Here is a 51489-nt window from a genome sequence, read left to right on the forward strand (position 1 = left end):
TTGTATTCAGTTATCTATGCCTTCTTTCATCAGCATAATCATTGTATCAGGATAAAGTTCACAAAGTATCCGCAATATGTTCCCATAAGTTCATATCATTATTGGAATCGTACATATTTCAGTATAAAAAGTTCACCGTGTTATTCTTCTACTTCTTTTCCATCTATATATAGTTGAAATTTATCAGGATTATTGACTACATCATAGTCCTTTCCATATTCTACAGGTCTGTATTCGGCTGTCATTACCGATTCCCCATCTTCAATATCCTCTTTCCATAAATAGATGTTCATATCAAGACTCGTCGCATATCCCCTGTCTGTGGAGAATTTTGTCGAATAAAAAGAATCATCCTTGTACATCTGCAAAAGCTCTCTTACAAACGCTTCTCTATCCTCAATATTTTTCCGGTTAGCAACCACGGTTAAATTTTCATCCCGATTTACGGAAAATGTTCCAACTACATCCGGTTCGCCTTCCTCATGACCAGATTCAGATTTCCCATAAATACTTCCTGCAGCAATTATCAAGATCACTGCTCCTGAAATCAATGCAATTATCTTTTTCTTCATATTTTTATTTTCCTTTTAGTTTTTTTACTGCGTAATTGATTACTTCTTCCGGTGTGGGTCTGTCTCCTTTAAGTGTAATTTTCTTCCATTCTTCCTGCACAGCCGGATCAGGATTATCAAATCCTGCATCTATGGCTATCTGCATTTCTCTGCGTACTTCTTCTGGTGTTGTGTTGTACTTTTCTGCAATCTTCTCATAAATAGTTTTTTCTCTCATTCATTTTCCTCCGATATATAACTGGATTTACAACTTGTTCTATAGAACCAATTTAGCATATTTCTATTATCATGAAAAGACACTTTACAACTTAAATCTGAATAAATGGTCAAAAAAAGAAGAGCTACTTGCTCTTCCCAGTTTGTCATATCACTCTTCCAATAATGTGTGAATTACTTTGATGATTTTTTTCTGTTCTTTGATTGGAAGTTTTTCAATTTTTTCTGTCAGTTCATTTGTAACACCTGTAACTGAATGTGCCACAACATCAATTAAAAGAGTATCTGCAGAAACATCTAACGCATTTGCAATTGCAACAAAGGTATCCAATTTTGTAACTTTCAAGCCTCTCTCTATTACACTCACATGCGTCGGGCTTAAATTTACTAATGCAGCCAGTTCCTCTTGTGTGAGATTTTTTGCTTCTCGTGCCGATTTGATTCGCTGTCCTACTGCTTTCAAATCCATCGTAACACCTCCTCCGGAACGAATAATCGTTCTGGATTTAGTATACTTGTGGATGTCTTCAATATACAGAATCGCAAAACCAAGTTCTAATTCTATAGAACTATATTTCAAGATTTTCTTTGCATTTTCGTAAAAAAGCGTTATGATTGAATCAGTTAAATCAAAGGAGGTATCAAATCATGAAATCACATAAATACTGGTCCTTAGGCGCACTTTTCTGTATGTTGGGATGCATTTATTCTGGAATCAAAAAATCTATGACTGCACATAAATACTTTGCCTATTCTTCATTGCTTTGTATTGGCATGTCCATTTATTCCGGTCACAAACTGGTTTCTCCAAAGAAGAAAAAAATCACTGAATCAAATAATAGTGAGAATAGTTAAATGAAAATTTGACCTTTATTCATCAAAGACAAAGTTGCTGGAGAATATTTTTTCTCTCCAGCAACTTTCTTTATCTTTAAGCCATTGAAATACAATACTGTCCAATCAGCTTCGTCCAACTATTATATTTATTCTTTTCACACACCTTTCGGCAAATTTCATTTTCCATCAATACACAGAACATCTTATCATAATCAAATGCCCAAACAGCACCATTCACATGGTTTTCCACTGCTTTCTGATCTATGCTCTTTAAGCGTGTGACCATTTTTTCAATTTCTCCATTTCCCAAGTTACCGATATTTTTGCAGATAAACCGAAAGAAATTCAACGTTGCATATTCGTCATGCCAATGGAACTCTTCTGGATTGTTTTTAATTTTACTGGCTCGTTGCTGTTCTTTGATTATCTGATCAGCTACACCTTTCATCGAATCTTCGTATCTCATATTATTCACCTACTCTTCCTCTACGCCCAGTGACGGTTTAAATCTTTTATCCTTTGCCTGCGGTACCACGATCTCATAAAAATAAAATCCTAAATACCCAAGTGCCTGCTTCTTCATTTTATAAAATGAAGTCCTGCCTATTCCTAACTCCTGTTGTACTTCCACATCTGTCTTATTATAATGACTGCAAAAACAGGAATGAAGGATCTCACTGAGCATCACACCATTCGGTGCATAGAACTTAACCAGTGTCATTCCACGATAGATCATATCTGACAAGCCATAAATGATCATCAGGTTATTCATTTCCCGGTGCATCTTTGGCACATTCAGCTGATTGTTATAAATGCTCAGATAACTCAACGCATATGCCATATCTTCATTGATTTTCTCCTGGCACTCCATATCCAGTTCTTCTAACACAATCTGATTTTCCAAAATCAATTTCTGATAGCTTGTCATCAATTCTTTAATATCAGTATAATGTCTTTCAATCGTTACTTCCAAATAATCCTGTGCATGGCTTGCCATCTGGAAGGTAATCTCTTTCATTGATTTAATTGCATAATCTCTGTCTGTCATCAGTTTCAAAATCTCCTTATCATCATCACACTAACTGGCGGTCTTTCAGACCAGTTCGCTTTCCCCATGATTTTGATGGGAAGCAATTACTTACTACAACTTGCAGAAGCGGATATCCAAAAGGCATTGTGGGAGCTGCCTTTGCTGACCGGAATCCATCTTCTTATGTAAAACCTGCAGGAATAAAAAGGGAAAGTGACTATCCCTGCCGGTTAATAATCCAAATAATATCGTCTATACCAAGCTCTCCTTATGCTGTTTTTCTCTCCATAAACCATTTATCCACTTCGTAAAACAAGTGGCTTTCCTGCCCTTGTATCATACAGGTGTACATCATTCCTACACCGCCTGCCTTTCTGCTGGCGCATCGCTCGATTTTCAAAATTCTGTCAATGCTATACTTTCTTCCATCCTCCCATGTAAAAAATATGGGAACCAGCTGTCCGTTTTTCCGAAACTCTGCTACTACATCTACATATACTTTGTTCATGCCGACACCTCACTATAAAATCTCAATTGCTCTTGGCGATGCCGGGATTCTGCGGATATATCCATTTAACTCCAACTGCTTGATTCTGGAAAATGCTGATGATGTTGATTTCACCCCGATCAATTTTCCAAATTCCCGTATTGTCGGTGGATATCCATGTTCATTGGTATATCGTAAAATACACTGATAACTTTCTTCCTGTTTTCTGGTTAATGCTTTTTTCAAATCTATCCCTCCAATTACCCATGGAAATAACTATGTGGATGGATCGTGTGCGTACCAGCGTCTAAGTGGGATAAGACTTTATCCTGATACATTGCCGCTCGCTGTATACTGAAATAACCAAACCTTCGTCTGATCTCATCTACAGTACGATCCAGCTTCTCTAACTTTTCCTTTTTCTCCTGATTTCCAAATAAATCCAACTGCACGGGAATATCATCTAACACAAGATCCGCAGCTCGGATTCCCAGGCTTCTAATGGGATGTTCCCATTTGTAATTATCTTTAAATAGCTGAAATGCTGCAGTTACAATCTCGTTTGTAATATTCGTTGGCTGTCGTAAATGTATCTGTCTGGAAAAACTATACAATCGATTATCTCGAACTGTAATTTCTACTGTTTTGCATTTAAATCCATGTTTCCGCAATCGTGCAGCTACACTTTCTGCCAATGCTATTTGAATGATCCAGACATCCAGATCATTTTCCAGATCTCTCGGTGTTGTAGTGCTATTACCTATCGACTTTACTGGTGCTTCATATCCTTCCTTGCAAACCGGATCTTCATCCCAGCCATTTGCGAAAGCCCATAATACATTTCCTATTTTTCCAAAATGACTCTCTAACAACTTTTCGTCTGATTCCGCAAGTTGCCCGATTGTCCGGATTCCAAGTTTTTGCAATTTCTTATTTGTCTGTCTTCCGACATAAAGCAAATCTGACGCTGGAAGCTGCCATATCCTGTCTTTATAATTTTCTCGATTAAACTCTGTGATTGCATCCGGCTTTTTATAATCTGAACCAAGTTTCGCATAAATCTTATTCCAGGAAATTCCAATACTTACCGTTACACCCAGTTCGTATTTAATCCGATGGCTGATTTCTCTTGCAATCGTCATTCCGCTTCCTTTCAGATTTCTGCTGTCCGATACATCCAGCCAGGCTTCATCAATTCCATATGGCTCAATCTTGTCCGTATACTCCGAATAGATTTCTCTTGCCATCTTTGAAAATCTCAAATACAAATCCATCCGTGGTGGTACAAATATGATTTCCGGACAAATCTGTTTTGCCTGCCATAATGCCATTCCGGTCTTTACACCTTTTTGCTTTGCAATATAATTTGCTGTCAGCACAATCCCATGTCTGGCTTCCGGATCGCCACCGACTGCCAGCGGCATTCCGGCAAATTCCGGATGATGCAGCATTTCTACACTGGCATAGTCGGGTAAGAGAAGAGCATTACTGTCCTTCCCTCCCCTAAGAACCGTACGTGATAGTTTCCCATCATACGGCTCAAGCCTTATAAAGCCTATTGCTGCCACAATAAGCCGGTTGTATATCATTCGTATACAAATTTGAAATTGCTGTAGGATTTATTTTTGCGTTCAGCGAAGTATTCCATCCAAATTTCATCGTAGGGATTCGCTTCCGCTTTAATACATGTAAAACGGGTAATGTTTGTGTCGGTTGCATATACTAATGCGAGATAATTATCCTCCGTCAGCTTTTCAGAGAAAGTCCAGCTACGGTTTCCGATTCTGTGGAAATATTTATCTCTTATCCATGCGGCTGGTTTGTTTTTATGTCTACGTCGGCACCATCTCCATAGCGCCTTGAATGTCTGCCAGTCCACATATCTAAATGCAACCGAAGATACGTTATACTTCTGAAAGTTCACCCATCCTCTGATAATAGGATTCAGGCATTTGATCAGATCGGATTGCTTGCCCGTTCGGAACTTCTTAATTGTTCCACGAATTTTACGCATAATTGATTTAACATTCTGTTTTGATGGTTTGGTAAGTAATTTATCCCCATATTTACGAATATTACAACCCAAAAAGTCAAATCCATCGTGTATGTTCGTAATAACTGTCTTTTCATCCGATAATTCTAATCCTCTTTCATGCATGAACTCTTTTACTAAAGGTAGTACCTCGTTTCTTAATAGTTCCTCTGATACTCCTGTAATAATGAAATCATCTGCATAGCGCACCAGATTTACTTTTGGATTTATCTGTCTACCTTTCGACCAATACCGTTTGAACTTATTCTTCAATAATCTTTCTAATCCGTCCAATACATAATTACACAGCGTCGGTGAAATAGTACCTCCCTGTGGTGTTCCTTGGTCAGTAGCATTGAGTTTTCCCTTTTCCACAAATCCAGCTTTAAGAAATTTGTGCAAAATTTCTTTGTCCATAGGGATATTCTTTTGCATCCATTCATGATTTATGTTATCGAAACATCCTTTTATGTCACCTTCCAACACCCATTCTGGTGCTGTTTTTCGAGCCAAGTCGACAAAACATTGCTCTATAGCGTCTTGAACACATCTGTTGGGTCTGAATCCGTATGAAGTGCCGTCTGCCAGAGTTTCTGTGACTGGTTCCAGTGCCATTTTGTGTAATGTTTGCATTGCCCTATCTTTCATTGTAGGAATACTCAGTGGTCTCTTTTTTCCATTTTTCTTTGGAATGTAGATTCGTCTGAGCGGTTGAGGTTGGTATCCTCTTCTCTGAAGTGTGAATATGGCGTTAAATTTGTCCTCATTACTTATCCAACACACGCCATCTACTCCAGGTGTTCTTTTACCCTTGTTTTCTGTTACTCTTTTTACAGCAATTGCTTTTGCATAAAACGAATGAGTCAGAGTCCATTGTAAGGATTTGATTTTTCCTACTCTGTTCTCCTTTACAGCCTTTGCAATACGCATCTGCAGTTTCTTAACCTCATATTCAGCTGTTCCAAAATCAATATCCTTCCAGCTCTTAATGTGATTTGAAGATGCACACGATTTCTCGTACATTTGCATTTCTCCTTTCAGAAATTCTGCTAATTCTCTTGCAACATAAGACCAGACGGAAGTCTGCCCCCTTTCGGGTGAGTATATTCTCTATCCTTCTCATTACAAGAAGGCATTCGCTTTCTCCGTCCTCCTTACCCGCACATCTATCGGTTTCCCTTACGGGTTACTTTCCGTATCTTTATGGAGATATACGGGCTTACCTTGTTCCACTACATTTATGCTGGTAGATTAGGCTCCACCTTTCTGCCGACGGTTCTATAGTCCGTGTGGTGGCTGTTTCAACCCCCAACCAAACCGCATTCCCATTTTGGGCCAGGCCCAGCAACCTTTGGCCTGTTCGCGCATAACGACATTTACCAGTGATTCAGATATCTTAGCCATTCTATCCCAGTCATCATCTCAAGTCAGTGTTGCTCTTACTTGTTCTTATCCTCACGGAATCAGTTCTACATCTCTGTAAAGATGATTTTTCATATCTCGTTTCCTCATAGCAGTTACCCGCTACTTTGTAGATATTAGACTCAACTGACGGAACAGCAGGTCTTACACCTTACGGTAAGACAATAAATGTAGTGACTTTCAAGTCACACAAAACAGTTCATATCACTATGCAGGATCACACGCTCACTCAAACTTTTCACCTCCCAGCTGTTTCCTTCAACATGATGTCTTATCAATTTTTGTATGTTTAGTATATATCGACATTCCGGAGATAGTCAAGTAACATCTTGGTTGTATTTTCTCCATTTTGGAGATTATTGTTGATTTTATTTCTAACATACGGTATAATGCATATAGAAAATTCAAATAGAAATGAGGCGAACAAATGCGTGATTTCGGGGAAATATTAGCAGAAAATAGAAAAAAGAAAGGATACTCTCAATCAGATCTGGTAGACCTGCTTTCTCAGGAAGGTATTCAGGTCACTACAAAAGCAATCTCCAAATGGGAGACCAATGCACGAGAACCAGCTTTACATGTTTTCCTGACACTTTGCCAGTTACTTGATATCGAAGATATATATGAATCCTTCTTTGGAGAAAACCCATATAACATTATGAGTGGATTGAATGAAGAAGGCAGAAATAAATTGATTGAATTTGCTGATATTTTGAAAGCTTCTAAAAAGTTTTCTCCACTGTCTGCAAAAATTATCCCATTCCATCATCCTGTAGAAATTACCTGGGAACCAGTTTCTGCTGGTACTGGAAATTACCTGGAGGATTCTGTAAAAGAAACCTATGATGTAGGACACCTTGCTCCTGAGCAGACTGACTTTGGTGTACGGATTTCCGGTGACAGTATGGAGCCACTTTATCATACAGACGATGTTGCATGGATTCAGAAAAAAGATTCTCTTGCTAATGGTGAAATTGGAATCTTCTATCTCAACGGCAATACTTACATCAAGGAATTACACGATGAGCCAGATGGTGTTTATCTGATTTCTTTAAATCAAAAATATCGTCCTATCCAGGTTTTGGAATCTGACTCTTTTAAGATTTTTGGAAAAGTAATCGGGAAATGCAAAGGTGCAGAAATTCCGGGATTTCATTAGACTTCAACAGCAGGTTCATGATCCTGCTGATAACAATAAGCAAAGGAAGTGATTGAATGGCAATCAATAATACACTAAAAGATATTCGTGAAGAACGGAATCTCATTCAAGCAGATTTGGCTGAAGCCATAGGTTCCTGCAGCCAGACTATAGGCCGCATCGAACGTGGAGAACGTAATCCTTCTCTTGAGATTGCAATCCGGCTGGCACATTACCTGAAAGTGCCTGTAGAAGATATTTTTCAGGTTGAAGACTGAAACACAGCTGCCAGAAAACCGAGGAGTAAAATCCCCGGTTTTCCTTTTGCTCAAAAATCAGTGTAATCCTTTTACGAAATCCGCTGCGTTTTTCATATCTTCTTCATTCGGATGGTCTTTAGCAATACCTCCAACCAGTTTAAATGGTCCGAATGTGTCATACCCTTTACAACCAAATTTTCCAACCACACTGGCATGTCTTTTATCCAAAATCTGCTCTATGGTTTTATAATTCGCACTCCCGCCATAAGTACAGATCAGAAATATCTTTTTGTCGTCCGGTAGATTCTTCTCTGCAAATTCCAATATCGACTGATGAAACTTTGAAAAATAGATTCCTGATGCAAACCCAATCATATCATAACTGCTCAGGTCTGCATCTGGCTGTTTCACAGCATCAATCAAATCCACCTGACATTCTTCTGCGATCCTCTTTACTAATTTTTCTGTATTTCCATGATGCACAGATGCGTATACTATCGCTGTTCTCATTTTTCTTCCTTTCCGTCTGCTCCGTCAATCAGGTCATAGCTCATATCCAAAAAGTCCAATATCTTCGCTTCACTGACTGAACCATCCAGTAAAATCGTGATCCAGTGCTGTTTATCCATATGGTATCCTGGTAAAAATCCATAAGTCTGAATAATCATGCTGGTCATTTCTGGATTGCACTTTACATCCATAATGTCAACCAGATCATTTCCCTCTAATCCCAGTTTCGATTTTTCAACCGTCATGATCACTGCATACCATTTTCCATTTTTATGTCGAAGTACTGCACTGTCCGATAGTTTACTCCATAAATATTCCGGCATTGTGCCATACTGTTTCTGCACATATTCAAAAATTTCTTCTTTCTTCACAATCTATTCAACTCCTGATTTTTCTGATATCCTGCCCATAATCATACCACATTTTCGTATCCCATACTACCTGCCAAATTCTTTTGCATTTTTCCGGTTCTCCTGACTTTAACTAATAGAGGGGTAAAACAGCAAGGACAGGAAGTGAGGATACACTTCCGGAAAATCCCAATTTAGGGTACCCTGCCCTAAATTGAAAAAACGCTGAAAGCAACGATACTACTGCCCTCTCAGAAAGGAGAACCCACCAATGGCTGAAAGAAAGAGAAACAAAGAAATTCATTTTTATGTCACCGAAGAAGAAAGGAAGCTAATCCGCAGGAAGATGATAGAATCAAAAACCAAAAACATGGGAGCTTATCTGCGAAAAATGGCAATCGACGGTTATATCGTCAACACCGATACCACTCCACTGAAGAAACAGTATGAGGAAATGCACAAGATTGGTGTAAATATAAACCAGATTGCAAAAAAGGTAAATATCACCGGAGATCTATATCCGGAAGAAATGCAAGAATTGAAAGAGATGGTGAAAGAATTATGGCGTATCTTAAGATCTTCCCCGTTAAAGTAACAGACAAGAAAGCTCTGGACTACATCACGAATCCAGATAAAACAGCTGAAAAACTGTTAGTTTCCAGTTTTGGCTGTTCCCCGGAAACTGCAGATCTTGAATTTTCTATGACAAGAGAAATGGCAAAAAAGAATGGAATGGACAAAGGTGATAACCTGGCATTTCATCTGATCCAGTCCTTCAAGCCTGGAGAAGTTGATGCCGAAACCGCTCATCGCTTAGGGCAACAATTTGCAGACGAAGTACTGAAAGGAAAATATGAATACGTGATCAGTACTCATGTTGACAAAAATCATATTCACAATCACATCCTCTTCAACGCTGCAAGCTTTGTTGATCATCACAAGTATGTTTCCAATAAACGGAGCTACCACAAACTTTGTAGAATCAGCAATCGTATCTGTCATGAAAATGGACTTGCCACCAGTATGCCAACCGGAGAAAAAGGTAAAAACTATAAAGAGAACATGGAATATCATCGTGGCACCAGTTGGAAAGCCAAGCTACGTGTTGCGGTTGATAAGGCAATCTGGGTTTCCATCAACTATGAGGAATTTCTGCAAAAGATGCAGTTAGCCGGATATGAAATCCGCCAAGGAAAGCACCTGTCCTTCCGTGCACCAGAGCAGAAAAACTTCACTTATATGAAATCTCTCGGAAGCTATTATTCCGAAGAAAATGTTCGCATCCGCCTGGCAAAAAATCGTAGCAAAGTAAAAGCTCCAAAGCATCTGTCCAGAGAAGCCCGCCTGTATATCAATATCTCCACGTATGTTACAACCGGCAATCGAGAAGGATTTGAACGATGGGCAAAGCTCAATAATTTGAAAGAGGCGGCCCGCACCTTCAACTATCTTTCCGAAAATAACTTGCTGAATTATGACGATTTCAGGCAGCATGTATCTGACATTGAAGCTTCTGTGAAAGTTGCCGACCAAAGAATAGCACAAATCAACAGTGAACTGAGCACGCAGAAAGTCATTCAGAAACACTGTGATTCTTATCGGCTTTGCCGTAAAGTAATTGAAGATTGTAAATCTGCTAAAAATCCAAAAGCATACCGCACCAAACATCAGGCAGAATACCAGCTCCACGATTCACTAAAAAAAGAGCTTCAGGATCTCGGCGTTACCAAAATCCCAAGCCCTAATAAAGTCCAAAAGCTGATTGAAAATCTTGAATCTGAACAGGCTGCTACTGTCCGGGAAAAACAGGAATTGCAGAAAAAGCAGAAAACCTTGGAAATCATTCAGCAAAATTTCTCTGTGCTGCTCGATGCTCCGGAAATCAATTCAGACTTACTTCCGGCAAAACGGGAATCCGTTTCTGTCACAAGAGGTCAATAAGATTGCACTGCAACTCACTCATTTTCTTCCCAAGGTTTCAGACCCATTTCCTCCCAGGTGACACCATACGGTGCACCTCCGGAGGTATAACCGGCAATAAAGAAAAATCTGTCATCTTGCAAGATTTCTTCTTTAGCCAGATTATCTCTTGTTTCTTTTTTCTGTCTTGCTCGCCTCTGCTGCTTCTTTTGTTTCGCAAAAGCTGCTTTTCCCTGATATGCTTTCGTGTACTCCATACAGTAGAACGCAGCCTGCCGGTCTGCGGCAAGCTGCGCTCCCGCAGCGATGTTTCCATCGACCAGTCCTCCCCGCATCAGGTTCAGCACCGCACGGAGCACGACGGGAAAGAGTGTTGCTTTTTCCCCCTTATCGCCTTGTTGTAGCAGGAACAGTCCTCTTCCTTCGTTGAATACCGCACGCCTCCATCTATCGCCCTGTCAAAAGGTGCCGGCAGATCCATCCCAATCTGCCAGCTGTCAAATAATCTGGTATTTGCCATACGTTTCTGTTTCCTCCAATCTTTTATTTCCTACAATCCCTTGTAATTCTTTCGGCCGCTTCTTTGAAAAATCTCTCTTCCAGGTTCCTTACCGTACAATACAAATCGGGTAAAAGGTATTTGGGTTCTCCACTTTTCCACATTCCAATCCATTATATAAATATATTCGATCAAAGGTTGTTCTTGTCTTCCCTCCTTTTGCCAGCCTGAACATAAAAAAAGACACCAAAAAACAATTCTTTGCTTTTTGATGTCTTTTCTGTCTTTTCAGGCTGATGCCCGAATCAATATTACAGAAGTCCGAACAGACTTCTCCTGTACTTTTCGCACAATCTACTTTCAAATCCCGGACCTCTCCAGAATGAAATTTCTTATTCAGGATATTTCCCAAATAAAACTATTTACGCAATTATCATAGCACTGTATTTTGTTTGCGTCAACATTTCAATCACAATATATAGATAATATCTGTTGATTAGATGCAAATTTCTGTGCTAAATAATTCATTCAAGTTATGCTGTATCATTGCTCTGTTTTTCAACCGAAGCTTTCAATTTCTGAAAAGTCTCTTCGCTGATTGCATGTTCTATCCGACAGGCATCCCTTTCTGCGGTTTCCCGATCAACCCCGACAGCTACAAGCTGCTCCGTAAAGAACTGATGCCGTTCATAAATTTTCTCAGCAACCTCCCGCCCGTCTTCGGTCAGATGGAGATATCCATCTTCATCCACGGTCAGAAAACCGCCATTCTTTAACACACCTACTGCATGGCTGATACTCGGTTTACTGAATCCCATGTGTCGGGCAAGGTCAACGGAGCGAACCATGCCTTTTTCCTTTTGCAATACAAGGACTGCTTCCAAATAATCCTCGCCCGACGCATAAATCTTCATTGCCGCCTCCTTTACTGTGCCAGTTTCCAGCCGATAGCTTCCTGCCTTTCGGATACGAAGTCCGCATACAGACCCTTCTGCTGGATCAGTTCTGCATGAGTGCCGCGCTGAACGATATGGGAATCATCCAATACCAATATCTGATCCGCACCCCGGACGGTTTTCAGGCGGTGGGCGATCATAATAATAGTCTTGTCGTGCGTCAATTCCGCAATCGCCCGCTGCAATTCTTCTTCATTTTCCGGGTCAACGCTGCTTGTGGCTTCATCCAGAATGATAATCGGGGCGTCTTTCAATATGGCGCGGGCAATGGAAATACGCTGCTTCTCACCACCGGACAGGGTTCCTCCGCCTTCCCCGATCACCGTATCATACCCGTCGGTCAGGGCGGAAATAAATTCATGGCAGCAAGCCTTTTTCGCCGCCTCTACCACCTGTTCGTGCGTGGCATCCGGGCAGCCGAATTTGATGTTGTTCTCAATCGAATCGGCAAACAGATACACGTTCTGAAATACCATGCCGATATTCTTCATCAGGCTGTCCAGTTTAAAATCCCGGACATCTTTGCCGCCAACCGTAATTCTCCCGGCGTCTACATCCCAAAATCGGGCAATCAGGTTGCACATAGTCGTCTTGCCAGAACCGGACGGGCCGACAATGGCAGTGGTCGTTCCGGCAGGGATCGTAAAGCTGACATGATCCAGAATTTTTCGGTCTGCATAGGAAAAGTCCACATTATCAAATATAATTTCCGAGGATGCCGGAACCACATCTGCGCCCTTTTCATCCATGACCGGCGTATCGTCAATAGAGTTTGCCGTATCCATAGAAGCCGCCAGCATTTGCAGCAGGGAGGCCATGTTTCCGGCGTTTTCCAGATCATTGAACACCATAAAGGAAGCGATCACCAAAATCACGCCATAGGCCAATGACAGGGAACCGTTCAGCCAGAAGTAAATGGAGGCCAGGAGCAGCAAAACACTGAACACCCGGACAACAACCTGTTTCAGGGCATCATAGGGGACACTGGCTTTTGTCAGTTTCAAATTGTCCCGGCAGCTTGCCTTGATTGCGCTGTCAATGGACTGTGTGCTGTCCTTCTCCATACCGAAGGCTTTCACGATCCCCATCCCCTGGATATACTCCAGGACGGATTCCACAAGGCTTTCCTGTGTATGCTGCCGCACTCCGCTTAAGCGCTCAGATTTGCGGAGCGCCAGTTCCGCCGCTGCAAGATAAAGCAGGACGCCGACTGCGGCAATCAGACCGATCCGCCAGTCAAAAACCACCAAAACGATGACAAGCGCCACCGAATTGAAAAATCCGCCCAACACAGATACCAGCACACGCGCCGCCGAATTTTCCACATCCCCTAACGTGGTGGTAACGATAGCGGTAATGTTCCCGATACTGTTCTTGTTAAAATATCCCATCGGGATGTAACGCAGCCGGTCTCCGATGTGGATACGCTTTTCCGCCACCATACAGTAGCCGGTTTCCGTCTGCTCCATCGTGGAGAAATAGGTCGTGATGATCCTTCCAACCAGGGAAACAGCCATGATGCCCAAAGAAATCCAGATAAACCGGCTGTCCCGGTTATCGGATACCAACGCCTCCACCACGATAAAGAGGGCGGCAAACTGTAAAGCCGCAAACAGGCCGGAGAGGAACGCAAACAGCAGGGATTTTTTCAGCAGTCCCTCTTTGCTGCCAGCAAACGCAAAAATTTTTTTCAATGTTCCATACATTTGACAACACCCCCTTACATATGATCCTTTGCGCCGATATGCGCCTGCCACATATCCCGGTAAAGGGGACAGGTTTCCAGTAACTTATCATGCGTTCCCCGGGCATGGATAGTTCCATCCTTGACCACCACAATATTGTCCGCACCGATAATGGTAGACAGGCGATGGGCAATCACGATCAGCGTTTTACCCACTGTCAGGGCAGAGATTGCTTTCTGCACAACTGCCTCATTCTCTGGATCGATATATGCTGTCGCCTCGTCCAAAATGACCACAGGGGCGTCCTTCAGCATGGCGCGGGCAATGGCGATTCTCTGTCGCTCACCGCCGGAAAGATGGGAACCGGCGCTGCCGACAACGGTATCATACCCTTGATCCAACTTGCGGATAAAGGTGTTACAGCCACTTTGTTTTGCTGCCTGCTCCACCTCCGCATCTGTGGCGTCCGGCCTGCCCATGCGGATATTTTCCCGGATGCTGCGGTTAAACAGGTAATTATCCTGCGATACATAGGAAATCTGGGCGACAATTTCAGACAGCGGTATCTCCTTCAGTTCATGGCCGCCCAGGGTAATACTACCGGACGTAACATCCCAATACCCAGCGATCAGCTTCGCCACGGTAGATTTTCCGGAACCGGACGGTCCTACAAGGGCGGTCATGGTTCCCGGCTGAATGGAAAGGCTCACATCATGCAGCACCTCAGTTTCCCCATCATAGGAAAAGGAAACATGGTCGAGTCCGATACTGGTATCTGCCAGATTTACCGGCGTATCTTTATGGTTCAGTTCTTCCGCGTTCAATAGCTGGCTGATTTCCTCCACATTGGTTCCCAGTACAGCCAGGTCATCCGTAAAGGTAAAGACGGACATGATCGGTCCCACAAGCCCCAGGGAGAAAATCACAATGGAGAGGAACGCAGATAATTCCAGGCTGTCGGACAGCCAGAAGGCAAACCCACAGGGCAGCACACAGATCAGCACTGAGGGAAGGATCGCATTGTAGGCACTCATGGTTTTCTGGTTTTCCCGCATCCATTCCACATAGTAATTCGCATTGTAATTCACGGCGTCCGAATATTTCTTGTAGGAACCGGCTGACTGGCTGAACGCCTTGACGACTTCAATCCCGCCGATATATTCCACAATGGCATTCGCCATATCTTTCCCGGCTTTGACCGCGCCCTCCCATTTCTTTGGGTAACTCATCATACCGACAGACATTACGGCAAGACCGACTACCAGCGTAACAAGGGACAACAGCGCCATGCGCCAGTCCATAATGAAAAGATACACGACAATTACCACCGGAACCAGGATGTTTGCGGTCATCTCCGGGATGAGATGTGCAAACGTGGATTCCATCCCTTCCACCCGGTCAACAATCGTTGTTTTATACTGACCGGACGGAGTATCCAGGATCGTCCCCATCGGAACGCGGGCCAGTTTCCCTGTCAGCCTCTCCCGGATATCCCGCAGCGTGTAATAGGCCGCTGTATGGGAAATAGTCGTTGACAGACTGGAAAACAGCACTTTCCCCAGGTATCCGCAAAGTGCGACCATGCAAGCTGTCACATAACGGGAAAAATCCTGCTCCCCGTCCAACATCATTGTGACGATATGCGCCACACAGAAATAAGGCACCATCTGACAGGCAACGCCCAAAACCGCAAGGACGACGCTGCCGATGAATTTCCCGTGATACGGTTTGCCCCAGCCCAATAAAACACTTATTGGCGACGCTTTCTTTTCTTCTTTCATTTCATGGACACCTCCTTCTCCATATCGTTCAGGAAGAATTTCAGCAGACGGTTCCTGCCATCGCTGTCCTCTATGGAATAGCTCTCCTGAACCTGTCCGTTTTCCAAATGAAGGACAAATTCGCAGCACCGCAGGATAAATTCCGGATCATGCGTTACCACAACAGCAGTCCTCCCTGTATCCGTTACCTGATTGACAACCTTTGCAACCTGCCTCATGTGCAGGAGGTCAAGGCCGCTGGTCGGCTCATCAAATAATACAAGGGGCCTCTCCGATGTAATCGCAGAGGCAACCGCAACGCGCTGCTTCTGCCCGCCGGATAAGCTCATTGGATGGCAGTCCTTGTATGGCAATAAATCCATTCCATCCAGAATCTGTTCTGCTTTTTCTTTGTCCTCATCTCTCATGCTCAACAGGATTTCATCCAGGACGCTTTCTGTAAAAAGCTGATGATTTACGTCCTGCATGACCATATAACACAGCCGGAGCCTTTCTTTTTGGGAATACGCCCTTTCCTGATCCTGTACCAAGCCCCGGCACCGCTTTTCCAATCCGCACAGACACCGGGAAAGGGTTGACTTCCCAGCCCCATTATGCCCGATCACCGCAGTTGCCTTGCCAACCGGAAAGACCGCTTCTGGAATATGCAGGATTTCCGGCTCATGTTTATAAGAAAATGAAATATTGGATAGCATCCAAGATGAATCCGATCTGTGCGAAACCGGTCCCGTTATCTCTTTCAACCCGTCCAGTGATAAAGGACGAAGTCCCATTTCATCCCGCTGTTTTGCAGACAGGCCCGTAAATTCCTTCGCCGAATAATCGCCCTGGATTTCCCCGTCTTTCAAGTATAGAACGCGGTCAAATAAACCGGACAGATAATAGAGCCTGTGTTCCGATATAATAATCGTTTTTCCCTGTGCTTTCAGGATGGAAAGGAGCTGCCGGAAATCGGATATGGCGTAGGTATCCAGATTGGATGATGGTTCGTCCAAAACATAAATCCGGGGATCAACCGCCGCAGCCGAGCCGCAGGCGATTTTTTGCTTTTCCCCACCGGATAGGGAGAAAATGCTCCTGTCAAGCAACGGCTCCAGTTTTAACTGCCCTGCCACACGGTTTACCCGTTCCCGTACAATTTCCTCCGGCATCCCGTGATTTTCCGGCCCAAAGGCCAGCTCGCTGGTCGTATCCACATTGAAGAACTGGGAACGGGGATTTTGGAATACAGAGCCTACCTTCAATGAAATATCAAACAGTGATAATTCGCGGGTATCCTTTCCGTCCAACCGGACAGAACCGGTAAAATTCCCTTCATGGTAATGGGGAATCAGGCCATTCAGCAAACGTGTCATCGTAGTTTTTCCACAGCCGGAGGGTCCGCAAAGCAGGACAAAAGAACCATCCTCAATCGTACAGGAAATATTCTGTAATGCCCCTCCAGTCTGCGTATCATTGCCAGGAATCCCACTGGCCGGATAGGAAAACGACACATTCTGACATTCGATCATGATATTCACCCCCTTGCAACCAGCACATAAATCTGTGCGGCAAATGCACCGATACAAATCAGCAGCAGAATCACATCCTGCACATGAAACCCTAACTTGCAGATATTTGTCCGTTTTACAGGACCGCCCAAACCTCTGGTAAGGGCAGCGGCAGAAAGTTCTTCCCCGATCTTTACCGAGCATATCATCATGGGAACCATGCGGTATTCCAGGATCGTGCCTGCTTTGCCACCGCCAAAACGGACGCCGCGCATCCGCATGGCGTCCCCAATCGCGCTCCATTCCTCCGCGACTGTCGGGAAAAACCGAAACATCACGGACATGGGGATTGTGATCTGCTTTGGAAGATGGATCCGTTCCATAGCCGCCACAAATTCGCTCACTGTTGTCGTGGTGACAACAAAATATCCCATTACTATGCCGGGCGTAAACCGCAGCAGTATGCCGACAACGGCAACCGCAATATAATTGAGAACGCCGGTCAGCCGTGACAGTCCAAACATTTTCAGGCACAGGCTACCGCCAAAAATCAGGATGTAGAGGACTGAATCTTTCCATTTTTTTGCCGCCAGCAGAAGCAGCAGCGGAATCGCAGCAAGTACGATTATGTAATACTGCATGATACCCTCATACGAACCGCCCAGGATAAAAACGGCTATGGTAATCAGTACCGCCAGCTTTGTCCGTGGGTCAAGTATGATCCCGCTGTTGCTTTTCTGGCTTGCAAGAAGTTCGCGGCTCATTATACGATTCCCGCCCGTTCAAAGTGCTTCCTGAAAATCTTCTGCCCGATCAGGCCGCCCACAATCCCGCTGACAAAGGACGCCGCCAGCAGGATCGGCAGAATCCAGTCCGGCATATAAGCCATGAGCGTATCGGCATATTCCTTGCCATAGCCGGGAAGAAGGCTCTGATAGTAAGCGTCGCGGGTTACTACGATGGGAATAAATGCGCCGATGACCCACATGGAAAAAACGCCATGCGTCAGCACTTCGCGCTTTGCATTTTTGTAATCACAAGCCTTCAGCATGAAATCGGCAATCAACCCAAAGATCAAGCCAGTGGGGATGCACCAATAACCCATGCCTGTCAGCAGCATAATAATTCCCAACAGCACGCCGCAGATAGTCAGCATCCCAAACTTCTTGATTTTAGAGAAAAACAGCATCATGGGGATGCCTCCGACCAGCGGGACGATCACACTGATGAGTGGGATGAAGATCGGGATAAACCCGATGGATGCCGCTGCAAAAATGACAATAAAATAGATTGCCGTAAAAATACCGATGTTGATTAAGTCCTTGCCCTGCAATTTGTTGTTCATTGCGAAACCTCCTCGATTGCTTTCTATTGATTAGACTTAGCTAACCATTTATAATAGTAGCACACATCTGGAATTGCTTCTATGCCCGTTTCGGTGTTTTAAGCCCAAATAGCAACGAGTTTTTCTGTCTGTCCGGGTATTGGATTGACCAGACACAAAAATACGCTTATAATAATTTCAACAAATTTGGAACCATAACAGGACGAAAGGGGAGGATACCATTGCGGGATATGATAGACAGCATTTTAGAGAACAGCCACTCGATTTCAGGAGTGGCTTTAAAAAATACCCCAAACAGCAGAGAATTACTATTAGACCAAGCCACTGGAAAAGGGCGCATGACATTCTATACTCTTTTCCCCGGCCTGACGGTTGCGTTTATTTTTGTGAATGCTCCCGCATGGCCGGAGTCTGACGAAAACTCTGATTTAAGGCCGTTGCTGATCAATTATTGCATTTCTGGAAGGAGTGAGCTGCTCTTAGATGACGGCAGCTATATCTATCTGAAAGAAAATGATTTTTGTGTCAGCGAACAGACCGCACAAAAAGAATACATTTTCCCCACAGGCAAGTATCAGGGGATAAAGATATATTTTGACCTTGCGCTGCTTTCGCAATCCAGCGGACAGATCATGGAGACTTTTGATATTGACCCCGCCCAATTAGAAGAACTCTATTGCAGAAAAAGAAAGACCTATATCAATGAAGCGGACCATGACCTAACAGCGGTTTTTCAAAAACTCTGGTCTCTTTCAGAAAACCCTTCTCCTTTTTACCTGCGGATCTATACGCTTGAACTGCTGCACGAGCTTCTCTGCATGGAGATCCACCCGTCCAAAACCTGCGGCTTCTATACAGAAACTCAGGTTGAAATTGCAAAGAGGGCTGCACAGATTATCAGTGAAGATTTGCACAAACATATCCCCATAAGCCAGATAGCCGAACGGTTTTCCGTTAGTGAAACGAGCCTGAAAAACTATTTCCGAGGAGTATATGGTCAGAACATTTCAACCTGGCTGCGTGAAATCCGCATGGATACAGCTGCCGAACTTTTGTCAAATACGAAGCGTCCGATCGCTGAGATTTCTGAACAGGTCGGATATTCCAATCAGGGGAAATTTGCAGCAGTATTTAAGAAACGATTTGGTTTATCGCCTTTGGAATACCGGCGTTTAAAAAACTTAGATAAATCTTGAAAATATTATACTTTTTAACTGATTATTCAATTCTTAGAGCCACTTGTCGACTAGACTGGTGGCTCCATAGATAACAATCGTTATAATTTTATTCTCTTTATTCAGTTCAAAATCGTATATCGTTTTTTAATATTGTTTTTTACCACTCTTTTTTGACTCTCTAATCGCATGATATGCACGGATTATCTCTTCTCTACCCACTTTCTCCCATTTAAACCCCAATTGTTCCAATATAAATATTGTTCTGTCACCCCCTATATTTAGGTCACACTTTCCAATATCATTCACTATTTCACACTCAAAAACCAGTTGTTTAAATAATTCCTGTTCTTTTGTATCTGTTTTCTTATAATAATTATAAATTTCTTCCACCGATAACTCTTTCATAATAATATCTTTGTTATTTTCACAGTCCTTGAAACAATTTAGAATTTCCTTAATTGTAAGACCGTTAGGATTTATAACATGATATACATCATTAGATCTATCGTCCGACAAAATCAACTTTACAACAGCTTCACTAATTTTATCCACACATGAAATATCCATTTTTCTTTGAATTTCAGACGGTACTATTCGTAATCTATACAAATTACGGTAATAAATATAGGCAGAACTTTCATTTACATTTATTTGATATTTTCCCGTTTTTGAATCAAACAGAATACCACTCATACGATATATACTGCTTTGAACCCCTTGATTTTTAGCATTCTTTAATACCTTTTCCGCTTTTACTTTAGAGCGTAAATACTGATTTTCCAACCCATCTAAAGTGCTTTCATCATATTCTGTAAAAATTGTTTTACTTTTTTCCATATTAGCTCCGTATACAATTCCTATTGTAGACATATGGTGGATATCTTTATTTATACCATTTTTTGCAAAATCTACTATATTTTCAACAATTTTAACATTGATTAATTCAAACTCCGAATTTTTACCCATATGTTTAACTAGGGCAGCCGAATTAATGATAGCTTCTATATGATTTGCTAATTCTTTATATTCATTTTCTGTTAACCCAAACATATCTAATGTCAAATCACCTATAATTATTTTTATCCGATGTGAATATTGATCATAACTTCCATTTCCAAAATAGTATTCATAATGCTTCTTTATTCTATTTTGAGCTTGACGCATAGAATCTGCACGGATTAAAAGAGTAATGGTTGCCACGCTTTCTAGTAACAATTGGTGCAAAAGATATATGCCCAAAAAACCCGTTGCTCCTAGCAATAATACATCTTTATATTTATCGTCTTCTTTCTTTACATTATTTACTTTTGCATATTTCTTTTGATATTCTCGCTTCTCTGTTTCATTAATTTCTTTTAACTGTTTGAACGCAAAAGTCTGTTCAAATTTTCTTAACATTATGTTTGCATCTTCTTTTAAATTAGCTGCAATGTTTCTGATTGTTGGATTGGCAAAAAATTGTGGTATATCCACTTCAAAACGCTCGCTCAATTTACTTATAATGGCAATCGCCTGTAAAGAACTTCCTCCTAGATCAAAGAAATTATCATCAATATCAAATGTATTATCTTGAAGTGTATCTTTCCAAGCATCATACACAATATTCTGATAAAACTGTTCTTTTCTTTTCTCGTCCATATTATTGAACCTCCAATAATTTCTGATTTATCATTTCACATATACACTGTTTTTCTATATCTACAAAAAAGTGTCCTCCAGCCATTTCTTCTATTTTTACATTTCCATTGGTACATTCTCTCCATTTTTCTATTTTTTCACGATGAATATTTTTGTCTTCCTTTCCATACCATATATCAAAATCACAAGACATTCTTTCGTGCGATCTATATTGATAAGTAGCAAGCATATTACAATCTGCTCTTAACATAGGAATATAATAATCTAAAAACACTTTATTTTTAACAATAGCCTCATCAAACATTTCCAATCTCAATAAATATTCAATTACATCTTCTCTTGTTCCTTCTGCAGGAAACTCCAAAATAGAACCTTTTAAATATTCTGGGGACTCGCTCGAAGCTATAAAGCCTGCTATAGGTTCTCTATCATATACCTTTTTCACTTTTGCAGAAATTTCATAAGCCAAAACCGCCCCTCCACAATACCCAAAAAAAGCATATGGAACAGAAAAGAGTTCCTTATTTTCGTTTATAAAATCATCTACAAACAACTCGAAATTCTCTTCCATTGGATCATTTTTTCTAAGTTCCCTTTCTGGATATAATATAGGGAGCAAATTTATTCTTGAATCTATTAATTTCTTCCAAGTAGCAAAATTACTTGCACTCCCTCCTGGATAAGAAAAACATAATAAATTAATTTTATTCTCTTCTGACATTCTACCATGCGCTATCCATTTATTATCGTACATACGTTCCTCCTATATTATTGCTGGTTTGTTATGCATTCTGCCATCTTATATATTGTGGGTGATGAATAAACATCCATTAACGACATTTTATACTGATATCTAGTTTCAAGTTCTGTGAGAAGTTTTACAACAAGAATAGAGTCTCCACCACATTCAAAGAAATCTTCATCAACTGAAATATCCGTTGTATTGAATAGCTCACACCAAACTTTGTATATATTCTCCTCTGTTTCTGATAATTTTTGTTCAGATTTCCCTCTACTTCTGCTCTTCTTCATTCCTTCAATTGCTCTTGACGTAAGAACCTTGATATCAATTTTCCCGTTTACCGTTAATGGAATTTCACTAAGATATTCACAATATACCGGGATCATATACTGTGGAATTTTTTCGGATAAATATTTTCCTAATTCTTCTTTAGAGAGCGCATCACTTTCATTTTCCAAAACAGCAAACATACATACAGAAATTACATCATTATTATTTACAGTTATTACTTTCAAATCTTTAGGATGCAATATCTCTACTATTGCCATTTCAATTTCGCCCAGTTCAACCCGATGTCCACGTATTTTTACTTGGAAATCAGATCGTCCTTGAAATTCAATAGTTCCATCTGGCATGTATCTCCCGATGTCTCCTGTTTTATATAAGCGTTCTTTCAACTGCCTCGAATATATAAATTTTTTCTCTGTCAATTCCGGATCTCCCAAGTATCCAATTGCCAACCCTTTTCCGGCAATATAAATATCCCCAGAAATCCAGTCTAACGTCTCTTCTCCCTTTTCATTTAATATATAAAACCTTTGATTAGCCAATGGCTTTCCGTAAGGAATGCTTCGAATATAATTTTGCTTTATATTAATCGGATAATATATAGACCATATTGCAGCCTCAGTTGCTCCTCCTAAACTTACAATTTCAGCATTTGGAAAGTACTTGCTAATCTCCTTCGGTAAATCTACAGGTATCCAGTCTCCAGAAAGTAATATAAGCCTTACTGCATCTAATATAGGTTTTTCCTTCCCTTTCAAAAACATAGTTAGCATTTTCATCTGTCCTGGAACCCCATTAAACACACTTATATTTTCATGTTTCAGAAGATCATACCAATGTGCAGGATCTTTCGCCTGCTCCTCATTCACCTGAACCAGTTCTGCACCAGCAAAAAAAGTTCCAAAAATATCATACACAGACAAATCAAAACTCAGATTAGAAATATTCAAAATCCTGTCATCGGAGTTAATTTTAAACTTATTGTTAATGTCCAATATAGTATTAGTTGCAGCACTATGAGAAATAATTACTCCTTTAGGATTTCCTGTACTTCCTGATGTAAAAATCACGTATGCTGGTGCTTCTATATCTATGTTTATCTGTTTATAATCATTGCCAGACCTCTCTTTCCTCTTAATATCTCGTATATTCAACTTTTTTGTTAAATCATGGCTTATAAAATTATCTTCTTCAAGTATACAACATTTCACGTGAGCACTTTTTATAATTTTATCGACCCTTTCTGATGGTTGATGAATGTCCAAAGGAAGGTAAACCGCTCCTTTTGACAATATGCCAAGAACTGCTGCAATCTGCCAAACTCCCTTAGATACTGCTACCGCGACAATATCCCCTTTAAATACATCCTCAGATTCAAGAACTTCAATTATTGTATCAACATAATACGAAAGTTCTTTATATGAATAATATTTCCCATTTGAATAAAGGGCTTTGTTCTCTTGACAACATTCTAAAGTTTCAAAAAAACCTTCATGCAAATATTTAGTTTCAAATTCTTTCCTCGTATTATTAGTAACACATCTGATTTTTCTAACAGCTTTTGGTAAGATTGATTCTAACGAAATATCCAAAGTATTATTATCAATAATCCTATATATTAATTCACGGAAACTTTCAAAAGCTTCTTCTATTAATCCTTTCGGGAACACGCCTAAACGCACATCCCAATTTAAACGAACTCCTTTTTCCAATTCTAAAACCTGACAATCTATAAGGACTTGAGGTGTCTGACTAATCGTATAAAGGATTTTTCCTTTTCGTTGATTACTATACTTAACTGCCCCAAGTGTACTTGTATATACTGCCGGAACTGTAATCTCCTTTTTTATTCGTTTTCCCATTTCCCTTAAAACTTCTTTGCTAGAAAAAGAATTATGGCTTAAATCTTCCCATAATCTATATTGAATTTTTTTGGCTTTTTCAAAATAATTTGTATAATCAAGATCTTCAACTTCCAAAATATTAGCAGTTGTAAAATCCCCTATAACTCTGTCAATACTCGGATGAAATGGAGGGCGATCAACCATCGTAACGTCGATGCAAAAACTTTGGTTTTTTGAAATTTTTCTCAATGCCTCTGCATACGCTGTTAATATTAAGCTTGAAGTGGTAAGCTGAAAGTTCTTTGCCAAATCACATAACTTTTCATATTCATCTGATTCAAGGAAAAATTTATATTGTGTAAAAAGGACTTCTTTTTCCTGCTGTTCTACCACTGGGAATTCTGGTACTTCTGACAATCTAGGAATCCTTTTTTCCCAATACTTTTTATCCTCCTCGTATTTTTTCTTCCCATTTACTGTTTTTTTCAGGCTTTCCTTGTATAGTACAATATCTCTAAATGATAACTGTTGTTTAAATGAAAGTTTACCGTTATAATATACTTCTTCAAATTCATTCAAAATAACATTTATGCTTACAAAATCAGCAACAAGCATATCTAATGAAATATGTAAAATATATTTGTTTTTCAATTTTGTTATCTCAACATCAAATAAAGGCCAAGTGCCTACGCGATATTGCTTTTTGGTTAAACTTTCCCTTTTTTGGGCAATAATAACTTCTGCATTTTCCATATCTGACAAATCCGAAAATACTATTTGTGGCACTGTATATGATGATAATATTTCTTGTGTTCCCTCTTGATTAATAACAGCGTGCAGCATATCATTATATTTAATAACCTGCTCCCACGCATATTGTGCTTTGTTCAACTCTATTTGCTCATATTCTATTTCCGTATAAATTTTGCAGTTTGTCCCACCAAATTTATAAACATTATCCTGTCCGACTAAATATGATAATTGAATGTCAGTTAAAGGAAACTTTTCATATTTATCTTCTTCGTCAACAATGATTTCACTTTCTGTGTGATCTAATAGAAATTTTATAATTTCTTTCTTATTTTTCTTTAAAATGTCTTTATCCTCATCAGTAAGTATATTTTGAGGTGCAGAAAAATGTAATTTATTATCACTGACCGATAATTTAATTCCTCTTCTTTGATAATTTAATATCAATTTCTCTGTTTTCATTTTTTCTCCAATTCTATTTTATTTATTGGGATGTCTTTAGTCCAACGATTCCTTATTCTCGATTCTGGCAACTAAATTCTCTATAGTTTCGCACTCATAAAATGCAATAATATCTATTGTCTTTCCATATTTTTCTTCTAAAATAGCTATAACTTGAACTGCCAAAAAAGAATTGCCCCCTAAATCAAAAAATGAATCTCCAATTGACGGCATTTTCTGAAGTTTCAAAACTTCTTTCCATATTTCTTGCATTATTCTTTCCATTTTTTCTCCTCTTAAATTCATCTTATAAACTCTTCAATAGCTATCTTATTTTTTATTGGTATCTCATTAATTTTCATATATTCTCCATTTTCCAATTCAGTTGAAATTTTCTCTAAATATTCTGGATTCAAAATTTCAAATCCATAGTTTAACCCTGATAATACCTTTCCCGGACTCATAGCAATTTCTTTCACAACTTCACCCAAAAAATTACCACACAACCTATTCACATTTTTTAAAAATAATTTCCCCGATATACATTTTTCATATCCTGATTTTTCTCCAATTAATTCAAAAAATAAATATGCACCTACTTCCTCCTTCCCAAAAGTTTCATCCTGCTCTATTCTCTCGTATAATTTTCGCTTAATATTTTCAGCAGCAACATTAGATTCATACCTTGATCCTTCAATAAGCAGTTTCATAAAAAAGCGAAGTGTTTCCATATTGTCATATGCACAAAAGAAATATTGCTGATCCGAACCAATTTTTTTCTGTAATCTAATTGTATCTCTATTTATAAGTGGCTTAAAAATAACTTTATTTTTTGAGAAGGGAGTTTCATATGTCTTTTTAATATTTATTGACAAAGGGCATATATTCCCATGTAAAATATAAGAATCTCCAAAAAGGTTCTTATTCGCAGCGCCCAGAATCATATCAACAAATGCTCCTGGTGAACAACCATCAAAACCACCCTGATATATAACAGTTCTTCTTATTTTATCGAACTGTTTATGTGCAACGATATATGGTAAAAATTCGGAAATACCAGGAATATATCCACAAGATGTTACACATTTTCCAGTTACATTTCTTTCCTCTTGCTCAAAACTCATATCAGAAGGATCGATATATATCTTATCTTTCTTGCATACGGCGTCTTTAACGATTTTCCCATATAAATGGGAAGGACTTATGCAATTGATAACTATATCGCATTTCTCAACAAAACCATCTAGCTGTCCCTTATCCATTACATCAATATTTGTAAATGAATAATTCTTATAATCATCAAAATATGTAACACTATTTCTTTGTGCACCCAAAACTTGAAAACCCAATCTTAGCAACTTTTCAGTCGCGTATTTCCCTATATGCCCTCCACAACCCAAAATTCCAATTGTATTTAAGCTCATAAATCTGCCTCCCATTCTAATATGTCCAATATTCGAAGAAAGTCTCTTACTTTTAGGAGTAACATTTTTTCTTTTATTCCCAAAAGTAAGATTCTCTATTATTATAAAAAACCTTCTTCTTGCTCATCGCTTTCTAGCTCATCAGTCGATGTTGTTAATAGTTTTGCCAATTTTTCTATTGTCGAATTTTCAAACAATTCGTTTATAGCAATTTGCTTTTGAAAGTCTTTATTAATCTCATTAACCAATTGAATTGCTTTTAATGAATTTCCACCACAGCTAAAGAAATTATCGTACACAGACACATTTTCGCCTTCCAAAACCCTCTGCCAAATTATTGCCAATTTCCTTTCTTCAGCTGTTATAGGCTCCTTTTTGCTTTTTATATGCTTGTCTTTTGATATAGCAAGTGCGCGCTTATATAAATTTCCTACATCTATCTTTCCGTTCTTGCTTTGTGGTAAGATGTTTATTTTTTCAAACTTTATTGGAACCATGTATAACGGTAATACTTTTTTTAGATATTTTTTTAATCTATCTCTGTCCACCTGCTCGTTTTCGCAATAGAAAGCTATTAAATTTTTCTTATCAACACACACAACCTTACTTTGTCTTATGCCAACAAATCTATTAATCGCAGCTTCAATTTCGCCCAACTCTACCCTATACCCATTGATTTTCACCTGATTATCCAGTCTTCCAAGAAATTCAATATTACCGTCATTCCAGTACCGTCCCATATCCCCTGTACAATACAACCGTTCCCCAGTTCTATCTAAGACAACAAATTTTTCCTCTGTTTTTTCTTTATCGTTTAAATATCCCTGCGCGACGCCATCTCCGGCAATATAAAGCGTTCCCGGTATCCAGTCAGGGCAATCTTCCATATTCTGATCCAGAACATAATACTTCTGGTTTGCAAGCGGTTTCCCATACAGAATACTCTTCCAATCTTCCGGCACGACCTCTGGGATCTCGAAATGATTGGACCAGATACTGCCTTCTGTTGCACCTCCAAGAGCAACAATCTCAACATTCTGGAACAGATTACGGATTCTCCCCGGAAGTGACACCGGAACCCAGTCGCCACTCATCATTACCAACCTCAGTGATTGTGAAGTTACCTGTCTTTGATATTCCTCATATTCAGCCAGCATTTCTACAAAAGCTGGCACGCTGTTCCATACGGTAATGTTCTCCTGATTCATCCACTGAATCCAATGTGCCGGATCTTTTCCATATTCCGGATCTGGAAGGACCAATTTTCCGCCTGCGCCTAAAATGCCAAAAACATCATAAACAGACAGGTCAAAATGAAGATTAGAAATTCCAAACGCAGTATCCTGCTCAGTAATCTGATAGCGTGCATTGATATCCAGTATTGTATTAACTGCATTATGGTGGGTAATCATTACTCCTTTCGGCGTCCCGGTTGTTCCCGACGTATAGATCACATACGCAAGATCTCCCACCTTATTCTCCTGTGCTTTGTATTCAGAATTACCTTTTAATCCCGACACAGGAATACAATCCCACTCGTGCATCCATTCGGTATCCTGCTCATCCGCCTGATTCTGCACAAGAATGATTCTTGTTCCACTGTCACGGAGAATCTTTTCAACTCGTTCTCTCGGATTATGGATATCTATCGGAAGATATGCGGCTCCGGCAAACATGATTCCATAAACAGCAACTACCTGCTCCCACCCTTTTTCCATAAATACAGCTACCGTCTCTTCTTTTTTTATTCCCATGCTCTTCAACTGCCCGGAAATGTAAAACGCCTCTTCTTTTATCTCCCTATATGTCATCCGCCTGCTGCACGTTACCAGCGCCTCCTTATCCGGGAATCTGTCTGTCGCCTCCAAAAATAATCCATCCAATGTTTTCTCTTCAAATTCAATCGCCGTTTCATTCGCCTGACGCCGTTTATCTGAAATTTCCGCTGTTACCAAACTTGCCGTTTTTTCCTGCATGATCTCCGGATGAACTGCCAGCGTATGAAGCAGGCCGGTATATGCCCGGAACATCTCATCCAGCATTCCCGGATAAAACAATTCATCTACAGAATCCCAGAACAGGCATAAGCTGCCATCCATTTCAACCACCTGATGATCCAGCCACACCTGCGGTGTCTGTGAAATGTTATAATTCAGTTTTCCAAGCCACTTGCCTTCATTCCACTGCTCCACGCCAAGACCACTGGTAAACACTACCGGCATAATAGCGCCCCGCATATTTCCAGTCTTTTTCTTTAATTCGCGCTCCAGTTCAACCGCGCCATAAGCTGTATGCTCCAGATCTTCTGTAAGCTGCTTCTGAATTGCCTTTGTCCTTTCCGCAAAATTATTCCCTGCATTCTTTATCTCCAGCAATGTCAGTGTTGTAAAATCTCCAACCAGATTGTTCACTTCCGGATGCAATTGTTTCCGGTCAAACTGCGTCAGATTAAGTGTAAAATCCTTATTACTGCTCCACAAGCGGAGAGTCTCCGCATAAGCACTCATCAAAAGAACAGAAGGCGTTACCTCCAGTCTTCCCGCCGCGTCTTTTACAGACAGCCATTCTTTCTGTGACAGTTTTGCGCTCCGGCGACAGAAACGCTGCTCTGTAATCTGGCTTTCGTTCTTTGCAAGCAGCAGATCCGGTGCGTCCGCAAAAGTCTCCACCCGGTCTTCCCAATATTTTTTATCTTTCTCATAAGCAGAGGTAGACTTTATCTGCTCCAGTCCCAGCACGTAATCCCGGAAAGACAAAGTAATCGGCATTTCCGCTTTTCCATTTCGATATACTTCTGCCCACTCATTTAAGAGATGGAACATACTCCAGCCATCAAAGATAATATTATCAAAACTGATATGGATTCTATGCTTCTGGTTCTCTATTTTAGTGATTCGCACATCAAACAGAGGCCATTCATCTGTCTGAATTACCTGATGAGACATCTCTGCCCGTTTTTCATCCAATGCCTTTTCTTTTTCTGTCACTTCCAATTGTCGGATATCCGTCACGTCAATATGATACTGTGGAGTATTCTCCAGTATGCGCTGCATACCATCCGGCTGGATAATAACACGCATCATCCCATGCCTCTGTATCAACAGATTCCATGCCGCCTCTGCGCACTCAGTATCAAGGCCGTCTGCATCCAGTTCAAAATAACAGTGCGTTGCAACATTTCCCAATTCATACAATCCGCTTCTGCCAAGCCAGTAAGCATACTGCACATCGGTTAATGGGAACGGATGATATGCTTCCTCCAGATTCGGTTTGATCTGCAGTGTATCTTCTTTCTGTTCGGACTGTTCAATAGCTTTTGCCAGAGATTTTACGGTCAGATTTTCAAAAATCGTACTGATCGTTATTTTGCAGCCGAAGGTTGTCTGTACTTCCGAGATCAACCTTGTGGCAATCAGCGAGTCTCCCCCAAGGCTAAAATAATTATCTTCAATTCCGATATTTTCATATCCAAATAATTGTTTCCAGATATCTAAAAGCTTTTCTTCTGTTTCTGTCGTTGCCTTTGAAAATCGGATAACCGCAGTTTCTTCTTTAAAATCTTCCCGCAATTGCTTCCTGTTAATCTTCCCATTGGACAATGTTGGGAGCTGCTCCATGAAATGATAGTTCTGTGGAACCATATACTCCGGCAGTTTTTCTGACAGATATTCCCTTAGTGCTCCATTATGATAGGACAGGACAGACGCCTGCTGTCTGCTGCAGCATATACATCTTCCATATCTCTCTGTCACAGCACAGTCTTCGCCCAATCCTGCCTCTGATAAACATTCTCTCCACAGCAGGCAGTCCGGGGTAACCAGCCCTGCTTCTTTTCTCTTGTCCCGAATATCCGCAAAACCCTTTTCCAAAAAAGCCGCTGTAAGTTCCTGAAGGTATGTCCTTACCACAAGGTCAGTCATCAGCAATATTCCGTTTGGCTTCAGTAATTCCGCTACTTTCTTTACCGCATCCGCAGCATCAATATTTCTATGTAAAGCATTTACCGATATCACAACGTCATAACTATGCAAGGACATCTGCTGCTTATCCATGCCTTCTTCCAGATTCAGCATCTCAAACTCGACTCTCTCATATCCCGCAAGTTCTTTCTCTGCTTCCTGCAGAAAATATTTTGAAGAATCCGCATATGTATAAGCCACGCTTACATCTTCCAGTGCATTCAAAAACTGTCTTGTAATTGCAGTGTCCCTTGTACCAATTTCTATAATCTGGAGTGGCTCTTTTCTGCGTTCTTCTGCCAGAAGCCTTAATCCCTGCACCAGTCTTTCCACTGTTTCCTCGCAGCCCGGAATCCTCCGAAGCAGCATATTCGGAGCCAAAGCCGGCTCTTTCTGGTAGAATACGTCCAGCGGAACTTCATTCCCAGTAACCATATGCTTCAGATACGGCTTCAGTTTCTTAAAATACGTTTCCGCATCTCCAGCTTTTTCCGGTACAGCCACTTCCTTCCCGGTACGCGATAGTCTGCCGTCCTCTTCTCTCAGGATTCCTTCCTTCTTTAAAATTTCCAACCATCTTGCCACAGTATTCTTCTGTGTTTCCGTAATGCTCCCTTTTTCAAAAATTTCCTTTTGCGAAAGAACTTCCTTCTCTGATACAAAAATGCCTAACTCTATGAGTGTCTCCAGCATAAGCTGTACACATCTCTGGTCTGCATAGGCAAGGAAATTTTTGTATGCTGTCTTCCGTTCCTGCTGCATCTGCCAATTGCTGACATCATCCTTCAGTTCTTTCCAGCCTCCGCCAAAGATATCTGTGCCGTACAAATACGTTGTAACTTTAGAATCTTCCTGTATCGGCGCTCCGATATAAGCAGCCAGCGTTTTATTGCCATGACCATCACTAACTGTATCAACAACTGCATGAGCCACACCCGGAAACTCCTGAATCGCATGTTCAATTTCTCCCAATTCAATCCTGTGTCCGCGGATCTTTACCTGATGGTCTTTTCTTCCCAAAAATTCAATTGTCTCATCATCCCAGATTCTTCCGAGATCTCCGGTCCGATACCATCTTCCATACTGATCTGTGATAAATTTCTGCCCCGTAAGCGCAGAATCTCCCCTATATCCTTTTGCTACACCAAAACCGCCAATCCAGAGTTCGCCTTCTGCCCAGTAAGGGCAATCCCTTCCATACTCATCCACAACACGATATGCCTGATATCTGAGTGGCTTTCCATAAGGAATAGATTTCCAGTTTTTCGGCATCGGCAGGGTAACATTCTGATAATTGGACCAGATACTTGCCTCTGTAGCTCCTCCCATAGCGACAAACTGGCAATCCTCTGTCCATGCCGCAACCCTCTGCGGGAGATCCATCCCAATCCAATCTCCGGAAAGCATAACCGCCCTGATCGGCAGTTTCTGTTTCATGGATTCCGCCCGTATCAAAAGCATATCCAGAAGCACCGGCACTGAATTCCAAACGGTAATCTGATATTTCAACACTTGTTCCAGCCAGTAATCCGCATTCCTTCTCTCCTGCTCTGGAAGCAATACCAATGTTCCTCCTGCGCCTAAAATTCCAAAAACATCATATACCGACAGGTCAAAATCCATAGCTGATACAGCCAGCGCCCGATCTGCACTTGTCACATGGTACTTTTCATTAATATCCTGAACCGTATTCCATGCGCTTTCATGCGCAATCTCTACACCCTTCGGAACACCTGTAGAGCCTGACGTCATGATGATATAGGCGCTGTCCTTCGGCGACACCTCTGGCAGTCTCACATTTTCCTGTCCCTCTTCCATACCTTCCATCACAAGGATTTCCGTACCTTCCGGCCAGTCCAGTTTTTCGGATAATTCCCGATTCGTGACCACATAGCGGACTCCCGTCTTCTCATGGATTAACGCTCTCCGATCTTTAGGCTGGCTTAAGCTGACCGAAAGGTATGAATTTCCGGAAAGCAAAATTCCTAATGCCGCCTCGATCTGTTCTATCCCGCGCGGCAGGGTAAGTGCAACTGGGACTCCCTTAATATCCTTTTCTGAAATCCCTGCCGCCACTGCTGTCGCCCGTGCTTTTAATTCCCCATAGGAAACCGATCTTCCGCTTCCCGCATCAATAAGCGCAATATCTTCCGGGCAAACTTCCGCATGGTTCATAACAGCCCAATGCAGGCATTCCACACGCTCCGGCACTCCTGTACGCGCTGTATCTTCAATTTCTCTTTTTCTTTTTTCAGGAAGCACATCAAATCGCTGATTCCAGTCCTTCTTTCCCAATTCATGCAGAAGATTCTCAAAACACTCCAGCATATCCGGGATCATATTCTCCGGGAATAACTTATCCACGCTGTCCCATGTAAGCTGTACGCCATTTTCATCTTCATAACTCTGGAAGTCATTCCACACCTGCGGCGTTTGGGAAATCATATAGGAAAACTGCCCCAGTTCTTTCCGGAACGTATCATTTACCAACGGCGTTCCCAGATTGCAGGCAAAAACAACCGGCGCCACTGCCGATGCGTCTCCATACATCTGTGCAAGGTCTCTCTGGACTTGCACGCCAGAATATGCCGTATACTTCATATCCTCATGGAGCTGCTTCTGGATCCTGTCTAGCAATTCTGCAAACGTCGGATTCCCTTCGCAGTCAATCTCCAGCAATAACAGTGTAGTGAAATCTGCTATCACGTCTTCCAATCCCTGCTGCTCTGTTTTCCGGTTAAACAATGGAATATTAATAAGGAAACGATGATTCCTGCTCCACCGTTCCAAAACCGTCGCATATGCAGTAAGAAGAACCATTGCCGGAGTTGTCTGGTATTCCTTTGCCCGTACTTGCAGATGAGCCCACTCTTCCTTGCCAATCCTTACAATCCTGCGGTTGAATACAGTCTTTGTCACTTCCTGCGGCCGTTTTGCCAGTGGCAGGCCTGGCCCTTTCGGCAAATGTTCCAAGCGTTTTTTCCAGTATCCTTCTGCATTGTTTCTCTCTTCCTTATCTTCCTCTTTTTGCCGTTCCAGATAAGAAGCAAAATTCCACCCTTTTGATTCTGCCGGAAGGCTTTCTCCGCGATAGGCAGCCGCCAAATCCCTCAATAAGATCTGCAAACTCTGTACATCGGCAACCAAAAGTGCCATATCCACGTGCATGCGTGCCCTATTTTCAGGAAAAAGCGTAAGCTCTATTCCTGCCACTTCGCCTTCCTCGATCTTTAGCTTCCGATGGGATAAACGTTCTCTGACAGATACTGCCATTACCTCTGCTTCCTCAGATGACATCCGTGAAAAATCATGAACCTTTATTTTTTCACAATACGGCTTATCCAGGATTTTCTGTGTCCCATCTTCCAAAAAGCAGGCACGCAGCATGGGATGATGATACTGCAGCACATTCCATGCTTTTTCCAGACGCTCCGGATCTATATTTCCCCCATCAAACTCTAAATACGCATGACAGTCTATTCCTCCAAGAGCCTGTTCTTCATCCCTGCCAACCCAATATGCATACTGTACGTCTGTTAAAGGAAACGGCTGTTTCATATCCTTTTCCGGCGTTATCTTAGATTCTTGCGCCCGTTTTTTGCCCGCTTTTTTCTTCATGCTGCGCTGGATCAGCGCCCACCAGCCTTCAAGGGTAGGATTTTCCATCAATGAACCGAATGAAACCTTAACCCCCTGTTTTCTCCACTGGTTTACCAGACGCATGATCGTCAGGGATGAAAGCCCAAGCTCCAGCAGATTTTCGGAATCCCCCAAATCTCTGGCTACCGGCAGCTTTTGTTTGATCTGTTCCTTTATCTCTATATATTCCATGATTCTGTCTCCTTCTATTTTTCCTGCGCCATCCGTTCTAATGCTTTCTTATCTATTTTTCCTACGCTGGTCAGCGGCCATGTCTCTACCCGTTCTATCTGATCCGGCATTTTATACGCCGCAATGCCTATTTCCCGCAGGAACCTGTGGATTTCCTGTAAATCAATCCCGGCTTCATCATCGGTCACAAGGAATGCACATATCCGGTTTCCAAGGGTTTCATCCGGAACGCCGACAACGGCTGCCTCTTTGATTTTCGAATGCCTGCAAAGGTAAGCTTCAATCTCTGAAGGCATGATCTTTTCTCCGGCGCGGTTAATCTGCTCTTTGATCCTCCCGCCCAAACGTAACCTTCCGTCTTTCGTCCACATAGCTTTATCGCCCGTCCGGTAAAATCCGTCCGGCGTAAAGCTCTTTTTATTCGCTTCCTCCGCCATATAATAACCATCAATCGTATACGGGCCTCTGGATAATAATTCCCCAAAAACTCCTTCCGGTACGGCCTTATCTTCTTCATCCACAATCTTCACTTCATCCGCAGGAGACACCGGAGTTCCCTGACATCTTGCGATCAGGGAACCTTCATCCTCCGGGCTAGTAAAGGACAGTAGCCCCTCCGCCGTACCAAATACCTGCATCAGTTTACACGGCCATTCTTCAATGATCTTATCCGCAAGGGAATCTTCCAGCATTGCGCCGCCCACCTGCAAAATCCGCAGGCTGGATATATCATAATTTTCATCCCATTCCAGCATTTCCATGCACACAGTAACCATAGCAGGAACCAATGCCGTTATCGTGACACCTTCCTCTGTAATTGCGTCAAGGATATCATCCGGGCTGGTCGCAGACGCAAGCACAACTTTTCCTCCCACGTCCAGCGTGCCTAAAAGCCCCGGGCAGCATAATGGGAAATTATGAGCTACCGGAAGAGACGCCAGATAAACGTCACTGCTATCCAAGCGGCATCTCTTCGCGGACATGCGGGCATTATACATATAATCCGTATGGGTGCGCGGAATCAGTTTCGGAACCCCTGTCGTCCCGCCGGACAGCAAAAGCACCGCCGTTTCATACCCATCCACAGCCGGAAATGCTCCATTTTCTCCACACGTTTCCGCAATCATTCCACTGATATCCCCGGATTCGCTATCTACAAATATATGCCGGATACATGAATATTTCTCTTTCATCGCATTTGCCATCGGCACATATGAAAATCCCAGATATTTCTCCACCACAATATAAGCGGCCGGCTTTGCCAGTTCAATAATTCCTTCCAGTTCCGCCTCCCTGTGGGCCGGCAGCATCATGATTGGCACCGCCCCAATCTTGGAAAGCGCAAAAAACACGATCACAAAAGAAATCCTATTCGGAAGCTGCACAAGCACTTTGTCTCCCTTTAAAATCCCTTTACGCAGAAAAGCTGCCGCAAGACAATCTGCTTTTTGCTTTAATTCCATATAACTGATCTCGTCTTCGCTGTCCGTGACCGCAGTTCTTTCTCCATATTTTTCCGCCCACTTATCAAGCTGCTCTCCAAAGCCGCATCGTTCCCATCCTTCCAGATGCTCGTATTTGCTCATATCCTTCTTATAACTCATTTGATTTGTCTCCTTTCTTATGCGCCGCCACATACGCAGCATATCCCTCAATCTTTACCGGATACAAATGCCATCCCTGGCCTTTCCTGCCTTTTTCTGTAATTTCCCCGTTTCTGACAGAGAAGAAATCCATTCCTCTTCCCAATCCAATACCGATCGCTTTTACATACGCTTCTTTCGCCGCCCAATACTGGAAAAACAGTTCCGGTCCCTCATTTATTACATCTTCCGCTTCTTCTGCCGTATAGAAATTCCCGGCTATCTCCCTGTAATCCGGGCATCCTGCCATTTCCTGCACATCCACTCCGATATCCATTCCGACAGCGAATCCCTCCAGTATGAATTCCCCCGAATGCGAAATATTAAAATTGACTGTCTGCTTTCCTGCGATTTCTTTATGATAAGGCTTACCCAGTTCATTGACAGAAAAATCAATCGTTTCCATATCTAAGTATCTTTTTAAGAGGATCCGCACGACAACCTTCCCGGCTATATAACGCATCCTGTCTTCAGGAAAACGGAATCTTCCGGCTTGCTCCAATTCCTGCCCACTCAGGATATATTCATGGTTCTTCCAGAAATCTGTCATTTCAGGCCAGCGGATACACCATATATGTATCTCATTTTCACGGATATAAAGTTTGTCTGCTGACAGAAATTCCTTTTCTCCGTATCGTTTAATCTCCATTTTTCATTCTCTAAAGCAGTCTCATGACCTCACTTATTACTTCGTCTTCACAATCCCGCAGATAAAAATGTCCTCCCGGAAATATCCGGTAGTTAAAATCATTGTCCGTATACTTTCCCCATTCCAAGATCGCACTCTCATCCGCTTCTCCGTCCTTTTCTCCGCCAAATGCAGCGATAGGCGTATGCAGCACTATTCCCGCCTTGTCATAATACGTTTCATCCATGGTAAAATCTGCCCGCAGCATAGGCAGAAAGAAATCCAGCAATTCCTGGTTCTCCAGTACCTCCTTGGGCGTCCCTTCAAATCTCCCCAGTTCCCTCTTAAACTCTTCATCCGGAAGATGATAGATTGGATTTGGCTCCGGAATACTAGGAACCCGGCTGCCGGAAATAAACAGGCATTTTGCAGTATATCCCGCTGCCTCCAACCGTTTTTCCAGCTCATAGGCGATCTTCCCACCCATACTGTGTCCCCATAAGGCATACGGTCCGTACACAACCTTTCTTACAGCCTCTTCCAGGTCATCTAACATAACCGACATATCTATATACGGTTTCTCCATGATCTGTTCTTCCCTTCCCGGAAGCTGAACTGGGCATACCGTTACTTTCCCCTGCATCTTTTTCGCCCACTGGTTATAAGCAGAAGCACCGCCTCCTGCAAACGGCAGGCAGAACAAGGTTATTTTCTCTTTGTTGATATTTTCTGTATTTTTTATCAATTTCAAATTCACTTTTATATTCCTCTTGTATCATGTTCTTTTTGTTCTGTTTATCATCCTTTTGCAATACGCTTTTCCCAGGTATTTCTTATTCCTATCATGGATTAGTTCACTCTAACTCTTTATCAAAAAAAATTTTGGTCCATCCTAATATTAAACCAGACGCCAAAACAATATGCGCTACCATAATCCCGTTTACGATCAGGGAATATCCAATCACAGAAAAAACACCTGCTATCGCGCATTCAATAACTAAAATTACCCTCGCGCGCATCCCATAAACTTTTTTCTCTTTCGCATCCAACTTCTTGCTGCTGGCATCTACCGGCGCCATGATAAATATAACGCCAACCGCGACAAACCATATGATCCGCATTTGCCATATTACAGCCGGAGCAGACGCCAGATACAGACTGCATAGAAGGACAAGGATACCGGAAACAGCCATGCAGCCCCCTGCCTTTTCCAAATGAATCCCTCCGGCATACTGCCTTAAAACAGTAAAGGGCAATAAAAAGACTATCATCTCCATCCAATTCCCCGTTATGATGCCAAGTATGACGATGATAAGGTATATTACCACCCTGCCCAGCAGTACGCCGTAAGCATATTCATACAGCCTGCGGTCTTTCTCTTCAAGAATCCCATTCCTGCTTTGTAGTTCAAAAAGCCGACCAGCCATTTTTTTCCACACTAGAATTTCCTCATTTTCTTAACTTCTTCCGGCTCATCTTCCTGATAGTACAGCCAGTTGCACGCCAGATTTGCCGTATACGCCGTCAAGCAGAGTGCAAGACAGTTTACAGCTCCAAGCAGTTTGATTCCCAGGTTTTTTCTGATTATTTTTTTCATAGTTACAAAGCCTCCTTTTTTCCGAAAGTTTACACAAAAATCGCCCTCTTTTCAATTACCGTGGCAAAAACGGTAACTTTTTGGGCGATTTTTGCACATCTTTATTTTATTGTAAAGATAAGCTTAACAGAGAACTCCCGTTCTCCGGCCTCCACTCTCATAATTCCCGCATACTTTTTAACCAGTTTTCCCACCGTATGCAGTCCGATCCCGTGACTGTCTGCATCTCTTTTGGTGCTTATGTACCGGTCCTTGTCCTTTAACAGTGGAACAACATACCCGTTGCAAAATTCCATAACAAGGAAATGTTCCTCATTTCCCATATACATCCTGCATTCCACATATCGGCCATCTTTTGTCTTTTCTGCCGCTTCCAGTGCGTTATCCAAAAGATTACCTACGATTGAGATCATATCCAGTTCTTCCAGAAAGTCCAGCCTGAGATCATTACCCAGAGTAATCTTATAGGAAATATTTTTAGATTCCGCAAGGAATTTCCTTTCGCACAGGATGCTGTTCAAGATCGGGTGTTCGCAATACACACCTTTTTGAAGGCTCTGAATCCGGACACCTAAATGTTCCATAATCTCCTTAACCTCTTGATTTTCTCCTTCTTCCATCAAACCGGCTACTGTACAAATGAATTTATTTATATCGTGTAAGAATGCCCTGTTATCCTCATTGACCTTATTCATATACTGTAAATTAGCAATCTCCGCCCTGCTTTTCTGGTAAAGCCGGTCCATCTTCTTCACTTCTTCTGATTTCTCTACAAACCGGTCAAACACTGAGAAAATGAAGATATTCGTCAATAGCAGCAGCGAAGCTCCTACCGGAACCATAACCCTGTTCATTCCTTCAAAAGAAATATTTGAATAAAACACACATCCTAATATAATGATCGTAGCGGTTGGCAGCATGAGCAGCACAGTAAAAGTTTTATTCTCAATCGTCAGATAATCCCTTTTTCTCGTTACCTGATTAATGCATTTAATAAACAGAAATGTCATGGTACTCATCAGTAGTAGCGCTAATGTTTTTTCTATTTCCGTCCCAAAACCCTCAGATGCACCAGTCACGCCATACGCATTCGTAAGCGTTGCAAAGAGAAATTCAGGAATAATTGCCAGCACATAATAGCAGCATACTATAACCAGCTTCTTCCATATATTTCCCCGGAACACAACCATTGACACAATCATATACGTTACCGGAATCATTACCATATTAAATATTGAGGATTCCAAGTGGTTGATTCCGAGCATTATCAGCGCTACGACAAAATATACGAGAAATTTTCCCCAAAAGTTTTCTCTTCTGTATGGAAGCATGTTCTTTTCCAGATCTTCCAACAGATACATCTGAAGAAGGCAGATCAAAAAATCTCTTACTATCATACCATGCCGTTCCTTTCCCCAAGAAACATGATCAGAGCGTCAGCAAACTGACCTTTTCTCGACCTTGAAACATTCAATTGGATTCCCATCTGTAGCAGCGCCACATTCTTTTCCAATCCTTCCACTTTCGCCAGATTTACAATATAACTGTTATGTGCATACTCAAATCCCCTTCCGGCCAGACGTTCATATAAATCGCCTAAAGATTCCTTACAATGTATCTCATCTATCTCCCCCTGCCTAGCAACGTATATAGAGCAACCCCTTTTCGCCAGACAGATATATAAAATGTCTTCCGTATAGATACGAATTACTCTTCCCGCTGATGTAACCGTCACGGAAGAATCTCCACAGTGCAATTTTACTTTTGATAAAATCGCAGGGATTTCCCTTTTCAGACTTCTGTCATGCAAGTCTTTCATAATATACCGGAACGGCTGCCCAATATTGATGCTGTCTGAAGTCGGCTCAAAGTATCCGGAGCAGAACACCAATATCGCTGCTTCATTATATTCCCTCAGCTTCAGTACTGTTTTATTTCCATCCAATCCAGGCATACGCATATCCATAAAAATCAGATCATGCAAAATATCCGCATCTTCCAATAATTCTTTTCCTGATTCATATTCATAAAACCGTATCTCATTCGAAGACAGAATCCCTTCCGTTTCTATGACCGTCTTTATTTTCTCCCTGTATTCTTTATCATCGTCGCAAATTGCTATTTTACACATATTCATCCTCCAGTGTTAGTTTCTTCTAACCCTTTCCCATAAAAAAACCATCTTGCAGAATCTGAATCCTAAGATTATTTACCTGTTCCTATAACTCCGGTTCCAAATCTGCAAAGATGGGATCTTCAAAAAATTCCTGTATTGTAATATCCAATCCATCGCATATCTTTTTAATTGTAACTACGCCAGCATTCCTGCTTTGTCCATACAAAATATTTTTCAGTGTTGAAGGCGGGACGCCTGAGCGCACCGCCGCTTCATTCACTGTGATATCTTTCTGCTTAATCAGATCGTTTAACCGATATATGACCGCTGTTTTTATATCCACGGTATCGACCACCTTTTTTTCTTCTATTTTATATAAATCGGCTTTAAAAGGTCGCCCATATATAGTCTTTTTGATCTATGCACGATATTTTTTTAACAGTTTTTCTTATTCTAGCAGAAATCCGCTAAATTTCTATATTTTATTAGATACATGAAACCCTGTGAGAACATTTCTGATCCTACGCAGGGTTTTCCACTTTGTTATAAAATTTTTATATTTTGCAGTATGCTGGATCGGGGTTATCATTCAACTTTCCTTCTGCTGCCGATTGTAAAAACATATTTTTACGAATAAATATTCAGCAGTTCTTCCGGAGAAAGCAGTGTAATCCAAAAGGAAAGAAAATCCTTTTTATTCCTTGTCACAATCGCATCACACTGATTCTCCTTCGTACAAGTTGCAAGTAGGCAGTCTTCAAAATCAGATACTCTCTGCAAATAAGCAGGCAGCACATCTTCGTTCGTCACTGTCAGCACTTTTGCTATGTCCAAAACGGAGCCAAGTGCCTTTCTATAAATTTATACCGTTCTTACATCCCGATCAGCTCCTCTCTCCAGCTCATCTTTTCCCTGCTTTTCTTGGATTTTTCTCTTATTGATTTCCAGTCGTTCATGAATAGATGGCTTCTTTGCCTTCGTAGTTGCTTTATTCTTTTCTGTTTGCATACTCGAAACTACCTTTTTCACAGCTTTGTCATTATCCCCTTTTGTCACATTCGCTGCTCTTGACGCTTCTACTCTGCTGTCCTGCTTTTCTGCAACCTGCCGTTCCTGCTTTTCCTGCACACTTTTTTCTTCCAGACTGCAAAAGCTCTGCAAATATGGCAGCACATGGTTCTGCATATCGGTCAGATCTTCCATACACTTCTGAAACTCTTCATTTCCCTTGTTTTTCAGATAACCAATCCAGCTTTCATCCGTAAGTTTCAGTTCATTTTGGAGTTTCAGCTGACTTAAAATACCGCCATTTCCTGTTCCAATATCTATTTTCCCTTTGAAATGTTGCATCATTTTATCGCCTTTTTCCGCATAATATATAGTAAAAAACATCTGGGCTGTTACCATCGGCTCATCCGTCCTCGGATTACGGTCTGCGTACCATTCCTTATCCTTCTGTGCAGTACGGGAATCCAGATCTGAGAGCTTCTGACAGCGTGGTTCCATCAGCTCTCGCTTTTCACAGTAATTCACATACACCATCGGCTCTGTTTCTTTGGATATATCTGGTTCGTAGGATTTCAGCCGTTCCAGCAAAACACCTGCCCACACGGACTGCTCACAGTCTTCTTCAATCACATCCTTCAGAAAGGAAATATAAGAACCAACATTTCCACTTTGCAGATCCAGCATGACTTCCTGTATGGTATCCTGCCCTGGCTCTACATGGTCCCGATAGTCATACGGATCGAAGTCTTCCGCAATCTCATCCAATGCTGCTGCCAGTTCTTCTGTTGTCATTTTTTTCGGATACATTGCCTCACGCACATCCTGAATCGGGATATATTTATAATCAGGCAATGCTTTATGAATCTTCTCCAAACCTTCACGCACCACCGGCTGATCTTTTAAAAACCGCACATTATCCAAGAAGTCGCCGTGTATCGTTGTTCCCATTACAATTAACAGTTCTGTTTCATCAAACAAGCTATCCTCCGGATCACGATAAATAATCCCCATTCCACTGCCTTTATAAGCGTTTTCCGGATCTTCTCTGTACTTCTCATAGATTGCTGCGATTTCTTTCACATCTGTGCTTTTCTCATAAGCTCCCATATCATGAATTTCATCACATTCTGCAGCATAATATTCCAGATAAGCTTCTTTCTTAGGCGGCATATTATTGAGTACATTATCAATCATGTTATAATTGGCCTCTTCCAGTTCCTCCACCTTTGCCAATGGCTTATATTCGCCCTGGCTTTTCTGAATCTCTGCCATTACAACTTCATCCATTTCTTCTACTTTCTCCATCAACCGATCATAATCTCCACGGATGCGTTCTCCAGTCCAGCCTTCGTCTTCCAAAAGTTCCTCCGCCGCTTCTTCAATAGAAATTTCATCATTCTCATAAACGCCACCATCCATCAAGCGGAAATCTTCATCGTAAAAGGAATAATCATATCCTTCTTCTGTTCTCTGAATAGCAAAGTAACGTTCTCCTACCTCATATGCCAGTTCACTAAGGACCTGTTCTTCCAGATTCAGGAAAGAATCTAGCTGTTCAAAACTGATACTGTCTACAAAATGAGCAGTTACTTTTTCCCCGTCATTCAGAACTACGATATCACTGACAGACAGGGAATGCCCACGGAAATCTTCCGGTCTATCAATGTTGAATCTTTCAAAAATATCATCCAGTGACATATTTCCTGATAATTCACCAACATAGACCAGCTTGTAATCTTCTTTTTTTATCTTCATACCATGACTTTCAATAAAACTCATATTCATAAAAGCATAGTTTTCGCCCGGTGAATCATCCCGGATCTGATAAATACCAAATACCCTTCTTGTTCCTAACAACAGGTTTGCTTCTTTCAATGACTGAATCTGTGGATATTTCTGCATTTCCCATTCCAGGTTACGGAAACGCTCCAGTTCTGTCATAGACATCTGATAATGCTCTGGTCCTCGTTCAATTTCCATACGTTCTGTGACATACATCGGTGATGAAAAATTAGTGATCAGATAGATATCTGCTCCTGCATCGTATAATTTCAGTGCTTCTTCCTGCTCAATGACACTCATAGGCTCCTGAAATGCTCCTAAATTTTCTTCTGCATAATCTAGGTTGTTATCCTTTATCCGTTCCCACATCTGCAATTCCATTCCAAACAAACCGTCGTGTGCCTGTATCATTTCTTTACTCGCATATTCACCTTTACTGCCATCACTTCCAAGGCAATAAATCTTAGAACCCATTCTGTGATAATCCAAGGCTGCTTCTTTTCTAAGTGGCACCATATCTTCTGCTGTATATCCATAGTCACGTAATTCCAGCTTACCTATGGTTGGATCCAGCAGTTCTTGAATATCCATTCTTGCGTCATCCAGCAAATCCTCTACACCTTCTTGATCTGCCTGACTCACTGCATCTGCCAGATTTCTTACCAAATTCCTAACTTTCTCTTCCTCGCCGATCAGATTCGCATATTCAAAAATCTGTTCTTTTACATCTGTTGAAAATTCTATATCTCTACGCTCTGCCTGAGCAATCCGTTCCTGCGTATATTCCTGCATTTTCTGCGTTTCTTTTCCTGTTATCATACTTCTCGCCATTCAAATTCCTCCTGTGTTCTAAAAAATGGCATAACAGGCAGAACCTTCTTCTACCAAATTATGCCATCTTTCCTGTTTATTTATTCCAGACCGAAGTCCCGTTTTCTGTTTTCCTTGCCAGTTTCACTTTCCCGCTGACTCTTTTCTTTATAAATCTGCAGTTTTTCATGGATAGAACCACGTGTCGGTCTTTCTTCTTTCTCATCTGATTCAGACACCTCTGTTTCTGCATCTTCCCGTTCATCCATATTGAGCAATGCATTTAATTCTGACAGTCGCTCCAGTTTCTGGTTCAACTCCTCTTCTTTTGGAAATGGCTTTCCAACCTCTTCTTTTGCATTTGCAAGCTGTTCATATACTGTTTCCAGTCTTTGTTGTGCTTCTGAAAGCTTCTCTGGATAACTGTCCAACAGATTGTTGATACGAGTAATATTTCCAAGTGCATCTGCTCCAAGATGAACTTTCGAGACAGCCTCATGTTTGACAGATAGAATAAATTCTTTACTCCATCCATCAAACTGAATCCTCATATTGAATCCCTGATAGTTTCCGATATCCATCGCAGCATCTACAGCTTTAATATCTTTACATACCGCCAGAAGTGCTGCTCCTGCCTCTTTCTTTTCTGTGAACTCTTTGCCGCCAATCTCCATAGTAAACTGCTCTGGATCTGTGATTTTATGCTCTGAGTAATGAGCGATGTCTGCCTTGTAGCTGTCAATGATTTCTGTCAGTTTTGCAATCTGTTGTGGAAAATTCCTTGCAATATCATCTTCCAGGCGGTACTGGTTATTCATGTGGTTGGCTTTTAAAAGTTTTAATTTTGCCACATCAACATCCAATGCCATCTTCTCTTTTACTGCTGGATTTCCGGTTGCAAGAGCTTTGACCTCTGCATAGGAAAGTGCCGCTTCGTCCACATCTTCACAGCTTCGCACAGGTGCTTTGCTGGTCATAATCTGAGAAATGAATTTCTGCTTGTTCTCAACCAACTGCCACATGTAGCTGTCAAATGTGGATTCAGTTACATACCGGAAGATATGAACCTTTTTATTATGATTTCCCTGACGGATAATACGCCCTTCCCTCTGTTCCAAATCAGATGGTTTCCAGCCAATATCCAGATGGTGCAACGCAATCAGACGGTCCTGCACGTTGGTCCCGGCACCCATCTTTGCTGTTGAGCCAATCAAAAAACGAACCTGCCCGGATTTCACTTTTCCAAACAGCTCCGTCTTCTTTGCTTCTGTATTTGCATCATGAATAAAAGCAATCTCTTTTTCCGGTACACCTTTCGCTATCAGTTTCTGCTTCAAGTCATCATAAACATTGAAACTGCCATCACCTTTCGGTGTGCTCAAGTCACAGAAAATCAATTGTGCAGATTTCTGTGCTGCCGTGTCTTTCCAGATCTCATAACTTTTCTCTGCACAGACTGATATTTTGCTTTCTGGATTATCTGGCAATAATTCGTTCACCAAACGCTGATCCAATGCCAATTTTCTTCCATCATTGGTAATTTTCAGCATATTATCAACCGAAGCATCTACCCCTCCGTTTCTGACAACTTCTGCACGTTCCCCCAGACTTTCTACGATTTCTTTCTGCTGTTCCGTTGGTTTCAGCACCACTGTTTCATATTCCGCCTCTGGCACAGGAAGCTTTAACTGATCGGAAGTCTTGATATCTGCAATCTCCTTAAACATATTCATCAGTTCCGGAATATTATAAAATCTTGCAAATCTTGACTTTGCACGGTAGCCTGTTCCTTCTGGTGCAAGCTCAATGCTCGTGACTACCTCGCCAAAGGTGGAGGCCCAGGAATCAAACAGTCCAAGTCCCATATTTTGTAATTTGCTGTTCTGCAGATACCTCTGCATAACATATAATTCCGTCATGCTGTTGCTAATCGGTGTGCCCGTAGCAAAGGTAATGCCTTTTCCTCCGGTAATCTCATCCAGATACTGACATTTATTAAACATATCCGCCGACTTCTGTGCTTCATTCTGTGCAATCCCGGCTACATTTCTCATTTTTGTATAAAGAAATGCGTTTTTATAACTGTGTGCTTCATCTACATATAAATGATCCACTCCCAGTTCTTCAAACGTAACTACCTGATCTTTTTTCTCTTTCTGATTCAGTTTCTCCAGCCTTGTCTGCAATGTTTTTCTTGTCTTTTCAATCTGTTTGACGGTATAACGTCCACCATCCTGTTCATACCTTGCACTCTGGATTGCCATTTCCAGATCATCAATCTGCCTCTGAAGCATGGCTTCCTGTTTCTCATCAGAGATTGGAATACGCTCAAACTGGGAATGACCAATAATAACAGCATCGTAATTTCCCATAGCGATTCTGGCACAGAACTTCTTTCGGTTTGCCGGTTCAAAGTCTTTCTTGGTTGCTACCAAAATATTTGCTCCTGGATATAACTGCAGGAACTCCGCTCCCCACTGCTCTGTCAAATGGTTTGGCACAACAAAGAGATTCTTTTGTGATAATCCCAGACGTTTGCTCTCCATTGCCGCCGCTACCATTTCGTAAGTCTTCCCAGCTCCTACTACATGTGCCAGAAGCACATTATCACCGTATAACTGATGTGCGACTGCATTTTTCTGATGCGGACGAAGCTCTATTTCCGGATTCATTCCTGGAAAACTCAAGTGACTACCATCATATTCACGGGGACGGATACTATTGAAACGCTCATTGTACACGCTTACCAGCCTTTCTCTCCTCTGCTGATCCTTAAAAATCCAATCTTGGAATGCAGCCTTCAAGGCATCCTGCTTTTGTGATGCCAACATAGTTTCTTTTTTATTCAAAACTCGCACTTCATCCCCATTGTCATTTACGACTTTATCATAGATTCTAACATCTTTTAGATTCAAGGTATCTTCCAGAATCCGGTAGGCATTTGCTCTCTCCGTTCCATACGTTGCATAAGCAAACGCATTTCTTGGACTGTCGGCGTTCTTTCCTGTAATCCTCCACTCACCATTTACCTCAGAGAATTTTACCTGTATTTCCTTCTGTGCAAGATACCTCGGCGTATGAAGCAGTTCCACCATAAAATCCTGATAATCCGAAGGTTCAATCCAGGTGGCTCCAATACGCACTTCAATCTCCGACGCTTCCAGATCTCTTGGCTGAACTGCCTCCAATGCACGCACATTCGGTGTGAATTCCGGATGATTCTCTGCAAAAGTTCTCGCTGTATTTAATTTATCTCTGACGTTTCCAGACAGATATTCATCTCCGCTTTCCCACTGGTCTGTCAGTGGATTTTTGAAGATAACTCCAACCAGCTCTTCTGTGATTTTCTCTTCGGTCTTTCCGGTCAACTGTGCCATATATGGAAGATCTATTTTAGCCTTTTCATTTAGGGACAGAGCAAGTGCTTCTGTGGCTGTCTCCACACTTGTCACAGCGACCGCCTTTTTAATGGTTCGTTTGGTGAACATGTCCGCTTTCCGCTTCAATGTTCCATCTTCATTCAAGTCTTCCAGGGAACACAGCAGACAATAAGAAGAGTCATCAGAAAATGCACGTTTGTTAGCATTACTTCCAATAACTCCATACTTTGCTGTGTAGGTATCATACACCTGATTCAGTTTTTTCTGCTGTTTCTGGATTTCTTCGTCTGTGACAAATTCTTCCATCTGCATGGCGATCAGTTCACGAACGGTATCACGGATTGCAACCATGCCTTTTACACGTTCTGCAGTGACTGCAGGCATTTTCACCTGATTCATCAAAGAATTGACACGGTAATATACCTGATCATCTACCACCGTATAGCTGTAATTTCGGACATTCGGATCTGCCGGAATACTCTCTGGCATCTCATCCAGTTCTGCCTCTATATCTACTGCCGCTACCATGCTTCCTCTGATGTGTTTTACAGCTTCTTGTAACTGTAATTCCAGATCAGCTCCTTCCATTGGAGCACAGGTTGTTTCCATACCATACGGACCGGACACTTCTTTCATCTCACCAAGAATCAATCCCGGATGCTGAACAAAATACTTGTTAATGGTAATCCCATTTGCATCACTCTCCAAATTCACCCAGTCTGGCATCTCTTTTGTGAAACTCTCACGCTTCTGGAAAAACAAAATATCAGCACTGACTTCTGTTCCTGCATTTGCCTTAAAAGCTGTGTTCGGCAGTCGGATAGCCCCCAGCAGGTCTGCACGCTCTGCCAAATATTTCCGGACTTCCGGTGATTCCTTGTCCATAGTTCCCTTTGTTGTGATCAACGCAGCTACACCACCTGGACGTAACTGATCTATAGTCTTGGCAAGAAAGTAATCATGAATCATAAAATTGTAGCGGTCATATTGACGGTCATTGACCTTATATGCACCGAATGGCACATTTCCGATTGCCACGTCAAAGAAATCATTGGGATAATCCGTCTTCTCAAAGCCTTTGATCTGGATATTGGCATCTGGATAGAGAAGTTTAGCAATTCTGCCACTGATGCTGTCCAGTTCCACTCCATAGAGTTTGGACTGGTTTAGATTCTCTGGAAGCTTTCCAAAGAAGTTCCCGACTCCCATAGATGGCTCCAGGATATTTCCCTTTGTAAATCCCAGATTCTCCAACACCTGATACATACTTTCAATCACAATCGGCTGTGTATAATGAGCATTTAATGTGGAAGCTCTGGCTGCAGCATATTCTTCCGGTGTAAGGACGGTCTTTAATTCCAAATATTCTGTCTCCCATGCAGATTTTGTCTCATCAAATGCATCTGCAAGACCTCCCCAGCCGACGTACCTGGATAAGATTTCCTGTTCCTCTGGTGTCGCATTGCGGTTCTCATCCTCACATTTTTTTAACAGCTGAATAGCCATAATATTGGCTCGGAATTTCTCCTTCGGTGTTCCCTGTCCAAGTTCATCATCTGTGATATGGAAGTTCGTTGCTGGAATCAGTTCTGCTATTCCGTTAATCTCTTCCAATGATTCTTTTTCTTCCAATACCTCAGCTTCTCCCGACAGTTCTTTTTCTTTTTTATCATAATCTGTCCACACACGTTTAGAAATAGCAGTAAAATAGGAAGACTCTTCCTCCATGATTTCTTCCTTGATTTCCCGTAATTTATCTAAGGTATCCGCATTTACTGTTTTGTTGTGATAATGATAATAAAGTACTTCTTGTCCAAGTTTTACATCCAGACGTTCCAATTCTTGTGTTGACATTCGATTCCAAATATCATCTTTTTCCGTATGAATCGTGAAACCTTCTCCATCATCATGATATTCTAATGTGTATTGAAGTCGATTCTCTTCTCCCTTAACTTTGCAAGCAAAATCATAGATTTTTGTTCTGGTACCGGACATATATTCTGAATCAACTAGTCGCAGATCCGTTATATCTTCCGCTGTAAAAGAATCCTGTTCCAGCTGTTCTCCTAACATCTGCTGTGCTTCTTCCAGGTCTGCCAGTCTTTGTGCTTCCTGTCGTTCTTCGTACTTTTCCATTTCTTCCGGTGACAAATAATCATCTGTGCGGATTAACTGGCGAACACGTTCTGCAACCTTGTTCCACTTTAATAAAACTTCTACCTCTGGACTGCCAATTTTCCCTTTTGCAAGTTTTAATCCTTTTGCATCATGGGATGCGTCGGAAGCATCTGCTCCTGGTATTCCGGGTGAGGAACCACCTGTTCCATACTCATTTTTCAGGAACTCAGCTGCATCTTTCATATCATGATGTTCCATGAAATACTCATAGATTCGGTTACGTCCTCCTGCAGTAATGCCGCCTCTTCTTAACACTGCGTCAATTTCATCCTGTGTGATAAAGGATAGTGCCGGACGTTCGACCGTAAATTTCTGGTCTACCCAGGAACGCTCCCTCTGAAGATCCTGAAAGCGTTGGAAATATTCCGGATTATGCTGAATCTCCCAGCGGTGATAATCTCCCGGATTCTCATCCATATATTTCTGCAGCCATTCAAAACGATAGACAATCGCATCTGCTTCCTCTTGATCTGTCCATGCTCCACTCACTACATCCTGCCAGTCTGAATATGATTGTTTCTTTTCCCAGTTTCTGCAAGTATCCCGAAAATGAAGTGCAAGAAGATTGGTCATTTCTTCCTGCTCCTGTTCAATGGCATTATTGGAAATCAAATTATCCACGTAATTTCCATCCTCATACATATCCCGAATTCTGTTCGCTGCTTCTTCCCACGTAACCATGCGGTCAAAGTTTCTTCTGGCAGAGTCCCCTCGCCGGATACGGATACCATCATTGTCATACCAGATACTGATTTTCTGACCATCTATGGTAAATCCTTTGCCACCAGTTCCATATTCATCTTTCAGAAAACTCCGCATTTCTTCATTATCCAGACCTTCAATCAGTCTTGCTGTAATATGAAACAGTGTATTTTTCTGTCCGCTTCCCGTGCGGAGAATATCATTTACCACTTCATCGGAAATAAGAAAAGCGGCTGGCTGTTCCAATGCAGCTGCCGCTTTCCTTATTTCTCCTAACTGTTCCTCTTCTGTTGGGAACAGACTTAACTGTAAATAATCTCCTGAATCACCAGCTCCTCTGCCTGTGCCTTGATCTGGTTCATGTGTCTGGTCCATGCCATCCCGTCTGCCATTTTGTCCGGTGCCGGATCTTTCTCCAGAAGTTCGTTCATCAGGTCGTCTACTCTCTGTCTTGCCTGGCTGTCGATCTCCATCAGATGACTGTCCAGACGGTTCTGCAGTGTCAGAATGTTGAACCTGGCTACCTTGTGATTTCTCAGATACTCTTTCCGCATCATTCCGTACTTGCCGATGGTTCCTCTCGTCTCTTCCAGGCTGATATCTGGAATCTGATACTCTCCGTTCTGGCTGTAACTGATCTCTCTCATAGTCTGTTTCCTCCTTTTTTTCTTCTCTATCTTCTGTGTTATCTGTATTACTTTCACGCATTAACGTGTTAAATTCATTATAGACTACTTCTTTTTCTTTTGCAACCGTTTTCAGGTCATTTTCCAGATTATTCAGCACATATCGTCCAATCTGCATCAGGACTGGTCTGCTGATCTCATTGACTGCACTTCCCAGATGTCCTAATACTATCAGCTGATTAAAGTCCGTAATATGCCGAAAATCCTCTGCATCCAGATATTCCTGTGCATCCAGTCCACACCGGTTTAGTAATACATACCAGACACTATTGGTCATCAGTTCCCGAAATTCGACTTCCTGATTCTGTTCGTCCAGTTCTTCCAGAAATGTCCC

43 protein-coding genes are annotated in these 51489 nt (G+C 41.6%); 6 read left to right on the forward strand and 37 right to left on the reverse strand.

Features of this window, described 5'->3' with window-relative positions:
- Nucleotides 1-140 precede the first annotated feature (140 nt).
- The 3 genes from ARB69_RS09565 to ARB69_RS09575 all read right to left on the reverse strand — a co-directional run bounded on the left by ARB69_RS09565 (nucleotide 141) and on the right by ARB69_RS09575 (nucleotide 1257).
- Nucleotides 141-572, reverse strand: coding sequence for a hypothetical protein (locus tag ARB69_RS09565; protein ID WP_055057331.1), 432 nt, complete (start codon nucleotides 570-572; stop codon nucleotides 141-143).
- 4 nt (nucleotides 573-576) lie between these two features.
- Complete coding sequence (locus tag ARB69_RS09570) at nucleotides 577-789, reverse strand: sporulation initiation factor Spo0A C-terminal domain-containing protein (protein ID WP_055152290.1); 213 nt, start codon at nucleotides 787-789, stop codon at nucleotides 577-579.
- Nucleotides 790-939: 150 nt separating this feature from the next.
- On the reverse strand, nucleotides 940-1257 hold the full coding sequence (locus ARB69_RS09575; RefSeq protein ID WP_008688152.1) for a helix-turn-helix domain-containing protein: 318 nt from the start codon (nucleotides 1255-1257) through the stop codon (nucleotides 940-942).
- Nucleotides 1258-1436: 179 nt separating this feature from the next.
- Here ARB69_RS09575 and ARB69_RS09580 point away from each other — a divergent pair, with 179 nt between their 5' ends.
- A complete protein-coding gene (locus ARB69_RS09580; RefSeq protein WP_024720750.1) occupies nucleotides 1437-1643 on the forward strand; it encodes a DUF6219 family protein in 207 nt (68 codons plus the stop codon).
- Nucleotides 1644-1719: 76 nt separating this feature from the next.
- Here ARB69_RS09580 and ARB69_RS09585 read toward each other — a convergent pair whose 3' ends face one another.
- From ARB69_RS09585 to ltrA, 6 genes are all read right to left on the reverse strand, one after another.
- On the reverse strand, nucleotides 1720-2091 hold the full coding sequence (locus ARB69_RS09585) for a hypothetical protein (RefSeq protein WP_008688148.1): 372 nt from the start codon (nucleotides 2089-2091) through the stop codon (nucleotides 1720-1722).
- A 9-nt stretch (nucleotides 2092-2100) separates the two neighbouring features.
- The gene (locus tag ARB69_RS09590) at nucleotides 2101-2673 is read right to left on the reverse strand and encodes a hypothetical protein (protein ID WP_008688147.1); all 573 of its coding nucleotides are present in this window, start codon (nucleotides 2671-2673) and stop codon (nucleotides 2101-2103) included.
- A gap of 250 nt (nucleotides 2674-2923) precedes the next feature.
- Complete coding sequence (locus ARB69_RS09595; RefSeq protein WP_024720751.1) at nucleotides 2924-3163, reverse strand: hypothetical protein; 240 nt, start codon at nucleotides 3161-3163, stop codon at nucleotides 2924-2926.
- A gap of 12 nt (nucleotides 3164-3175) precedes the next feature.
- The gene (locus tag ARB69_RS09600) at nucleotides 3176-3388 is read right to left on the reverse strand and encodes a DNA-binding protein (RefSeq protein WP_024720752.1); all 213 of its coding nucleotides are present in this window, start codon (nucleotides 3386-3388) and stop codon (nucleotides 3176-3178) included.
- Nucleotides 3389-3402: 14 nt separating this feature from the next.
- Nucleotides 3403-4710 (reverse strand): DNA polymerase IV, encoded by a 1308-nt coding sequence (gene dinB / locus ARB69_RS09605; protein ID WP_262581046.1) that lies wholly within the window; start codon nucleotides 4708-4710, stop codon nucleotides 3403-3405.
- A gap of 17 nt (nucleotides 4711-4727) precedes the next feature.
- Nucleotides 4728-6197 carry a group II intron reverse transcriptase/maturase gene (gene ltrA, locus ARB69_RS09610; RefSeq protein WP_055057330.1) on the reverse strand — a complete coding sequence of 490 codons (1470 nt, stop codon included), beginning with the start codon at nucleotides 6195-6197 and terminating at the stop codon, nucleotides 4728-4730.
- A gap of 826 nt (nucleotides 6198-7023) precedes the next feature.
- Between ltrA and ARB69_RS09615 the strand changes: the two genes are divergently transcribed.
- Nucleotides 7024-7755 carry a helix-turn-helix domain-containing protein gene (locus ARB69_RS09615; protein WP_024720754.1) on the forward strand — a complete coding sequence of 244 codons (732 nt, stop codon included), beginning with the start codon at nucleotides 7024-7026 and terminating at the stop codon, nucleotides 7753-7755.
- A gap of 56 nt (nucleotides 7756-7811) precedes the next feature.
- Nucleotides 7812-8012, forward strand: coding sequence for a helix-turn-helix transcriptional regulator (locus ARB69_RS09620; RefSeq protein WP_005344265.1), 201 nt, complete (start codon nucleotides 7812-7814; stop codon nucleotides 8010-8012).
- Between the two features lie 57 nt (nucleotides 8013-8069).
- Here ARB69_RS09620 and ARB69_RS09625 read toward each other — a convergent pair whose 3' ends face one another.
- Both ARB69_RS09625 and ARB69_RS09630 read right to left on the reverse strand, forming a co-directional pair.
- Nucleotides 8070-8504 (reverse strand): flavodoxin family protein, encoded by a 435-nt coding sequence (locus tag ARB69_RS09625; RefSeq protein WP_024720755.1) that lies wholly within the window; start codon nucleotides 8502-8504, stop codon nucleotides 8070-8072.
- Complete coding sequence (locus ARB69_RS09630) at nucleotides 8501-8875, reverse strand: MmcQ/YjbR family DNA-binding protein (RefSeq protein ID WP_024720756.1); 375 nt, start codon at nucleotides 8873-8875, stop codon at nucleotides 8501-8503. The genes ARB69_RS09625 and ARB69_RS09630 overlap by 4 nt, the downstream gene beginning before the upstream one ends.
- A 250-nt stretch (nucleotides 8876-9125) precedes the next feature.
- On the opposite strand from ARB69_RS09630, the gene ARB69_RS09635 reads away from it, so the two are divergent.
- Nucleotides 9126-9449: a plasmid mobilization protein gene (locus ARB69_RS09635; protein ID WP_024720757.1), complete on the forward strand. Its 324-nt coding sequence runs from the start codon at nucleotides 9126-9128 to the stop codon at nucleotides 9447-9449.
- On the forward strand, nucleotides 9416-10795 hold the full coding sequence (locus ARB69_RS09640) for a relaxase/mobilization nuclease domain-containing protein (RefSeq protein ID WP_055057329.1): 1380 nt from the start codon (nucleotides 9416-9418) through the stop codon (nucleotides 10793-10795). Before ARB69_RS09635 ends, ARB69_RS09640 begins: the two co-directional genes overlap by 34 nt.
- Nucleotides 10796-10809: 14 nt before the next feature.
- On the opposite strand, the gene ARB69_RS09645 is transcribed toward ARB69_RS09640, so the two are convergent.
- The 8 genes from ARB69_RS09645 to ARB69_RS09685 form a co-directional block, all read right to left on the reverse strand.
- On the reverse strand, nucleotides 10810-11109 hold the full coding sequence (locus ARB69_RS09645; RefSeq protein WP_024728259.1) for a hypothetical protein: 300 nt from the start codon (nucleotides 11107-11109) through the stop codon (nucleotides 10810-10812).
- A 5-nt stretch (nucleotides 11110-11114) separates the two neighbouring features.
- Nucleotides 11115-11294, reverse strand: coding sequence for a hypothetical protein (locus ARB69_RS09650; RefSeq protein ID WP_024728260.1), 180 nt, complete (start codon nucleotides 11292-11294; stop codon nucleotides 11115-11117).
- 512 nt (nucleotides 11295-11806) lie between these two features.
- Complete coding sequence (locus ARB69_RS09660; RefSeq protein WP_024720760.1) at nucleotides 11807-12187, reverse strand: metal-dependent transcriptional regulator; 381 nt, start codon at nucleotides 12185-12187, stop codon at nucleotides 11807-11809.
- Nucleotides 12188-12198: 11 nt separating this feature from the next.
- Nucleotides 12199-13935 (reverse strand): ABC transporter ATP-binding protein, encoded by a 1737-nt coding sequence (locus tag ARB69_RS09665; protein ID WP_024720761.1) that lies wholly within the window; start codon nucleotides 13933-13935, stop codon nucleotides 12199-12201.
- Between the two features lie 14 nt (nucleotides 13936-13949).
- Nucleotides 13950-15695 (reverse strand): ABC transporter ATP-binding protein, encoded by a 1746-nt coding sequence (locus ARB69_RS09670; protein WP_024720762.1) that lies wholly within the window; start codon nucleotides 15693-15695, stop codon nucleotides 13950-13952.
- Nucleotides 15692-17206: an ABC transporter ATP-binding protein gene (locus tag ARB69_RS09675; RefSeq protein ID WP_055057327.1), complete on the reverse strand. Its 1515-nt coding sequence runs from the start codon at nucleotides 17204-17206 to the stop codon at nucleotides 15692-15694. Before ARB69_RS09675 ends, ARB69_RS09670 begins: the two co-directional genes overlap by 4 nt.
- Nucleotides 17207-17211: 5 nt before the next feature.
- A complete protein-coding gene (locus ARB69_RS09680) occupies nucleotides 17212-17949 on the reverse strand; it encodes an energy-coupling factor transporter transmembrane component T (RefSeq protein ID WP_055057326.1) in 738 nt (245 codons plus the stop codon).
- On the reverse strand, nucleotides 17949-18530 hold the full coding sequence (locus tag ARB69_RS09685) for an MptD family putative ECF transporter S component (protein ID WP_055057325.1): 582 nt from the start codon (nucleotides 18528-18530) through the stop codon (nucleotides 17949-17951). Before ARB69_RS09685 ends, ARB69_RS09680 begins: the two co-directional genes overlap by 1 nt.
- Nucleotides 18531-18760: 230 nt before the next feature.
- Between ARB69_RS09685 and ARB69_RS09690 the strand changes: the two genes are divergently transcribed.
- A complete protein-coding gene (locus ARB69_RS09690) occupies nucleotides 18761-19726 on the forward strand; it encodes a helix-turn-helix transcriptional regulator (protein WP_055057350.1) in 966 nt (321 codons plus the stop codon).
- A 126-nt stretch (nucleotides 19727-19852) separates the two neighbouring features.
- On the opposite strand, the gene ARB69_RS09695 is transcribed toward ARB69_RS09690, so the two are convergent.
- The 18 genes from ARB69_RS09695 to ARB69_RS27655 form a co-directional block, all read right to left on the reverse strand.
- Nucleotides 19853-21346, reverse strand: a complete 1494-nt coding sequence (locus tag ARB69_RS09695) for an SDR family oxidoreductase (protein ID WP_055057324.1) — start codon at nucleotides 21344-21346, stop codon at nucleotides 19853-19855.
- A 1-nt stretch (nucleotide 21347) separates the two neighbouring features.
- A complete protein-coding gene (locus tag ARB69_RS09700) occupies nucleotides 21348-22100 on the reverse strand; it encodes a thioesterase II family protein (protein WP_055057323.1) in 753 nt (250 codons plus the stop codon).
- Nucleotides 22101-22114: 14 nt separating this feature from the next.
- Complete coding sequence (locus ARB69_RS09705; protein ID WP_055057322.1) at nucleotides 22115-25432, reverse strand: non-ribosomal peptide synthetase; 3318 nt, start codon at nucleotides 25430-25432, stop codon at nucleotides 22115-22117.
- A 36-nt stretch (nucleotides 25433-25468) separates the two neighbouring features.
- Nucleotides 25469-25717: a phosphopantetheine-binding protein gene (locus ARB69_RS09710; RefSeq protein WP_055057321.1), complete on the reverse strand. Its 249-nt coding sequence runs from the start codon at nucleotides 25715-25717 to the stop codon at nucleotides 25469-25471.
- Nucleotides 25714-26835 carry a saccharopine dehydrogenase NADP-binding domain-containing protein gene (locus ARB69_RS09715; RefSeq protein WP_055057320.1) on the reverse strand — a complete coding sequence of 374 codons (1122 nt, stop codon included), beginning with the start codon at nucleotides 26833-26835 and terminating at the stop codon, nucleotides 25714-25716. The genes ARB69_RS09710 and ARB69_RS09715 overlap by 4 nt, the downstream gene beginning before the upstream one ends.
- Nucleotides 26836-26936: 101 nt before the next feature.
- Nucleotides 26937-34625 carry a non-ribosomal peptide synthetase gene (locus ARB69_RS09720; protein WP_055057319.1) on the reverse strand — a complete coding sequence of 2563 codons (7689 nt, stop codon included), beginning with the start codon at nucleotides 34623-34625 and terminating at the stop codon, nucleotides 26937-26939.
- A 14-nt stretch (nucleotides 34626-34639) separates the two neighbouring features.
- Nucleotides 34640-36229 carry a (2,3-dihydroxybenzoyl)adenylate synthase gene (locus tag ARB69_RS09725; protein WP_055057318.1) on the reverse strand — a complete coding sequence of 530 codons (1590 nt, stop codon included), beginning with the start codon at nucleotides 36227-36229 and terminating at the stop codon, nucleotides 34640-34642.
- Nucleotides 36219-36917 (reverse strand): 4'-phosphopantetheinyl transferase family protein, encoded by a 699-nt coding sequence (locus ARB69_RS09730; RefSeq protein WP_055057317.1) that lies wholly within the window; start codon nucleotides 36915-36917, stop codon nucleotides 36219-36221. The genes ARB69_RS09725 and ARB69_RS09730 overlap by 11 nt, the downstream gene beginning before the upstream one ends.
- Nucleotides 36918-36927: 10 nt before the next feature.
- Nucleotides 36928-37653 (reverse strand): thioesterase II family protein, encoded by a 726-nt coding sequence (locus ARB69_RS09735; RefSeq protein WP_055057316.1) that lies wholly within the window; start codon nucleotides 37651-37653, stop codon nucleotides 36928-36930.
- 97 nt (nucleotides 37654-37750) lie between these two features.
- A complete protein-coding gene (locus tag ARB69_RS09740) occupies nucleotides 37751-38335 on the reverse strand; it encodes an accessory gene regulator ArgB-like protein (RefSeq protein WP_005344227.1) in 585 nt (194 codons plus the stop codon).
- Complete coding sequence (locus tag ARB69_RS09745) at nucleotides 38335-38493, reverse strand: cyclic lactone autoinducer peptide (protein ID WP_005344225.1); 159 nt, start codon at nucleotides 38491-38493, stop codon at nucleotides 38335-38337. The genes ARB69_RS09740 and ARB69_RS09745 overlap by 1 nt, the downstream gene beginning before the upstream one ends.
- A 101-nt stretch (nucleotides 38494-38594) precedes the next feature.
- The gene (locus ARB69_RS09750; RefSeq protein WP_055057315.1) at nucleotides 38595-39890 is read right to left on the reverse strand and encodes a sensor histidine kinase; all 1296 of its coding nucleotides are present in this window, start codon (nucleotides 39888-39890) and stop codon (nucleotides 38595-38597) included.
- Entirely contained in the window at nucleotides 39887-40624 is a 738-nt protein-coding gene (locus ARB69_RS09755; RefSeq protein ID WP_055057314.1) for a LytR/AlgR family response regulator transcription factor, read from the reverse strand. Before ARB69_RS09755 ends, ARB69_RS09750 begins: the two co-directional genes overlap by 4 nt.
- Before the next feature lie 88 nt (nucleotides 40625-40712).
- Nucleotides 40713-40952, reverse strand: a complete 240-nt coding sequence (locus tag ARB69_RS09760; protein WP_008688092.1) for a helix-turn-helix domain-containing protein — start codon at nucleotides 40950-40952, stop codon at nucleotides 40713-40715.
- Nucleotides 40953-41236: 284 nt separating this feature from the next.
- Nucleotides 41237-41443: a PIN domain-containing protein gene (locus ARB69_RS09765; RefSeq protein WP_024728263.1), complete on the reverse strand. Its 207-nt coding sequence runs from the start codon at nucleotides 41441-41443 to the stop codon at nucleotides 41237-41239.
- 27 nt (nucleotides 41444-41470) lie between these two features.
- Entirely contained in the window at nucleotides 41471-44230 is a 2760-nt protein-coding gene (locus tag ARB69_RS09770; RefSeq protein WP_055057313.1) for a YodL domain-containing protein, read from the reverse strand.
- 80 nt (nucleotides 44231-44310) lie between these two features.
- Nucleotides 44311-50844 (reverse strand): DEAD/DEAH box helicase family protein, encoded by a 6534-nt coding sequence (locus ARB69_RS09775; protein ID WP_242857572.1) that lies wholly within the window; start codon nucleotides 50842-50844, stop codon nucleotides 44311-44313.
- The gene (locus ARB69_RS27655; RefSeq protein WP_070102393.1) at nucleotides 50772-51116 is read right to left on the reverse strand and encodes a TnpV protein; all 345 of its coding nucleotides are present in this window, start codon (nucleotides 51114-51116) and stop codon (nucleotides 50772-50774) included. Before ARB69_RS27655 ends, ARB69_RS09775 begins: the two co-directional genes overlap by 73 nt.
- Between the last annotated feature and the right edge of the window lie 373 nt (nucleotides 51117-51489).

This window comes from Faecalicatena contorta (genome assembly GCF_001404335.1).
In the GTDB taxonomy this organism is placed as follows: Bacteria; Bacillota; Clostridia; order Lachnospirales; family Lachnospiraceae; genus Faecalicatena; species Faecalicatena contortus_B.

Coding starts and splice junctions, on each gene's coding strand:
- ARB69_RS09680 (WP_055057326.1), bottom strand. CDS start 17,949: ATGAGCCGCGAACTTCTTGCAAGCCAGAAAAGCAACAGCGGGATCATA.
- ARB69_RS09645 (WP_024728259.1), bottom strand. CDS start 11,109: ATGCGGGGAGGACTGGTCGATGGAAACATCGCTGCGGGAGCGCAGCTT.
- ARB69_RS09750 (WP_055057315.1), bottom strand. CDS start 39,890: ATGATAGTAAGAGATTTTTTGATCTGCCTTCTTCAGATGTATCTGTTG.
- ARB69_RS09570 (WP_055152290.1), bottom strand. CDS start 789: ATGAGAGAAAAAACTATTTATGAGAAGATTGCAGAAAAGTACAACACA.
- ARB69_RS09625 (WP_024720755.1), bottom strand. CDS start 8,504: ATGAGAACAGCGATAGTATACGCATCTGTGCATCATGGAAATACAGAA.
- ARB69_RS09695 (WP_055057324.1), bottom strand. CDS start 21,346: ATGGACGAGAAAAGAAAAGAACAGTTTTATCAGAATATTGTGTATGAT.
- ARB69_RS09685 (WP_055057325.1), bottom strand. CDS start 18,530: ATGAACAACAAATTGCAGGGCAAGGACTTAATCAACATCGGTATTTTT.
- ARB69_RS09720 (WP_055057319.1), bottom strand. CDS start 34,625: ATGGAATATATAGAGATAAAGGAACAGATCAAACAAAAGCTGCCGGTA.
- ARB69_RS09585 (WP_008688148.1), bottom strand. CDS start 2,091: ATGAGATACGAAGATTCGATGAAAGGTGTAGCTGATCAGATAATCAAA.
- ARB69_RS09670 (WP_024720762.1), bottom strand. CDS start 15,695: ATGAAAGAAGAAAAGAAAGCGTCGCCAATAAGTGTTTTATTGGGCTGG.
- ARB69_RS09635 (WP_024720757.1), top strand. CDS start 9,126: ATGGCTGAAAGAAAGAGAAACAAAGAAATTCATTTTTATGTCACCGAA.
- ARB69_RS09770 (WP_055057313.1), bottom strand. CDS start 44,230: ATGGCGAGAAGTATGATAACAGGAAAAGAAACGCAGAAAATGCAGGAA.
- ARB69_RS09725 (WP_055057318.1), bottom strand. CDS start 36,229: ATGAGTTATAAGAAGGATATGAGCAAATACGAGCATCTGGAAGGATGG.
- ARB69_RS27655 (WP_070102393.1), bottom strand. CDS start 51,116: ATGAGAGAGATCAGTTACAGCCAGAACGGAGAGTATCAGATTCCAGAT.
- ARB69_RS09705 (WP_055057322.1), bottom strand. CDS start 25,432: ATGAAAACAGAGAAATTGATATTAAATTATCAAAGAAGAGGAATTAAA.
- ARB69_RS09775 (WP_242857572.1), bottom strand. CDS start 50,844: ATGGACCAGACACATGAACCAGATCAAGGCACAGGCAGAGGAGCTGGT.
- ARB69_RS09675 (WP_055057327.1), bottom strand. CDS start 17,206: ATGATCGAATGTCAGAATGTGTCGTTTTCCTATCCGGCCAGTGGGATT.
- ARB69_RS09580 (WP_024720750.1), top strand. CDS start 1,437: ATGAAATCACATAAATACTGGTCCTTAGGCGCACTTTTCTGTATGTTG.
- ARB69_RS09575 (WP_008688152.1), bottom strand. CDS start 1,257: ATGGATTTGAAAGCAGTAGGACAGCGAATCAAATCGGCACGAGAAGCA.
- ARB69_RS09755 (WP_055057314.1), bottom strand. CDS start 40,624: ATGTGTAAAATAGCAATTTGCGACGATGATAAAGAATACAGGGAGAAA.
- ARB69_RS09620 (WP_005344265.1), top strand. CDS start 7,812: ATGGCAATCAATAATACACTAAAAGATATTCGTGAAGAACGGAATCTC.
- ltrA (WP_055057330.1), bottom strand. CDS start 6,197: ATGTACGAGAAATCGTGTGCATCTTCAAATCACATTAAGAGCTGGAAG.
- ARB69_RS09650 (WP_024728260.1), bottom strand. CDS start 11,294: ATGGCAAATACCAGATTATTTGACAGCTGGCAGATTGGGATGGATCTG.
- ARB69_RS09615 (WP_024720754.1), top strand. CDS start 7,024: ATGCGTGATTTCGGGGAAATATTAGCAGAAAATAGAAAAAAGAAAGGA.
- ARB69_RS09690 (WP_055057350.1), top strand. CDS start 18,761: ATGATAGACAGCATTTTAGAGAACAGCCACTCGATTTCAGGAGTGGCT.
- ARB69_RS09730 (WP_055057317.1), bottom strand. CDS start 36,917: ATGGAGATTAAACGATACGGAGAAAAGGAATTTCTGTCAGCAGACAAA.
- ARB69_RS09745 (WP_005344225.1), bottom strand. CDS start 38,493: ATGAAAAAAATAATCAGAAAAAACCTGGGAATCAAACTGCTTGGAGCT.
- ARB69_RS09660 (WP_024720760.1), bottom strand. CDS start 12,187: ATGAAGATTTATGCGTCGGGCGAGGATTATTTGGAAGCAGTCCTTGTA.
- ARB69_RS09715 (WP_055057320.1), bottom strand. CDS start 26,835: ATGAGCTTAAATACAATTGGAATTTTGGGTTGTGGAGGGCATATAGGG.
- ARB69_RS09710 (WP_055057321.1), bottom strand. CDS start 25,717: ATGAATTTAAGAGGAGAAAAAATGGAAAGAATAATGCAAGAAATATGG.
- ARB69_RS09590 (WP_008688147.1), bottom strand. CDS start 2,673: ATGACAGACAGAGATTATGCAATTAAATCAATGAAAGAGATTACCTTC.
- ARB69_RS09665 (WP_024720761.1), bottom strand. CDS start 13,935: ATGTATGGAACATTGAAAAAAATTTTTGCGTTTGCTGGCAGCAAAGAG.
- ARB69_RS09565 (WP_055057331.1), bottom strand. CDS start 572: ATGAAGAAAAAGATAATTGCATTGATTTCAGGAGCAGTGATCTTGATA.
- ARB69_RS09700 (WP_055057323.1), bottom strand. CDS start 22,100: ATGTACGATAATAAATGGATAGCGCATGGTAGAATGTCAGAAGAGAAT.
- ARB69_RS09595 (WP_024720751.1), bottom strand. CDS start 3,163: ATGAACAAAGTATATGTAGATGTAGTAGCAGAGTTTCGGAAAAACGGA.
- ARB69_RS09640 (WP_055057329.1), top strand. CDS start 9,416: ATGGCGTATCTTAAGATCTTCCCCGTTAAAGTAACAGACAAGAAAGCT.